Below are 57,671 nucleotides of genomic sequence, written 5' to 3'. Positions count from 1 at the left end.
ATCGCCGGCTACCTATCTCTTTGGCTAGTGTTCCACATCTTTAAGATTGTTACCGGCAAGGAAGGTATGGGGGCTGGAGATTTTAAAATCCTGGCAGCCATTGGCGCCTGGTTTGGCTGGCAAGTGCTGCCAATGGTCATCCTACTTTCCGCTGCTGTTGGCGCAGCTGCTGGCATTTCCTGGAGTATCGCCGTAGGGCGGGATCGCAATCTGCCTATCGCTTTTGGTCCTTATCTCGCCGGAGCCGGGTGGATCGCTATGCTTTGGGGGGAACAAATTATGAGCTGGTATTTCAATATTTCTGGCCTCAGCAACTAAACGACCAACTCACTATTGTCCTACCATTTGCTTTACTATAACCCCGGCCAGCTATCTGGCCGGGGTTTTTATTTATACCGCAACCTTATTTATTCTTGGGGAGGACAGCCATTGTTTACCGTAGGTTTAACCGGCGGGATCGGCAGCGGAAAGTCAGCAGCAGCTGGGTATTTCCGTGACCTGGGCATTAATGTAGTAGATGCAGACTGGGCGGCAAGGGTTGTGGTACAACCGGGAAAGCCCGCTCTGGAACAGATAGCCCGACACTTCGGGACCGATGTCTTACTGGAAAGTGGCGAATTAAACCGGAGCAAACTGCGCACACTAATATTTGACGACCCAGGCGAACGGCAATGGCTGGAAAGTCTATTACACCCACTGATAAGAGAGGAGATAACCTCCTCACTGAACGGAAGCCAGGGGCCCTACGCAATATTGGAGTCCCCCCTCCTGATTGAGTCAGGCCAATATGAGCTCGTTAACAGGATTTGTGTAGTCGATCTACCCGAGGCTTTGCAGCTTGAGCGCGCCAGCGCGCGCGATAACAGCCAGCAGGAACAGATTCGCAAAATCATGACGGCCCAACTGACAAGGGAGCAAAGACTAGAGAAGGCGGATGATGTGCTGGATAACGCTAATGACTTAGCTTCACTCAAAGATCAAGTAGAGCAGCTCCATCGGGAGTACTTACGGATTGTCCGGTTGAAACAATCGGGCTAAGTTAATTAGAGTACAATTCCAATTCAGATCACTTTAGAGCCCAAGCTAACTTATGCCTAAATCCAGCGTAACGCCGACACTCAACTGCCCTACCTGCAAAAAGCCCATTGAGTGGAGCGATAAGTTTCCCTTCAAACCTTTTTGTAGCGAACGTTGCAAGCTGATTGATCTCGGCGAATGGGCTAGTGAGGGACACAAGATTCCCGGGGAGTCAGTGTATGACGATGTGCTGAGTGATGACCTGGACCCGAACAAGCCCCGCCATTAAGGCCATCCAACCCATTTGAACAGCTGCCTGCAAGCAGCTGTTCAAGATGAAGCTTAGGAGAAACGCCCTTTTACCGCTTCAATAATTGCTTGATTGGCATCGGGGAATTGGAAGTTATCCAGCTCCCCAGCAGACACCCACTTGATTTCCTGCTGCTCTAGTCCAAGAGCCTCACCCGTGAACTGCGTTACCTGCCAGGTATCCAGCAGCACGGTTTTTTCAGGGTAATCGTGACGAATTTCTACCAGAGGCTGCAACTCCTGTACTTCAATAGCCACTTCTTCAAGTAGCTCCCTATAGAGCGCCTCCTGCACAGACTCACCAGCTTCCACCTTGCCACCGGGAAATTCCCAGCGCCCCCCCATATGCAAATGGTCGGGACGGCGGGCAATCAGGATCTTGCCGTCCCCTCGGGTTACTACACCGACAGCAACATGGACAACCTTACTCACTCTACTACCTCAAGTCCGATATTCTGCGTTGATGGTGACATACTCGTGAGAGAAGTCACAGGTCCAGATGTGCTCACTGCTGGCACCGCGACCCAGCTCTATACGGATAGTAAATTCAGGTTTTGAAAATACCTGCTCTCCAGCCTGCTCTTGATATCCAGATGCGCGCCCACCGGCACTTACTACCTGCACATTATCGAGGAAAATCTCCACCTTATCGGTGTCTAATTCGCCTTGGATAGCATTGCCGATCGCCATAACCAGCCGACCCCAGTTGGGGTCTGAGGCATAAAGTGCAGTTTTCACCAGCGGAGAATCACCGACTTCAAAAGCTACCGTCAAGGCCTCTTCACTGTTGAGCGCGCCATCCACTTGTACGGTAACAAACTTGGTCGCCCCCTCACCATCCCTGACAATGGCCTGGGCTAGCTCTATATGTATTTCCGAAATTGCTCTGTACAGCTCCAGGTAGCTAGTATTCTCAGAGCTGCTGATCATCTCCCCCCGCGCACCTGTGGCCATCAAAACACAAGCATCATTCGTCGAGGTATCTCCATCTACGCTAATCCGATTAAATGAGGCCCCAACAACTTCCCGCACCATTTGATCTAGCAGGGGCTGCGTCACACCGGCATCAGTGGCGACATAGGCGAGCATGGTAGCCATATTCGGCTGGATCATACCGGAACCTTTGGCTATACCAACAACGGCAATCTCTTCACCATTAATCATTAACTTGCGGCTCGCAATCTTTGGCCGGGTGTCCGTAGTCATAATGGACTCGGCCGCCAATTCCCATCCGGCGGGATCAAGCTGTCCAGCAGACCCCGGGATAGCAGTGAGTAACCTCTCCATCGGCAAGTGCTCACCAATGACACCAGTACTAAAAGGCAATACTTGTTCAGCAGAAATCTTCAGTGCATCTGCCACCGCCTCGCAAGTAGCCCGGGCATCCGCCAGTCCCCTTACCCCAGTAGCGGCATTGGCATTGCCGGCATTAACCACCAGGGCTCGCACTTCTCCTTTGGCGATATGCTCTTTGGCCACCGTTACTGGAGCCGCACAAAAAGTATTCTGGGTAAAAGTGGCTGCAACTGAAGTTCCCTCAGCAAGCTCAACCAACAACAGGTCATTGCGTTCCCAGTCTTTGATCCTGGCAGGCACACTGGCGAGGCGAACCCCTTCGACAGCGGGTATGGATAATTCAGGCATAAGAATAACGACTTTGGGCTATCACAGCTGCAGGTAAACCTAGACCCCAGTTCACCCAAACGGAATAGCGGAAATAAATGAGCGGCCGACATTATCAAAGCCGAACCTCAGTAAGGCAAGCCAAAAATAAACTTATCTGCGGGATTAAAATTTTTTTCCGCAGATAATTCTTCTACCGGTTAAAAAAATACCCCGCTAAGCGGGGCACTTTCTGAATCCAAGCGGTAGAAAATTAGCTCTGGGTAGAGGAAGCCAGCTTGCCGTGACACTGCTTGTACTTTTTCCCGGAACCACAGGGGCAGGGATCATTGCGCCCGACTTTAGGACCGCGACGCTCCGGTGCCGGGGTAGCCGGCTGCTGCTCCTTGGGCTCACTTTCTGGAAGCGCCGAAGCTTGAGCGTGTTGCAGCTCAAGCTGCTGCCTGCGCTGCTCTTCCAGGCGACGCTGCTCCATCTCTTCCGCTTGCTCACGAGTCATCGGCTCTACGTGGGCAAGAATACGCACTACTTCATGCTTGAGGTTCTCCAGCATGCTCTGGAACAGATGGAAAGACTCGCGCTTGAATTCCTGCTTGGGGTTTTTGTTGGCGTAAGCCCGCAAACCAATACCCGCACGCAAGTGGTCCATGCTGGAAAGGTGCTCCTTCCACAACTGATCCAATACTTGCAGCATAATCTGACGCTCGATAGTCGGCATCAGATTGGCATCACCGGAAGATTCACCAATGCGGGAAACTTTTGCAGCATAGGCTTCCTGCGCGGCGACAGTAATCTTTTTCCGCAGGCTCTCTTCGTGCAGAGTGCGATCTTCATCGAGCCACTGCTGAACCGGCAACTGGATACCCAATTCGCCAGAGAGCTGCTGCTCCAGAGCTGGAATATCCCACTGCTCTTCCACGCTCTGAGGGGGGATAGAACCGGAGACAATACCATCGACCACATCTTCACGAATGGCAGAGATCGTGTCACTGATAACCTCAGCTTCCAGCAGCTCATTGCGCTGGCCGTAAATCACCTGACGCTGGTCATTGGCCACGTCATCGTATTCCAACAACTGTTTGCGAATATCAAAGTTGCGGCCTTCAACACGACGTTGGGCTTTTTCGATAGCGTTGGAAACCATGCGGTGCTCAATCGCCTCACCGCGCTCCATACCCAGCATCTGCATAAAATTCTTCACCCGGTCAGAGGCGAAGATGCGCATAAGGTTATCTTCCAGGGATAAGTAGAAACGAGTAACACCCGGGTCACCCTGGCGACCTGCACGGCCTCGCAGCTGGTTATCAATACGGCGGGACTCATGGCGCTCAGTACCGATAATATGCAGACCGCCCGCAGCGATCACCTGCTCGTGGCGCTTATTCCAATCTTCCTTGACTTGTGCGAGCTCCGCTTCAGTCAGCTCACTACCCTTCTCCTGGGCCAGGGCTGCCGCTTCAGCCTCCCAATTACCGCCAAGAACAATGTCGGTACCGCGACCAGCCATATTGGTAGCGATAGTCACTGCACCCGGGCGACCCGCCTGGGCGATAATCTGTGCTTCGCGCTCGTGGTATTTCGCGTTGAGAACCTGATGCTTAATTCCCGCCTTTTGCAACTTGCGGGACATTTCTTCAGAGGTTTCGATAGAAGCGGTACCGACAAGGATTGGAGCCTGCTTTTCGCGACAGTGCTTCACATCCTCAATAATCGCTTCCATCTTCTCTTCCTGGCTCAGGTAAACCAGGTCATTGAGATCTTCACGTTGAATTTGCTTATTGGTGGGGATCACCACCACGTCCAGGCCATAAATTTGCTGGAATTCAAACGCTTCTGTATCCGCAGTACCGGTCATTCCCGCAAGTTTGGGGTAGAAGCGGAACAGGTTCTGGAATGTTGTAGAAGCGAGGGTCTGGCTCTCACTCTGAATCTGCACACTCTCTTTTGCTTCCAGCGCCTGGTGCAAGCCTTCGGAGAGACGGCGACCGGGCATGGTCCGACCTGTGTGCTCATCAATTAACACCACCTGGCCGTTCTGCACGATGTAATCCACATCGCGGTTAAACAGCACATGCGCGCGCAGGGCGGCGTGCACGTGGTGCAACAGGCCCAGGTTCCCAGGGGCGTAAAGGGACTGATCTTCCTTCATCAACCCACTGCGTGACAGCAGGTCTTCGATCAACAAGTGGCCCTGCTCCGTCAGCTCAACCTGGCGAGTCTTTTCATCAACGGTGTAGTGCCCCTCACCACCTTCTTCGGCACGCTCCAGCTGGGGAACCAACTTATTCATTGCCATATAAAGGTGAGAAGAGTCTTCAGCGGCTCCAGAAATAATCAACGGAGTACGCGCCTCATCGATCAGGATGGAATCCACCTCATCGACAATAGCGAAGTTCTGAGGGCGCTGGGTACGGTCCTCTTTGCGCAACACCATGTTGTCACGCAGGTAATCAAAACCGAATTCGTTATTAGTGCCGTAAGTAATGTCAGCCTCATAGGCCGCTTTCTTTTCTTCCGGTGGCTGCTGGGAAACAATAACTCCCACTGTCATACCCAGGAATTCATACACCGGGCGCATCCAATTGGCATCCCGCGAAGCGAGGTAATCGTTCACCGTAACAATATGAACGCCCTTACCTTCAAGTGCATTCAGATAGGCCGGCAGGGTTGCAACCAGGGTTTTACCTTCACCGGTACGCATTTCTGCAATACGTCCTTCATGCAGGGTCATCCCGCCGATCAGCTGAACATCGAAGTGGCGCATGCCCATGGCCCGACGACCCGCTTCACGCACTGCAGCAAACGCCTCAGGCAGAATTTGATCGAGCTTTTCCCCGTCAGCGAGTCGCTGCCTAAACTCATCCGTTTTAGCCCGCAGGCCTGCATCGTCAAGCTTCTGGAAATCCTCTTCCAAAGCGTTGATCTTTCCCACGACGCGTCGCATGCGCTTCAGCTCGCGGTCATTTTTTGAACCAAAGACCGATTTAATCAGTTTGCCAATCATTATCTAGAAACCACTTATCTTATTTGCGCTGTCGGCGCTAATATCGGGCAGATCGATGCACCGACGCTCCTTTATGCGAGGGGTGCAAGTAAACAGGAAGGCGCAAGCGCTGGCAACTCTTATGCCAAGCTACCAACAATTACGCGTAAAGGAAGGATAGTTCTTATCTGCCTGTGCGGCGGATATAGCTAGCTGGATCAACCGTGCGGTTGTTCTTATATATCTCAAAGTGAACATGGGGCCCGGTAGAACGGCCACTGGAACCCATCAGGGCAATAGTCTGCCCCCTCTTGACCACGTCACCCAATCCCACTTTCAGCTCACTATTGTGTCCATAGCGGGTTGAATAACCATTGCCGTGATTAATTTCTACCAACTGACCATAACCATGGCGCTCATCAGCCCAAGTGACAACACCTGCGGCTACTGAGACAACATCGGAGCCCATCTTGCCAGCAAAATCCACCCCCTTGTGCCAGGTCCTACGGCCAGTGAATGGATCGGTGCGATAACCATAACGGGAAGACATCCACCCCTTGCTGATCGGGCGGCCTGCCAAAAACTGTTCATCCTCAAGTTTGAGGTTCGCCATCAGGGATTCGAGAGTGTTCAGCTGCATTTGGCGATCTTCAATCTGATGAGAGAGATCTCCAATAACATCCAGGAATTCCGGTGGCTGATACGGCAACTCCGATGCACCTGCGATTCCGGGGTCTTCCGGCCCACCGATAGCAGGTGCACTGCCAAACTCAAACTCTCCTTCATCGAGATTGGCAACAGAGGTTAAACGCTCACCTAGCGCATCAAGGCGAGTTAAACGCGCCTGCAACTCTGCAAGCTTAACGGTAAGAGCTGCCAGCTGCTCCCGCGCCTCTCTATCGGCTTCAGCAATTTCTTCCTGCTGTTTGCGCAGTGCGCGACTCCAGGCCTTGGCCGTTCGGGAGTCAAATAAGTCCGTTTTGGTAACCGGTAAATTCGCCCCCAGTAGAAATGCGCCCACAGGAAGACTTAGCAGGCACAACCCCAACAGGGCTTTGCTCAAACTGCCAAAATTAAAGCTGCGAGTCGCACCGCGCTCATTAACCAGGATTACTTTCATAGGAGCTGTGAGGAGTTCGACATTTTTAATTTTCGTTAGTCCCCAGCTCATAAGCCGAGGTGCCAAACCAATAAGGATACCAAAAATCTATAGGCTTTCTCTGTGAAACAATCATACAAAAAAGCCGACACTATAATGCCGGCTTCTTGCGAAAGTATCAAACTGCCAAAATAGGCTTGATATAGGAGATCGGTGCTTCTTCCTGCTCACCTTCAAAGGTGACCATTTCCCAAGCATCCTCCTGAGCCATCAGGTTGCGAAGGGATTTATTGTTCAGCGCATGGCCAGACTTAAAGGCCTTGAACTCACCAATCAGGCTGGTCCCCAGAAGGTAGAGATCGCCAATCGCATCCAAAATTTTATGTTTCACAAATTCGTCTTCATAACGCAACCCGCCTTCATTCAGAATACGGTACTGATCAATCACAATTGCGTTATCAACGGAACCGCCCTGAACCAAGCCTTTGGAGCGCAGGTACTCGATTTCGTGCATAAAGCCAAAGGTACGGGCGCGACTCACTTCCTTCACAAAGGAGGTGCTGGAGAAGTCCACGGATGAACTCAGGTTACGCCCCTGGAAAACCGGGTGGTCAAAGTCGATTGTGAAGGACACTTTAAAGCCATTAAAAGGCAGGAAGCTGGCAACCTTATCGCCATCCTCTACAGTTACCGGCTTCTTGATTCGCAGGAATTTCTTCGGAGCTGCTTGCTCCTGGATGCCCGCGGATTGAATTAGAAATACAAATGGGCCGGCACTGCCATCCATAATGGGCACTTCTTGCGCGGATAACTCGACAACCGCGTTATCAATGCCAAGGCCCGCCATTGCCGAGAGCAGGTGCTCTACCGTAGCAATGCGAACATCACCCTTTTCCAGGGTGGTTGAAAGGAGAGTGTCGCCGACATTTTCCGCACGAGCCTCGATTTCAACTACCGGGTCCAAATCGGTTCTACGGAACACGATACCGGTGTCTACGGGCGCTGGTTTAAGGGTAAGTACAACTTTCTTGCCAGTGTGCAGACCTACGCCAGTGGCGCGAATAGCATTCTTAAGCGTGCGCTGTTTGATCATGAAACTATCTTTTCCCCGTCGGTGGACTACGCCCCTAAGGCGCAGCAAGCCATCGATACTAGCACAATTGCGACGCCAATACCAATTCTGGGCGAGTGGTCACCACAACTGTGCACCACCTACCTATATGAGGATAGATCAAGCAAAGATTGCAGCGCCAACGCATGTCGCTATGACAGCATTCTAAGATCCTAAGCTCCGCAAGCGCTGTTAATAATTGTTAATTATTTTAGATAGTTATTGCGACTCACCAATTCTGATCAAAATCTACACAAACGGGGCAAGGGCCCACCCATTCGACAAGGTAGACCCGAGCAAAAGCCGCACCGCAGCGGCAATACCCAGCCGGAGCCGGGCAGACATGAGCGGTGTTCTGCCTCTGCGGTACCGTTTTCTAGTCTGCCTGGCGGCGCAGGAAGGCTGGAATATCCAGGTACTCCATATCCGCATCAGCGGGATTCAGGGCAGGAGCCGGGCGCTTGGGGCGCTCCGCTTCAGCACGAGGGCGCGGATCAATGGCCTCGCGGCTTGCCAGTCCCGCAGAGCTGTGGCCAGTGTGAGCGCTGTGACTATCGCGAACCTCACGGGTTTCACGAACAGGCTCGCGAGGCTCTGGGCGGCGGGTATTATCCACCACCTTCGCCGGACGCGCTGCAGGAGTACCCTCGCCAAGACCTGCGGCCACAACGGTAACCCGCATCTCATCACCGAGCTTATCATCTACCGCTGTACCGATAACCACAGTAGCTTCATCGGAGGCGATTTCCTGGACAATCTCACCTACTTCAGAGTACTCACCCAGGGTCAGTTCCTGACAGCCCGCCTCTTCGCTACCGGTGATGATATTTACCAGGATACCGCGAGCACCTGCCAGGTTGACGTTATCCAGTAGCGGGCTTCGCACGGCTTTCTCAGCCGCTTCACGCGCACGGTTTTCACCGACGGCAGAACCGGACCCCATCATCGCCATGCCCATTTCAGACATTACGGTGCGCACATCGGCGAAGTCCACGTTCATGATGCCCGGACGAATCATCAGGTCGGCAATGCCTTGTACAGCACCCAATAAAACGTTATCTGCCTCTTTGTAAGCAGATTTCATTGTGATCTTGCTACCGAGTACTTCCAGCAAACGATCGTTGGGGATAGTAATCAGAGAATCAACTTTATCGCGCAGCTCGAGGATACCCTCTTCAGCTACAACTGTGCGTTTGCGCCCTTCGATCTTAAATGGGCGAGTAACTACCGCAACGGTAAGGATGCCCAGTTCTTTTGCAATCTCAGCGACAATCGGAGCACCACCGGTACCGGTACCACCGCCCATACCGGCAGTGATGAATACCATATCCGCACCGGTTAATACCTCAGCAATGCGATCGCGATCTTCAAGTGCGGACTGACGGCCAATATCCGGGTTTGCCCCTGCGCCCAAACCGCGTGTAATTGTGTTACCCAGTTGCAGGATAGTGCGGGCCTCAACATCTTTGAGGGCCTGTGCATCTGTATTTGCACAGATAAAATCTACACCCTCAACATCATTGGCGATCATATGCTTAACAGCATTACCACCACCGCCGCCGACACCAATCACCTTGATGACAGGCTTATCCTGTACGCTATCAACTAGTTCGAACATTGCTGTTCCCCTTTCTTGCTCATGTCGAATTTTACAGCCATGCCTAAAAAAAATCCTTCACCGGATGGCTAAATCTGGTTGCACTCTATTACAAATTTCCGCGAAACCAGTGCTTTACCTTGTCCCACCACTGATTATCGTTGCGCACAGGCTGTATTTTGCCCTCTCGAGCCTCTTCCTGCTGCATCGCATACATCAATAATCCAACTCCAGTGGAATAAATTGGGTTGCTGACGATATCCGTCAAACCTGCAATACCCTGAGGCACTGCTAGGCGAACCGGCATATGAAAAATTTCCTCAGCCAGTTCAACCGCGCCCTCCATTTTTGAAGAGCCGCCGGTAAGTACTACACCCGCCGCACACAAATCTTCGAAGCCGCTGCGACGTAACTCCGCCTGTACTAATGTAAACAATTCGTCGTAGCGCGGCTCAACGACCTCGGCCAATGCCTGTCGGGATAAATCCCTAGGCGCGCGATCACCAACGCTCGGTACCTTAATGGTCTCACCTTCGCGAGCGAGTTTTGCCAACGCGCACGCATATTTGATTTTCAAATCTTCTGCGTGCGGTGTCGGTGTGCGCAAAGCCATGGCAATATCATTGGTAACCTGGTCTCCAGCAATCGGTATCACACCGGTATGCCTAATAGATCCACCAGTAAACACAGCAATATCGGTAGTTCCCCCACCAATATCTACCATGCATACTCCCAACTCTTTTTCATCTTCGGTCAGGACTGCGTAACTTGAAGCCAATTGTTCAAGAATGACATCTTCTACTTCCAGACCACATCGACGAATACACTTTTCAATATTCTGTGCAGCATTCACTGCACCGCTGACCAAATGGACCTTTGCTTCGAGGCGAACACCAGACATTCCGAGAGGTTCTTTTACCCCTTCCTGATTATCAATCAGGTATTCCTGCGGAAGCGTGTGCAAAATCTTCTGGTCCGCAGGAATAGCGACAGCCCTGGCAGCATCAATAACACGATCGAGATCCTGTTGGGTAACCTCTCGATCCTTAATCGCAACTATACCGTGAGAGTTCAAGCTGCGAATGTGACTTCCCGCAATCCCTGCGTACACAGAGTGAATTTCACAACCCGCCATCAACTCAGCTTCTTCCACAGCGCGCTGTATAGATTGCACGGTTGATTCAATATTAACCACTACGCCCTTTTTCATTCCAGTGGAACGATGAGAGCCGATACCGACAATATTAAGTTCCCCATCACCGGAAGCTTCACCGACAATAGCGACTACTTTAGAGGTGCCTATATCCAGTCCAACAATCATGCGCTGATCGGATACCTGTGTCATTTTCGTGCCAACCTCGCTGAGCTGCATTCTGTTTCAGGTTCTGCTATCGGACCAGAACACAGCATTCGCTTTTAAACTTTTATCTATAAAACAGCCACCCGGGCTGCCTCGATGTTTACTTTTCTTCGTCTTTCCATTGAACCGCTACCGCATTGCTGTAGCGCGTATCGACGCTGACAACTTTTTGCAAGTGCGGCGCCAGTACACCCCGACTCAAATACAAAAAACGGTGTACTCGCTCCAATAAAGCATCATGGCCAAGTTTTAATTCAATTCCCGACACTAACTCCAGATGCCAACCGCTTAGGTCGTCAAATGACAACCGTTTAACCTCCATATCCCGCGTGGTCAGCAACCCCGCAAGCGCGCGGTATTGCAGCATAATCCGCTCTACCAACTCTTCATCCCCGGCAAGCTCGGGCAGGGACTGAACCCCCATATGTGACGGACGCGGCAACAGATCCCCATTCGCTACCAACAATTTATCTTTACCCCAGGTGGCGAGAGGTTGCGCTTCAGTGATATCAACCTCAACGCCCTTCGGCCAACGCCTGCTCACCGAGGCGGAAGTAATCCAGGGGTTAGACAGTAATGTCTGCTGCATCGCCTGAATGTCCGCTGAAAAAAAGCCCGCTTTCAAGTGAGGAAGAAGCACCTCTCTTAACTCTTCTTCAGTTACCGCATTAAAAGCCCCGCGTACTTCAACTTGCTCTAGGGCATCAACATTACTCAACTCAACCGATGGCACCCATCGCCATAACCAAACTGCACCATAGAGCAAAGCACTAAAGCCTGCGAACAACACCAATAAAAAAAAACACCGCTTCCAGTTCAGACGAAGCTTCTCGGGATCATCGGTTCCAAGAGGGCTCGCTCCGCGAGCTGTCTTTTTTTTTCTCCCGGCTGATTTCGTTCCAGCTCCTTTCACTAGCTACTTAGCCCTCGCCGCTGCGCTCGCCCAAGCGCCAATCAGCCAACCTTTGCGAAAGTGCTCCGACGTTGCCAGCTCCCTGGGTCAGGACAATATCACCTGGCTCCAACAGATCAGCTAATACCGGTGGAACCTGATCGATAGTTTCCATAAAAATCGGATCTACCTGTCCCCTGTTGCGTAAACTTCGCGCAAGCGTTCTGCCATCGGCACCAGCAATTGGCGCTTCACCCGCACTGTATACATCCAGCAAAATTAACTTATCCACCTCAGAGAGGACCTGGACAAAGTCTTCAAACAAGTCCCGCGTACGGGTATAACGGTGGGGCTGATAAATCATTACCAAGCGACGATCCGGCCAGCCATCTCGAACTGTCTTTACGGTAGCCGCTACCTCGCGTGGGTGGTGACCGTAGTCATCTACCAACATCACCTTATCAGCTTCGGTATCATCGCTAACGGCATAATCACCGTAGATCTGGAATCGACGACCAACGCCCTGGAAGCCTATTAGACCTTGGCGAATTGCTTCATCACTAACGCCTTCGTCACTAGCTACAGCAATTGCTGCAGTCGCATTGAGAACATTGTGAATACCCGGTGTATTCACAGAAACCTGCAATAGATCACCCTTGGGTCTCTGTACCGTGAAATGGCTGCGCAGTGGTTCTTGCTTTACTTCAACGATGCGATAGTCATTACCCTCATCAAATCCATAGGTCAGAACCGGGCGGGAAAACTTGGGAATAACTTCCTGAACATTGGCGTCATCCCCGCAAACTACCGCCAAACCGTAAAACGGCAGGTTGTGAACAAAATCAATAAAGATCTGCTTTACCTTCTCGAAGTCGCCACCATAAGTTTCCATATGGTCTGCATCGATATTGGTAATCACCGTCACCATCGGCTGTAAGTGAATAAAAGACGCATCGCTCTCATCTGCTTCAGCCACTAAATAACGACTTTCGCCCAAGGCAGCATTGGCACCTGCAGCGTTGACCAGGCCACCGATAACAAAGGTCGGATCTTTTTTGTCTGCCGCAAAGATTGAGGCGATTAAGCTGGTCGTGGTGGTCTTTCCGTGGGTTCCTGCCACAGCAATGCCATAGCGATAGCGCATCAGTTCACCGAGCATTTCGGCACGGCGTACAATAGGGATTCTCTTTTCTCTCGCTTCAATCAGCTCCGGGTTATCGCCATGTACGGCAGAGGAATTAACCACAACATCAACGCCGCGAACATTTTCCTCACTGTGCCCAATTTGGACTTTAACACCCAACTTGCGCAACCTGTCAGTAACCGCAGATTCACGCAGGTCAGAACCTGAGACTTCGTAGCCCTGGTTCTGCAGTACCTCTGCAATGCCGCTCATACCGGCACCACCGATACCAATAAAGTGGATACGGCGGATACGACGCATGGCCGGTACCGCATAACTTTTATCTTCGTTTGTCCGCACTGAAGACATTACTTTAACCTTCGTCCACTTATTCTGTGTTACCTGGCCGAGGCCAGCTCTTCTCTGCAAGCGTTAACCACTTGCTCAGTCGCATCAGTTTTTGCCGCGCGCCGCGCGGAGGTCGCCATTTGCAATAGTTTCTGACGATCTTCTAACAGGCTTTGTAACAAGCCGGATAACTTCTGCTCGTCCATTTCCCGCTGCTGCATAACAATCGCTCCGCCAGCATTTTGCAACCATTCGCCATTACGCGTTTGATGATCATCAATTGCAAAGGGGAAAGGCACCATGATTGCACCGACTCCCGCAGCTGAAATTTCAGAAACAGTCAAAGCCCCGGAACGGCAAATAATCAGGTCCGCAGAGCGGTAGGCCTCAGCCATATCCGCAATAAAAGGGACCACCTCAGCTTCTACTGCCGCCTCTTTATAGGCATCTTTGGCAGCCTGAAGGTGGCGCTCTCCAGCCTGGTGGACCACTACCGGGCGCAGGGAGGGTTTCAGCAATGCGATTGCCTTAGGAACCAGTTCATTAATTGCTACAGCACCGAGGCTACCGCCCAATACCAAAAGGCGCAGAGACGACTGGCTGCCAATTCGAGTTTCTGGCTCAGGCAATTCTGCAATCTCTTTGCGCACTGGATTGCCCACTTGCCTAGCACCGGGTAACCCACTGGGAAATGCTTCAAGCACCTGGCTGGAAATCCGCGCTAACAAGCGGTTTGTCGTTCCGGCAACAGCATTTTGTTCGTGAATAATCAACGGTATCCCCCCGAGACGGGCTGCAACGCCCCCTGGGCCGGTCGCAAAGCCACCAAAGCCGAGTACTGCATCGGGTTGTACCTGCTTAACAACTGTCCTGGCCTGAGCAATTGCCCGCAAAATTTGCAACGGGGCTTTAAGTAAGGCCAACTTTCCCTTCCCCCGAATACCCTCCACTTTAATGCAGTGCAAAGGAATATTCGCCGCAGGTATTAATCGGGATTCAATCCCACGGGCAGTGCCTAACCACTCGACAACAGCTCCCTGCTCTTGCAACGCTTTAGCCACAGCCAACGCTGGGAACACATGACCGCCGGTACCACCGGCCATCAGCAAAAACTTCTTTCCAGAAAAACGCTTATTTACTTCAGACATCAAACCGTTTCTCCGTTGCTGCCCTTCACACTAGACTTGGGTGAATGGAATATTGGCAGCTGACGCAATAGCTCAAGCCCCCCGCTTCCGTTTTCAACAGGCTCTTTTAGTTCAGCCCGAATCCGCATCGCCAAGCCGAGTAATGCACAACATACAATCAGGCTGCTGCCACCAGAGCTGACAAATGGCAGCGTTAGCCCTTTAGTCGGCAACAGGCCTGAAGCAACGCCCATATTCACGAAAGCTTGTCCTGCCAATAACACTGCCATACCAAAAGCTAGAAGTGCAGCGAAAAATTTCTCCTGCACCAGGGCCTCTTTTACCAGGCGGAGCAGTGAGTAGGTGAGAACAACAAAAAGCCCTACCAGCACTACGCCACCCAACATTCCCCATTCCTCTGCCAGAATGGCAAAAATAAAATCCGTATGGGCCTCAGGCAGGTAAAACAGTTTCTGCACACTATTGCCCAAACCAACTCCAAACCACTCTCCGCGACCAAATGCAATCAGGGACTGGGTAAGTTGGTAGCCACTGGCAAACTGATCCCCCCAAGGATCCAGAAACGTCAGCAATCGTTGTAAGCGATAGGGACTCATCAGTGCCATTAACGCCAGTCCACTCGCAGCCGCAGCTACCAATAAAAAAGTATGGGGAAGACGCGCTCCCGCCAAAAAAACCATTGCCAGCACGGTGCCTGAAATTACAACCACCGAACCGAAGTCCGGCTGTAAAAGCAGTAACAAAGCAACCGTTGCGAGAATCACCACTGGCACCATAAAGCTGGTCCAATGGCGTAGTTGCTTATTTCGACGTGTTAAAAAACTGGCAAAAAAAACTAGCAGACAGAACTTAGCCACTTCCGCGGGTTGCACAGTTATGCCTGCAAATACCAGCCAACGCCGGCTACCGTTCACCTCCCGCCCAATCCCCGGCACAAGCACGGCGATCAATAGCAGGCAAGCAAACAGTAATAATGGCCAGGACAGTCGCGACCAAATTGACAGGGGAATCTGACTAACGACAAATCCAGCTAATCCGCCAACCATCAAAAAAGCCAAATGACGCCTGAGGAAATACCAGGGGTCACCATAAATATCCGTAGCAAAGGCGATAGATGCTGAAGCAACCATCACCACACCAATGCTAGCCAGAACCAGAACACTGAGTAGCAGCAGCCCATCCTGCCATTCACTACCTTGAGTCTTGATTACCTGGGCACTCACCGGGAGCCTCCAGCGGTATCGCACAATTCCAGAACGGCCTGGCGAAAATCATCACCACGGGCTTCAAAGTTGCGATACATATCAAAGCTGGCACATGCCGGTGATAACAATACATAGTCACCACTATTAGCTAATTGCCTGGCCTCAGCGACGGCCTCTATCATTGTGCTAGCCCTGCGAATCTCGCACAGGCCATCAAAGACACCTGCTATTTTGTCTCCATCTACACCGATACAAACCAGGGCCCGGAGTGCTCTTGCACTTTTTCGTAAGGGAGCAAAGTCAGCACCCTTGCCATCCCCTCCAGCAATAAGCACTATTTTACTGCTTGCCGTAGCCAAGCCATCCAATGCCGCCTGGGTTGCTCCTACATTGGTGCCTTTTGAATCGTTAACATAAACAACGTCTTCAAAATCAGCCACGCGCTCACAGCGATGTTTCAACCCGCGAAAGTTGCGTAAAACTTTTAGCATCGCCTCAGTGGGCAGGTCCAGTGCATAGCCCATTGCCAGGGCTGCCAAACCATTGGCAATATTATGCTTACCCACCATAGCCAAATCGGCCACAGGCATTAAAACTTCTGTGCCTCGAGCCAACCAGTTCTGCCCCTCATGCAAGCGCAGGCCAAACTGATTGAGATCCGGCTGATCAAGCCCAAAACTCCACTCCCGTCTCTCTCGGGAAAGAGGCCCCTGGGATAAAGGGTCCGCGCGATTTATCACGAACTGATCCGCTCCGCGATAAATACGCTGCTTGGCCCGGTGGTACTCCACCATACTGGGGTAGCGGTCCATATGGTCCGCGCTCATATTTAAAATGGTGGCTACAGTAGGCGCCAGCGAGTAGGTGGTTTCCAATTGAAAACTGGAAAGCTCCAAAACAAAGATGTCCGGCAGAGGTTTCTCAAGCAAATCCAGCACCGGTACACCGATATTGCCACCCACACCAACTATCAGCCCCGCTTCTTCAACCATCTCCCCCAGGAGTGTGGTCACTGTACTCTTTCCGTTGGAGCCGGTGATCGCGGCGAGCTTTGCTGTCGACTGCATCCGAGTCAGAGCCTGGGCAAATAACTCAATATCCCCAACCACAGGAATCCCATCCGCAATCGCCTGCTGCAATACGGGTTCAGCAAGCGCAACTCCCGGGCTGGCAATAATCAAGCTCGCAGCGAGTATTGTCCCCGGGCGCAGTGGACCTGTTTCCACCGCAACCTCAGGGAACTCCTGACGGAAAGCTTCGAGCCCCGGCGGGTTATCGCGACTGTCTGCCACGACCGGCGTATGGCCGTGACGCAGCAGGTAGCGCACCACCGACTTTCCGGTAGCACCAAGACCTATTACCACTTTCTGCTGTGAAGAAGTCGCGATCAGGCTCATTTATCTATTTATCGAATTTTCAGTGTTGCCAAACCAGCCAAGACCAGAATGACGGTAATAATCCAAAAGCGCACAATGACTCGTGGCTCCGGCCACCCTTTTAACTCAAAGTGGTGGTGCAGAGGCGCCATGCGAAAAATTCTCTTCCCCGTTAATTTAAAGGATGCCACCTGCAAAATTACGGAAACCGTCTCCATCACAAACACACCGCCCATAATGAACAGAATAATTTCATGACGAGTAATTACCGCAATAATTCCCAGCGCCGCCCCCAGTGCCAGAGCGCCCACATCCCCCATAAACACTTGGGCCGGATAAGTGTTAAACCATAAGAACCCGAGTCCGGCACCACCGAGGGCAGCGCAGAACACCGCCAACTCCCCAGCTCCTGGAATTGCGGGAATATGCAGGTAGTCAGCAAACTCCATATGGCCGGATAGATAAGCAATCACCCCAAGTGCTCCACCCACCATCACAGTAGGCATAATCGCCAAGCCATCAAGGCCATCAGTCAGGTTAACCGCATTACTGGAGCCAACAACGACAAAATAGGTCAGCAATATAAAAGATACCGGTCCCAGGTTTATCGCAACATCTTTAAAAAAGGGAACAAAAAACTGGGTCTCTGCCGGGCTTGAAGCACTCATATACAGATAAATAGCTGCACCCAATCCGGCAACGGATTGCCAGAAATATTTCCAGCGAGCAATAAGGCCACGGGGATTTTTATAAACGACTTTTTTATAGTCATCCACGAAGCCCACAGCACCGAAAACAAAGGTAACTAATAAAGTAACCCACACGTAACGATTGCTGAGGTCAGACCAGAGTAGGGCTGAGGCAAAAATTGAGGCGAGAATCAAGGTGCCGCCCATAGTTGGGGTACCAGATTTACTCAAATGGCTTTGTGGACCATCATCGCGAACAGCCTGCCCCACCTGTAAATGGTTCAACCAGTGAATCATGCGCGGACCCACAAGTAGTGAAATACCCAGAGCCGTCAACGCAGCAAGAATTGCGCGCACTGTCAGGTAATTAAATACCGAAAAACCGCTGACATGTTGTTGTAATAGCTCCGCTAGCCAAAGCAGCATTACTTCTCCCCTCTGCTATTGCCAAGCAGTGCCTGCGCTACCAATTCCATACGGGCGCTGCGTGATCCTTTAACCAAAACTGTGGTTTGTTCATCCAATTGTTGAGTGAGAGCAGTAACCAGGGGTTCTCTCTCGCGATAATTGCGCAGCGACTCTTGCCTCCCCGCAGAAAAGGCCATGCTGGCGGCAGTACCCAGCGGCCCCAATGTAAACAGCGCATCCAAGCCCCGCTCTCGTGCCAAAGCTCCAACGCTTCTATGCATTTCCTCCGCGTCCGGCCCCAACTCCGCCATATCCCCCAGCACCAGAATTTTTTTACCTGAACGCTGTGACAGCAATTCAATGGCCGCACCGACTGAACCCGGGTTCGCGTTGTAACTGTCATCAATAACGGTTGCACCGGCTATACCTGCCTGCTCCTGCAAGCGCCCAGCAACCCCGGTCACCGTGTTAAGTCCGCTGATAATTTCCACCGCAGGTATTCCCGCAGCAAAAGCACATCCAGCAGCAACCAGAGCGTTGTGAACATTGTGCTCACCAAGCAATTTCAGGCTAACAGGGTGAGCAACGCCTTCAATTACCAAGTCAAATGAAGGGCAACCGTTAGGATTCAATACAATATTATCCGCATGGATAGCACACTCATTAGATAAGCCAATACCCAGAGTCTTTACCCCTTCGGGCATATTCTCCAACCAGTAATTCGCATAGCCATCATCGGTATTGATCACCGCCGTCGCCGATACATCCAAACTGGTATAAATTTGGCCCTTGGCTTTTGCGATAGCATCAACAGAGCCAAAGCCCTCGACATGCGCTGGCATTACGTTATTTACCGCCGTCACCTGCGGCTTGCCGATACTACACAGGTAGCCAATATCGTCAGGGCCGTTAGCTCCCATTTCGAGAATCAACACATCGTGTTGCGCTGTCAGCCCAAACAAAGTCATGGGTAAACCGAACTGGTTGTTCAGGTTTCCCTCGGTTACACAGGGTGTATGACTCTGGGAAAAAATTGCAGACAGCATCTCCTTAACGGTAGTTTTACCGCAGGACCCTGTAATCGCCACAACCGGACCGTCAAACTGTTCACGGCACAGTAAGCCAATTTGTCCTAATGCGACCGTCGTATCTTCAACGCGCCACTGCGGTAAACTGCAACTGGGTACTTCACGATCGACAACCAACCCCAATACCTGGCCATCCAGCTCACCGACAAAGTCGTGAGCATCAAAATTTTCGCCAACCAGAGCAACAAATAAAGATTTGGGGTCCAGCTTGCGGGTATCCGTGCAAACCAGTTCAAACTCCACAGAGCCATTGATTAACTCACCACCAAAACGGCTTTGCAGTTGCTGCAACGTAAGGGAATTAATCACCTTGGCTCTCCTTGCCTTCACTTGACTGGCCCGATTCATCCACGCGGGCTTTGAGAGCTGCAGCAGCTTGCTCACGATCGCAGAAGTGAATTTTTTCACTGCCGATAATTTGGTAATTTTCGTGCCCTTTACCGGCGATCAATACAATATCCCCCGGTTGTGCTGCAGATACCGCCTGAGATATCGCTGTCGCGCGATCAATTTCAACTTCGATATTACTGGCAGCCCCTTCGAGAATATCGTCGATAATTTTTTGTGGTTCTTCGCTGCGCGGATTATCGCTAGTCACAATGGCACGGTCCGCCATCTCGGAGGCAATACGCCCCATCGCCGCGCGCTTACCCGTATCCCGGTCGCCGCCACAACCAAAAACACACCACAAATTACCGCGACAGTAAGGGCGCGCTGCTGCTAAAGCCGCGCGAAGAGCATCTGGTGTATGGGCATAATCCACCAATACACCCACATCATCGGAACCCTCAACCAGGACACGCTCCATACGCCCCGGCACCGCTTTGATAGTGGGGAAAGCGGCAAGAATATCTTCAAAAGGCATGCCCTCTGCCACTGCAGCAGCTACGACAGCCAAGGCATTGTGAATATTAAAATCGCCAATTAAGGGTGCGTGCAGCTCACCGCTACCCCAAGGGGAATTAAGTTTTACAGAAAAACCGCGCTCATGGCGACGCAGGTCTGCAACATATAAATCACCCGCCTGCAGCCCATAAGTAATAACGCGCAGGCCACGCAATTTGCAGCGCTCTGCCAACTGGGCGCCAAACGGATCATCCAGGTTAATGACTCCTCGCTTCAATTTTGGCAGTCCGAAAAGTTTCTCTTTGGCTGCGCCGTAAGCGGCCATATTGCCGTGATAATCCAAATGATCGCGGCTCAAATTGGTAAAAATTGCCGTATCAAAAATCAGCCCATGCACACGTCCCTGAGAAAGGGAATGCGAAGAAACTTCCATTGCGGCAGCGGCAACACCACTATCGCGATAATTTGCAAAGTCCGCTTGTAAACTCACCGGGTCAGGCGTTGTTAAACCCGTTTCCTGCAATTCGATTTGGTTATCTTTCCAGACCCCATTACCAATGGTGCCTATCAATGCTGCACTGCCATAGTGGCGAGCCAGTAATTGGGAAGTCAAATAGGCGCAAGTGGTTTTACCGTTGGTGCCAGTCACTCCAACCAAGTGCATTTCACCACTGGGGTTACCGTGGAAGCGCGCGGCAATTTCCCCTACCCGCTTTGCCAGACCGGGAACACTGACCACCTGGATATCACCACGGCTTTTACATTCCAACTTGTCACCATCAGCAAGCACTACCGCAGCACCTGCAGTAATTGCCGCATCGATATATTCCCGACCATCGACCACAGAACCGCGCAAGGCCATAAATGCATCGCCCGCTTTTATCTTGCGGCTATCCAGGGCAATACCAGTGACAGAAATATCGGGAATACCGGCGTAACCCGGCACTAATTCTTTGATAGAAACAGAATGTTTTTCGCGCTGACTCACGATTTTGAACCCCTCTCGCTTAACTGCGCGGCCAATTGCCCCTCCGCCGATTTAATTTTTTCCGGCGGAACCTGCAACAGGCGCATAGCACCAGTCATCACCGCACCGAATACCGGTGCAGCAACTTCACCACCGTAATATTTGGCATGACTGGGATCATCAATAACAACTACCGCGGCAAGGCGCGGATTATCAGCGGGGATAAAGCCCGCAAATACTGAGCGATAGCGATTATCCGCATAACCACTATTGCCAACTTTGTGCACAGTACCGGTCTTGCCGGCGACACGATAACCTTCTACAGCGGCAAGGCGTCCGGTACCCCGGGAAATCACCGTCTCCAGCATCGCTGTAACCTGCCCAACCAAGGATTGCTCAATAACCTGCTCAGGCTCGCCCGGTACTTTGTCACCGGATAAAACCAGGGAAACAGGACGCTTAACCCCTTCATTCGCCAGTACGCTGTAGGCTTGTGCCAGCTGCACGGCGTTAACTGTTAAACCGTAGCCGAAGGCGAAATTAGCCCGCTCGATTGGGTGCCAGCGGCTGCGACTGGGCAAGATTCCCTGTGCTTCACCGGGGAAGCCACTGCCCACTGCCTCGCCCAGACCCAAGCGATAAAAGAGTCCCCGCAGAGAATTTGGTTCCAAATCGAGAGCAATTTTTGTAATTCCCACCTGGCTCGACTTGGTAATAATCTTGGTGAGGTCTATTTTTCCGTAATTAACCGGATCCACCAGGGTTTTTCCCGGCACGCGAATATATCCAGGGCTGGTGTTTATTTCTGTTCTTGGGGTGTAGCGCCCGGTTTCCAAAGCCGCCAATACTGTTAAGGGTTTCACTGTAGAACCCGGCTCAAACTGGTCGATCAGCGCACGGTTGCGCATAGCCGCCGACTTAACCCCTTTGCGGTCATTGGGATTAAATGAAGGCTGGTTGGCCATGGCCAACACATCGCCACTGTGAGTATCGAGAATCACCATAAAGCCGGAAGCGGCGCCGTTTTCCGACACCGCCCGCTTTAATTCCCGGTAGGCCAAATATTGCAGGCGCATATCGATAGACAAACGCAGATCCCTGCCCGGTTGCGCTTCCTGACGAATTGCCAAATCCCTTACCGTGCGCCCTTTCAGATCTTTAATTACCTGACGTGATCCCGGCTGTCCGGACAGCCAATCGTCGTAGGCCAATTCCATTCCTTCCTGGCCGCGATCATCGATGTTGGTAAAACCGAGAAGTTGGGCTACGACCTCCCCAGCAGGATAGAAGCGCCGATACTCTTTTTTACTGAAAACACCTGTAATACCCAGGTCCAGCACTTTCTCAGCCTCTTCTGGAGACAGGTGCCGGCGCAGGTACATAAATTCTTTGTTTCGGTATTTCTTCAGGCGAGAGCCCAGTTTGGAAGACGGTAAATCCAGCGCGCGAGCCAGGCGCACTAAATTCGCATCGCTTATTTCACTCAACAGCTTGGGATTGGCCCACAGGCTGTGTACCGGTGTACTGACAGCAAGAAGCTCACCGTTTCGATCGACTATTGAGCCCCGATAGGCAGCAATCTCTTCGGTGCGCAAGGTGCGGGCCCGGCCCTGGTCTTGCAGGAAACGATATCCGCGCTCAGCAGCAGGCACTACCTGCAGTTTGGCCAAGTGGAACACAAGGGTAAGAGCGAGCAGGCACAGCAGGACCGCCACCAGCGCAAAGCGCCAGCGGGCTATACCCGGCTGAATATCCTTTTTTTTGACTGCGCCCATGTTTTCCCAGTTGGCGTTATCTATTTATTTTGTATCCCGGCTGAGCATGCCACTCTCCAGGGCCTGAACTCCAAAACTCAATTAACGCAAAATTCTTTATAATTATTTAAAGGCCAAAGCCCCCAAACGCAGAAACCCCACCGGGCAAGCAGTGGGGTACTTACGTCTTCATCCAAGGCGGTTAAAACTTAATCCGCCACTACCAATACCTGTTCCGAAGGTGCTGGCACATGCATTTTTAATTTTTCTCGGGCGACCTGTTCGACCCGGCTATAGGCAGACCAGGCACTTTTCTCCAAAAGGAGACGCTCCTGCTCATAGCGCAATTCATCGTGGGCTTTTTGTGCCTTACCCAGCTCAGCAGTTAACTCTCGGCTTTGTTGGGTGGTATGAATAACAGATAGCGACGACAGTATTACCGCTATCCACATTACCCCCACTCCAAGTAGAGCCTTGCCAGACATAAACTCAGCTTCCCGCCAGCTTTTCTGCCACCCGCATTACTGCACTGCGGGACCGCTGGTTTTCATCCACTTCAACCGTGTTGGCTTTCACTGCCTTGCCCACCGAGCGCAGTGACTTGGCTATCTGACTATCCATAACCGGAAGGCCACGAGGCAACTGGGGACCGCGCTCTTTTTCCCGAATAAAACGCTTCACCATTCGGTCTTCAAGAGAGTGGAAACTGATAATCACCAGGCGCCCACCCGGTGCCAGCAACTGCAGGGATTTATCCAACGCACTCTGCAGATCATCCAACTCGCCATTAATATGAATACGAATAGCCTGAAAGACTCGAGTAGCGGGATGTTTACCTTTTTCCCAAGCCGGATTCGCCTCTTTCACAACCTCGGCAAAATCGAGGGTGCGCTCAAATGGTTTTTCCAGCCGGCGCTTTACAATGGCAGCAGCCATTCGGCGGGCAAAACGCTCCTCGCCGTACTCTTTAAACACCCGGGCCATTTCGGCCTCAGCCTCAGTGTTGACCCACTCCGCTGCACTGATACCCCGACTGGTATCCATACGCATATCCAGGGGGCCATCCTGCATAAAACTGAAACCGCGCTCGGCCTGATCCAGTTGCGGCGAAGACACTCCCAGATCGAGCAATATTCCACTGACCTTACCGGCAGCTTGCCCGGCAGCCTTATCCATATCGGCAAAAGACCCATGCCAAATGGAAAAACGGGATTCATCGGAAAACCGCTGCTCTGCAAATTCAACAGCCTGGGGATCTTTATCCACCCCTACCAACTGGCCATTGGGCCCCAAGTGCTCAAGGATTGAGGCGCTGTGCCCACCCCGGCCAAAGGTGCCATCGATATAAAACCCATCCGGCTCAGTCACCAGAGCGTCTACGGCCTCGCGTAACAACACACTGCGATGCAATTCTTGAGACACCCGGTACTCCCCTTATAAAGAGAGGGATGCCATTTCCTCAGGCATACCCTCTTCGTCTTCACTATCATCGAGCCAGGACATCCAGCGCTCCTCACTCCAGAGCTCCAGCTTTTTCCCCTGGCCCACTAACATCAATTTCTTTTCCAGCCCCGCGTACTCACGCAGAGTTGGCGGAATCAATACCCTGCCATTGCCATCCACCTGCAGCTCACAGGCATACCCGATCAGCAGACGCTGAGCGCGCCGAGCCACTTTGTTAAAGCTGGGCAATGCTTCAATCTTCGGGAGAATTTGCTGCCATTGAGGCGACGGATACACCAACAAGCAGCGTTCCTCTGTATGGGCAGTCACCACCAAGCACCCCGCACACTCATCCAACAGCCTATCGCGGACGCGAGCCGGTATTGCCAGACGCCCCTTGGCGTCCATATTGATTGCGTGGCTGCCCAAATACACGTTTAGTGGTTCTCGCTTTGGAGATCGCGCCTCTCGCGACTCACTCCCATATGGCAGGTCAATGGAGAAAGATGTTCGACTTTAACCTGGCGGTGTGAACACCCACTTACTTATCGCGAATAAACCACAAATTTCCACGATTTTCCACTTTTTCCCACTCTCGACACTATAAAACTGGTCGACACAAAGTCAAGGAATTCGACCCCAAAGTCCCCATAACCCCTTGTAAAATCGCGGCCTCCAGAGAAGTGGCGCATATTGGCACATTGAAACCAGTCGGAACAGCACTATCTGGCACGATCGCCCCCTTAACAGTTAATCAATTTTTTTGCGCCAAGAAGAGGCTTTAGCCGAAATTAAACGAGAAGAAATAGGCGAACACAAAGAGGGCTACCGGAGCCGGGACCACCACATCAGGCAAACAAAAAAGCCCGGCGAATGCCGGGCTTTTGAAATTATTGAGCTGGCCTGTAAGCCGGGTTCTGTCGAGGACAATCATTCATCTGGGATGCCTGTCACCAGACACCTCAAGCGACCTACCCGCCCTCAGTGCGGGTCACACCTATAGAGGGCCTATTTGGTCTTGCTCCGAACGGGGTTTACCATGCCGCGGACTGTTACCAGCCGCGCGGTGCGCTCTTACCGCACCCTTTCACCCTTACCTGTACTCCCCAAAAAGGAGCCATCGGCGGTCTACTCTCTGCTGCACTTTCCGTAGGCTCGCACCCCCCAGGCGTTACCTGGCGTTCCACCCTATGGAGCCCGGACTTTCCTCCATCGCACAAGGCGACAGCGATTGCCCGGCCAGCTCGCGGCAAAGAGTAAAGAGGCGACAGACGGATTGCAACAGGCAATTGCAGCAATCAGTGCCTTATTTTTGCTCCAGGCTCCAGTTGTACAGGACTTTCTTTTTCACTCCAGTAATTTCGGCAGCGATCGCCGCCGCCTTTTTCGGCGGCAACTCCGCCAGCAACAGCGACATTACACGCTGTGCCTCCCCATCCAGCTCACATTCGCGAGAGCGCTCTGCACCACGCACCATCAAAACAATCTCACCGCGCTGCTGATTGCTGTCAGCGCGGACCCACTCAACCAACTCTGCCAGAGGCATCAACTGAAAAGTTTCAAAGGCCTTGCTGACCTCGCGGGCTATTACCGCCTCTCGATTACCGCCGAACACGACCGCCATTGCTTCCAGAGTATCAGCAACCCGATGCGGGGCCTCGTAGAACACCAGGGTACGGGTATCACTGGCCAACTCCTGCAGGGCTCGCTCACGGGCACCGGACTTGGCCGGCAGAAATCCCTCGAAACTAAACTTGTCACTGGGGAGTCCGGCGGCACTCAGTGCGGAGACGAAAGCACAAGCCCCCGGTATCGGAGAGACTTTGATTCCTCGCTCCCGGGCTTCACGCACCAGGCGATAACCGGGGTCTGAGATCAGTGGGGTGCCCGCATCGGAAATCAGGGCAATGGTCTGGCCCTGCTCCAAACGCTGCAAAATCTGCTCTGTGCGCTTGTCATCCGAGTGATCGTGATATGCCATCAATGGCGTATCGATATCAAAATGGGAAAATAATCGCTGACTGTGACGTGTGTCCTCCGCCGCAACCAGATCGGCACATTGTAGAACTTCGATCGCTCGCGGTACCATATCGGCCAAATTACCAATGGGCGTAGCGACAATATAAAGCAGCGCCTGATCCGGCCCCATAGCTGTTCACTCCAAATATAAATATTGCGGGAGAAGATTATGTCCGCCTCTTCCCGGCGCACCTCTACTGTAATCACCAGAATGGCAGCTGCCTCACTGGCAGTCGCACTGGCTGCTTGCCAGACACCGGCTTCCCGGCCAAACGTTTACCAGCCGGATTATTCGGCCGGCCACACCGCAAGCCGCAGTGAAGCTGTACGTATGCTGCGCAGTGCCGACACCCTGCCGGCACCGGCGCGGGATCAACAGCGCCTGCAAGCGGCCGCTATTCTATACGAGCTGGGAGATAAAGAGACGGCAAAAGAGGCGGTAATCAAAATTACGCCCGAACAGCTGGACGACAACCTCTTCGCCAGCTATGCACAGGTCTATGGCAGCCTACTTGCCGCAGACGACGACTTCTTTGAGGCCCTCGACCTGGCAGCCTCTCCACGCCTGGAAAATGTGTGGTCGGAGTTGCCACAGAAGACTGCCTTACCTTTACGCAGCCTGCGCGCTGACCTATGGGGACTTCTGGGAAATCTCGACAGCGCTATTAGTGAGCGGCGCGAAATCTCCTATATCGCCCAGTCCGACGAAGCGATCACAGAGAATAACAACGGCTTTTGGCATCTCTTGACCCAGCTGCCCTCCAGTGAATTGCAGGCTCGCGCCACCCAAAGCAATGACACCCAGATGCGCGCCTGGTATCAACTCGCCCTGCTGGGCCGCGACACCCAGACGGATATCAGCTCACAGCTGACCGCGCTCAGCCGCTGGCGCGAGCGCTGGCCCGCCCATAGTGCCAATTCCCATCCGCCACAGGCATTGCAGCTGTTAGAGCGCTTGGCCGCCCAGCGGGCAGACCGCGTGGCGCTACTCCTGCCACTGTCCGGCCCCCTGGGCAACGCCGGCAGGGCAATCCGGGATGGCTTTATGGCCGCCCACTACACCGCTCTGAATGCTGGCGGCGCAACTCCAAAAGTGATGGTCTACGACACCGGTTCCGATCAGCCATTTGAGGAAATTTACCAGAGCGCCGTAGATGCCGGTGCGCAGATGATTGTTGGCCCACTGGATAAGAGCAAGGTAGCCAACCTGCTTGCCACAGAAAAACTGCCGGTGCCTACTCTCGCCCTCAACTACGGCGATGAGGGGCGCCTGACCACAGACCTGGTCCAGTTTGGCCTGGCAATTGAAGATGAAGCGCGGCAAATTGCCCAGCACGCTTACCGGCAGGGCAAGCGACAGGCAATGGTCCTCACCGCTGACAATAGCTGGGGGCAGCGCGGCGCTGAGGCATTTGAAGAAGAGTGGCTGCGCCTCGGCGGCTCAGTCAGCATTCGCCGGACGTTTAAGGACAACAGCAAGTTCTCAGCCCTGGTCAGCGATGCCCTGTTGATTCCCGCCAGCAACGCGCGCAAGAAGGAATTACAGAGTCGCCTGGCGGCAAAGCTGGAATTTACCCCCAGACGCCGTGACGATGTCGATATGGTATTCTTGGCAGCACAACCCCAGCAGGCGCGCCAGCTCAACCCCATGCTGACCTACTACTACGCCAGTGACCTGCCCGTATACGCTACCTCTCATGTCTTTGGTGGCAGCATCAACCGCAATCGCGACAGGGATATGAACGGTATTCGCTTTACCGCCCTGCCCTGGCTGTTTGAAAGCAATCAAACCAAGCAGGATATCGAGGAGCAGGCGTCGCCCGCACCGGCTTTTGCCAGACTGTATGCCCTAGGTGCCGATGCCTTCCGCCTCTACCCGCGCTTGCCGATGCTGCGCCAGTTCCCGGAACAGAAAGTACACGGTCTCACCGGCGCATTGAGCCTGAGCGCTGATGGCCGCATAGTGCGCGAACAAATGTGGGCGCGAATCGACAAAGGGGTGCCGGTGCCCATCACTACCGTCGAGCCCCAGTTGCCGCAGCGGGAGCCGATTGAATTAAGTGGGAATCGTGAGGCTTTTTAAGGGCTCAAGCGGTACTGTCGGCAGCCAAACGGAGGCTGCCGCAGCCCGCTATTTGCAGCGCGCGGGGCTCACCTTATTGGAGCGCAATTATCGCAGTTCACACGGAGAGATAGACCTTATCGCCCGTGAAAGCGATACTGTCGTGTTCGTGGAGGTGCGCTTCCGCCGTAAGAGCCAATTCGGCGGGGCCGCAGCCAGCGTGGATTCACGCAAGCAAGCTAAGCTACTGGCCACTGCCAGCCGCTATTTGCAGCAACATAAACTGGACTGTCCGTGCCGCTTCGATGTCCTTGCCATAGATGGCGATGCACAAAACATCCAGTGGATTAAAAGCGCCTTCGAAGCCTGAGGCAAAACCGAGATTTACCCTGTCAAGTTATGGTGAGTTCGAGCTCACCTGAATTAAGGACACAATGGAACAGCGAGTCGTAACCCTTTTTCACCACAGCCTTGAAGCCACAATGAACGCTGGCGAGATACTGGCCCCGCTGATTGCAGAAGCCAGCGAAATGGTGGTGCATACACTCTTGGCTGAGAGCAAAGTCCTGCTCTGTGGCAATGGTGTCAGTGGCGCATTGGCGCAAAGTTTTAGCTCGCAACTGACCGGCGGCTTCCAGCGCGAACGCCCCGGCCTACCGGCTATGGCCCTCAACAGCGACGGCGTCTCCATGGGCACCGTTGCCTCGAACCACGGCGGTGCAGACACCTTCGCACACCCCGTTCGCGCCCTGGGGCAGCCCGGTGACCTTCTCGTAATTATCAGCAGCGATGGGCGCGACTCAAACCTGGTTCAGGCCATGCGTGCGGCTCGGGACCGGGATATGGGCATACTCGCACTGACCGGCGGTGATGGCGGCGACTGCGCCGCCCTGCTCGATACCCATGATATTGAACTACGGGTGCCATCCGATGTCGCAGCAGAGGTACACCAAGTACATCTTCTGACAATTTTTTGCCTGTGCGACCTAATCGACAGTAGTTTGTTTGGTGGCTACGAGGAATAAACGATGAACAACAAAAAGTTGACCCTGGGGAAATATCTCCTGGCTGCCCTTGCGGCAACCACCTTGTTAGCGGGATGCAGCACTGTATTGGAGGCCACCCATGACGGCCCCATACAACAGGACCCCGGCGAGCGATCTTTTGGCACCTATATTGATGACCAACGTATCGAGACGGTGACCACAGTCAATATCAACAAAGCTCACCCGGACCTGAAAACCTCGAATATCAATATCAATTCTTTTAATGGTGTTGTACTGCTCACCGGCCAGGTGCCCAGCCAGGAACTGCGCCTGCTTGCCGGACGCACGGCGGAACAGGTACAGAATGTTCGCCAGGTCTACAACGAAATTCAGGTGCGCGGTAAAGTCACTTTACTGGCTAGCACCAGCGATACCTGGCTAACCACCAAGGTGAAAAGCAACCTGTTTGCCAATAAGGAAGTAGACAGTGGTCGCATCAAAATCGTGACCGAGAATGGAGTTGTTTATTTGATGGGACTGCTAACTCCCGCTGAAGCGGAACGGGCAGCCGAAGTGACCCGCTCGGTAGGCGGGGTACAGAAGGTTGTGAAAGCAGTGGAATATATCAACTAATCTTTCCCGCACTACACAAACAAAAACGGAGGCAATTGCCTCCGTTTTTGTTAGCGCTCAAGCCTGTAACTTATACGCGCTCTATAGCAACCGCTGTAGCCTCACCGCCGCCAATGCAAAGGCTTGCCACGCCCTTCTTGGCGTCGCGCTTTTCCATCGCTGCCAACAGGGTAACCAGGATACGGGCACCGCTAGCACCTAGCGGGTGGCCGAGGGCACAGGCACCACCGTTAACATTGACCTTTTCCCAGGGCAAATCGAGCTCACGCATTGCAGCCATAGTCACTACCGCAAATGCCTCATTAATCTCGAATAGATCCACATCTGCCGCAGACCAACCGGCATTTTCCAGCAGCTTGTGCATAGCGCCGACCGGGGCCGTAGTGAACCACTCGGGCTCACGGGCAAACTGGGATTGCCCTTTGAGAACAGCCAGAACTTTCAAGCCGCGCTTCTCAGCTTCACTTTTGCGCATCAACACCAGCGCCGCAGCACCGTCAGAAATAGAGCTAGAGTTCGCCGCGGTTACAGTGCCGTCTTTACGGAACGCGGGCTTCAGTTGAGGGATTTTGTCTGGACGGGCATTACCTGGGGCCTCGTCAACACTCACCTCGATCTCACCTTTGCGAGAGGCAATCGTGACCGGGGCAATTTCACGGGTAAAATCTCCACTCTCAATCGCAGCCTGGGCACGCGCCAGAGATTCCAGGGCAAAAGCGTCCTGCTCTTCGCGGGTGAAATCGTACTTATCGGCAGTAGATTCGGCGAAAGTACCCATCAGCTTGCCATCTGCAGCATTTTCCAGGCCATCCAGGAACATGGAATCTTTGACCTCTCCATGACCGAGGCGCATACCAGAGCGGGCCTTGGCCAGCAGGTAGGGGGCATTGCTCATGCTTTCCATACCACCAGCAACGATAACCTTACCCTCACCCATCAGCAGGGCATCGCGAGCCATCATCACAGTCTTCATTCCAGAGCCACACACCTTGTTAACAGTGGTGCAAGGAGTGCCAACCGGGATGCCAGCACCCAGTGATGCCTGACGTGCCGGAGCCTGACCAACACCTGCCGGGAGCACACAACCCATCAGCACTTCATCCACATCGGCAGGTGCCACACCCGCGTCCTCAAGGGCTGCGCGAATCGCCGCAGCACCCAACTGCGGGGCAGTGAGGGCTGAAAGGCTGCCCTGCATAGCGCCCATTGGCGTACGCGACATTCCGACAATCACTACTGGGTCCGAAGTTACATCACTCATTCTGGCTGCTCCAAGTTCTGTGCCGCCATCACTGTGGTGGCGGCAATTGTTTTAATGTCGCCGCATTATAGCCGAAGCCCCACCCCGCTCCGCCAGGGGTGCGGCCGGTGCGCATCAGTATCAGCCCATCGTGTTACTATTTACGCCACCAACAGGGATAAATAGGGGAGCGTTATGGGATCTACGGGACTTATTGTGCTGGTGGTAGTCATCGCACTGTTCTTTTTCATCATCAGTATCTTTAACAAACTGGTTTCACTGAAAAACCACAGCGAAAATGCTTTTGCGCAGATAGAGATACAGTTAAAGCGACGCCACGACCTGGTACCAAATCTGGTAGAGAGTGCCAGCGCATACCTGAATCACGAGAGGGAAACCCTGGAAGCGGTAATCAGTGCGCGTAATACCGCAATTTCAGACCTTAAATCTGCCGCTAAAAACCCTACCAATCCGGCCGCTATCGATAAGCTCGGCCGCGCAGAAAACCTTCTCAACAGCGCCCTCGGCCGCCTGAATATGGTGATTGAGGCCTACCCGGAACTGAAAGCCGACCAGACCCTCCGCGAACTCAACGAGGAGTTAAACAGCACCGAAAACCGCGTGGCATTTGCACGCCAAGCTTTTAACGACTGCGTCACCAGCTACAACATCTACAAGCAGAGCTTCCCCCCAGTATTTCTGGCCGGCCTTTTTGGCCACAGAGCCAACGCCCAACTGCTTGAGTTCGCAGACTCAGAAACCTTTCAAGTCGCGCCACGTATCGAGTTTTAAATATGAACTTTTACGTTCACCAGGACAAAGCCAAGCACAGCAGTCGTTTGCTGGTTTTCCTGTTCAGCCTGGCCGTCATTACCCTAATCAGTTTGAGCACCCTGGCTACGGCAGCCATGGTGTCACTGTCTCGCGGCCAACCATTTACTCCCTTTGAAGTTGTGCAACTTCTGGGCTGGGAGAGCCTTGGCTCAATAGCCTTTGTCATCGGTACCGTCGTTATCCTGGGCAGTCTGTACAAGTTCCATCAATTATCCCCTGGGGGAAAGGCTGTGGCGGAATCCCTGGGAGGGTACAAGCTTAATACTTCCGCGCGAACTGAGCGGGAAAAGAGAGCACTCAATGTTGTGGAAGAGATCGCTATTGCAACAGGTATTCCGGTACCCGATGTCTACATCATTGAGGACAGCACCATCAATGCCTTTGCCGCTGGCCAAAACCCTACCGACGCCATTATTGGCCTGACGCGGGGCTCCTTGGAAAAGCTTACCCGAGAGGAACTACAGGGCGTTGTTGCCCACGAGTTCAGTCATATTCTCAATGGAGACATTCGTCTAAACACCCAGATCACCGGGCTGTTACATGGAATCTTAATTATTGGACTTTTGGGACAGCTCCTTGTCAGAAGCCCGGTACCCCACAGGCGCATAACCCCCGTAAGATATCCTCTACTAGGCCTGGGAATAACCCTGATTATCCTCGGCTACACCGGTACGCTAATCGGCAACCTGATCAAGGCCGCTGTCAGTCGGCAACGGGAGTTTCTTGCCGATGCCTCCGCAGTACAATTTACTCGCAACAACCTCGGTATTGCCAACGCGCTGAAAAAGATCGGTGGCCGCGATGTAGGCTCAGAACTCAGCAGCCCCAACGCAGCAGAGTTTAACCATATGTTGTTCGCGGTTGGGGTAAAACACTCTCTGCTCAGCCTTTTTGCCACTCACCCTCCACTACCGGTGCGCATAAAGAGGCTAGAACCCGCCTGGAATGGCCTATTCGCCAATACGGAAGAGCAGGTAAAAAGTGAAGCCCAGACTTTAAAACCCAGTGAATTGCAAAATCCTCAGTTCGCCATGGCCGCTCCTACAACGCCTTTCCAGGCTGCTCTGGATGCGGTGGACAACAGCATTGCCAAGCCAGATACACATCAAGTCGAGCTTGGACATCAACTACTGAGCTCTATTCCACCCCTTATCCAGCAGGCTGCACACGAACCCTTTACCGCCCGGGCACTGGTTTACTACCTTCTTCTGCACAAGGATAAAACCGAGCGAGACAAACAGCTTAACCTCTTGGAGAAAATTGCCCACCCCGCTGTTATCCGCGAGATGAAAAAACTCACACCACATATGGAATCACTGCCGAGCAACGCTCGCCTCGCATTGATAGACCTATGTATCCCGGCCTTGCGTGCCCTAGTCCCCCAGCAGTACCAGATCTTTAAACGAAACCTTATCAAGCTTCTACACAGCGATGGGAAAGTTGAAGTTTGGGAGTGGGCCCTGTACCGGGTATTAATGCACGCGCTCGACGGCGCTCCAGATCGACAGCGCCTCTCCCACAGCAAACATGCCAACAAAGATGCTTCACGATTTATCATTGCAGCCATCGCCCATGCGGGAAACAGCCAATACCTTCCAGCAAAACGTGCTTATGAGAAGGGACTCAGTGCTCTCAGGCTTGAAATAACCCCGCTACCCGGCATCGCTGATATCACCCTACCACGACTGGACAAGGCCATTGCAATCGCCAGCCTTATCCCACCCCTGGAGAAACCCGACTTACTGAAAGCGATTGTGATCACCTTGAATCACAATGGGGTAATTAAAGCGGAGGAGATCGAACTGTTAAGGGCCGTCGCTGACAGCCTGGACTGCCCTATGCCACCGATTATCGATAAGTCTAGGTAGCCGCACAACGCCAGCACAAATGCTGGCGTTGTGAAACCTCAATGGGCGTGGTGCTGATAAACCGGCCCGATGCCCACACTCCATAAAATGACGGAGCCAATAAGCACCGTAACCATCATTACCAAGGCAACGGTTAATACTGCACAGGCATACAGAAATGCTCGATCCTTATTCATATTCATCAGGATCGGAATGCCGGCAAAGACCAGGTAAATAGAATACATCCCGGCAATGCCTACGGACGCCATCGTGAGCCAGGGGTGTGGATAAAGGACGACGATACTCGCCAGGAAGATTGGCGTAGTAATAAACACCGCAAGTGCCGTGCCTTCATAATGGCGCGTGGGCTCATCTCCCTCAACTCCGTAGGATCGCGCCATCCAGTTAATGAACTCTCCGAGGCAATAGACGCCAACCAGCAATGCAAAATAAGTAACAACCGACAGAACAGCCGCACTTTCAGGTGTCAGCTTTGCCAGATGCCCCCCAACCTGGAAGCCTACCCGGGTAACCCCAAAGTAACCGGCCACGGTAGGAATCAACGCCAGAAGCGGCACATGAGTTACAAACACCTCAAAAAAAGAATGGCGATCAGCGCGTATCGCTTTCCACTCTTTTTCCGGGTTGGTAAGAATACCTATTGTATGACTGAGTATCCGCACACCAAATCTCCCTTCCAATACCCTGCTTTGCAGTATCGGTGGCGCACAACAGATTGACCAATGCCAAAAGGGAATTAAGCGTCACTTTCAAATTTACTTGATTTATATCAGCTGTGGACAGACAGGCAATTTCGCCCGCTGCGCTTTGCTTTATAAAGCGCTTGATCAGCCGCTTTAAGGATACTCTCGGGTTTCTTTAGTTTTTTATTGCGGTGGGCAACGCCAATACTCACAGTAACTTTCACTGGCTTCCCTCCGCCCTTTCCCCTGAGCGAAGCCCCTGCGGCTAGACGCCCCGATGACCTCAGGCGCAGTGGGTAGCTTGAGATTTTCTCCCTGATTTTTTCCAACAGAACTTCTTTCGCCTCGCGACTGCGGCCCGGAAGATAAATAACAAACTCCTCGCCTCCATAGCGAAACACGGCACCGTGAGAGTGGCGCGCGAGTTGAGCCGCAACCATTTGCAAAGCCTGATCACCCACTTGGTGCCCATAGCGATCATTCAGCTTCTTAAAATGATCGATATCAACCATGGCAAGACTGTAATTCCATGCCGGCGTCAGCATCTGATAGCGGAAGGCCCGCCTGGAATGAAGCCCAGTCAGCTCATCGCGAAACGCCAATTCATAACTGGCCCCAAGCAGCGAAGCGACCAACAATACTCCTGCTACAAACCCGGTAAACTCGAGAGGAAGGCTCAACCAAACACTGCACAGCAGCAAAATAGAACAACTAAACAGACCCATAGCGGTGGGGCCAGGGTAGAGAAAAAGTAAGGCAAAAGCACCGAGAGCGGAGACACTGCCAATCAATTGTGGCAACGAAAATGCGTCGGGTAAAAACCCGGACAACCCGCTGGGCAAATTCTCGACCGGAAATGCCAGCCTCAGCGGCGCGCAGCAATCGTAGAGCAAGACAAAACCCACCCCCTCAGCCAGCAAAAACAGGCCCCACAGCAGCCCAAAAATACTGAAGACACTGCGATCACGACTGCAAGTAAACAGAACAAGATTTACCGCAACTAGTGAGAGATATAGTGGGAGATCCCTGTGCAAGCTGGGGAGCAACTGGGAGTGAGCCGCGATGTATAGGGCCATGATAAGCAGCGCTGCAAGCGCAACCCGGCTCGAGCGAAAACCAAAACTGAGCAATGCCGCCATAGCCAATAGCAACACAGGCAGCTGCGGACTGTATAAGTGGGTCAGATCGATCCAGGAAAGATACTGCGCAACGAGAAGCACCAGAAGCATCCCTGGCAGCCAAATAAAGCGCAGCCATTGAAGGTACGGCGGCATGACATTCGCGGCAATAAAAGATAACGCGACATTATACGGACTTGGGACAAGCATATACCCGGAACCGGGTCACAAAAGTGGAGGAAGGGAACTGGCAGGGCTTCAGAAATCTGCCCCACCAGCGAAAAGGAGCACTATTTAACGACACGCAGAGCCGGTTTTTTCACCGATTTTTTACCCAAACTGGTGGGTGGCGTCGGTTCGGGCGGCTCTGGAGTTTCCTCGGCCTCAAATACCATCCCCTGCCCGTTTTCCCGCGCGTAGATTCCGACCACAGATCCCACTGGAACTTGGATATCTGTCGGAACCCCGCCAAAACGGGCGTTAAACCTGATGGCGTAATTATCCATAGTCAGACTGGCAACCGCTGATTCCGAGATGTTCAGCACTATCTGACCATCGTCGTTCACATGTTGTTGCGGCACCAAAACACCGGGGAGGTGCGTATCAACCAGAATATAAGGAGTGCACCGGTTATCGGTTATCCACTCGTAAAACGCCCGCAGAATATAGGGACGATTGGATGTCATGGCCGGCTTGCTCACCAGTATTCCCTCAACGCATTTCCCGTTCGTATTCGGTCAGACTCTGCTGGAATGCCTCGCGGGCAAACAGGCGGTCCATATAATCCAGCAACGGCTTAACCTGTTTGGTTTTCGGAAGGCTGATTTCAAACTGCTCGAGGCGCCACAACAGCGGGGCCATGCAGCAATCTACCAGAGAAAACTCTTCATTAAAGAAGTACGGCAGGTCGGTAAACATCGGAGCGATACCAACCAGGTTGTCGCGCAGTTCTTTGCGAGCGGAGGCCGCGTCCTTACCACCGGCAAGGATCTTGTCCACCAGAGGACACCAATCGCGCTCGATACGATGCATGATCTGGCGGCTCTGCGCGCGGGCAACCGGGTAAACAGGCAGCAGCGGCGGATGCGGGAAACGCTCGTCCAGATACTCCATCATCACTTTGGTCTCGAACAGAACCAAGTCGCGATCTACCAGGGTTGGCAGGGAGTTGTAAGGATTGAGGTCAGCGAGTTCAGCTGGTTTATCATCGGCGTCCACATCGGTGATATCGACGGAAACCCCTTTCTCTGCAAGTACGATACGTACTCGGTGGCTATAGTGGCTGCGACCATCGGAGAAGAAGGTCATCGAGGAGCGCTTGTTGGTAGGCACACCCATGTTCAAACTACCTCAAACTTTAAGCCGGCTAGAGCCGACCTTTTATTCAAAATATAAAAGGGCAGTGAGTAAACCCACCACCCATTAGAGACAAACTAGCGACGGCTTTAGTGGTGCACGTCTTTCCAGTATTCGCGGTTCAGCAACCAGGCGAAGATAAAGAACACAAAAATAAACGCCAGCACATAGAAGCCAACACGTTTGCGATCTTCAGCCATCGGCTCAGCAATGTACTCCATAAAGTTGACGAGGTCATACATTGCCCCATCAAACTCTTCCGGTGTCATAGAGCCTTTCACCTTACCGACCTCCAGGCTACCACAAGCGGCGTCCATAATCGGGTTGCCGAGCTCATCGCGAACAACTTTACCGTGATCGCGCTTGGGACCAGGGGCACATTCCTGCAAACCCTGCAGTTCCATCAAAACGTGAGGCATAGCCACACTCGGGAAGACCTTGTTATTTACCCCAGTAGCACGACTGTCGTCCTTATAGAAGCTGCGGAGGTAAGTGTAGAGCCATTCCGGTGAGCGAGAACGAGCAACCAGCGTCAGGTCCGGCGGCGCGGCGCCGAACCATACTTTGGAATCATCTGGACGCATGGAGATCGTCATCAGGTTGCCGATTTTGTCATCACCCAAAACCAGGTTCTCCATCATCAACTCAACCGGGATATCCAGGTCAGTGGCCACACGCTCCCAACGGGAGTAATTGGCACTGTGACACCCCATGCAGTAGTTGACGAAGTACTTGGCACCGCGCTGCAGGGACGGCTTGTCCCGCAGATCGATATTGATGTGATCCAGCTCCACTTCAGATTCTGCACCTACCGCTTTAATCGGGATAAAGGTCAGCAGGCCGACAACGATAATACCGATAAACAGGATGCCGAAAGTTTTACCACCAGACGGGCTGGTTACACGCTCGGGCTCAGGGTAAACCTCATCGCGATTGGTAATCCAGGGCAGCAAAGTAAAGAAGGCAGCGAGCAGCAGAGTTACAACCACCATGAAAGTATTCACGGAGTAATTAGCTACCGCCATCCACAGGAACAGCACGCCGAAGATGACACAAACAGCCCAGGAGCCAATGCCTTTCTTACTCTTCGGATTCGTCCAAACCGGCATGGTCAGGAAGAAGGCGAAGTAGAACAGGGTCGCTACCTGAGACAGGAAGTTACGATCCGGGGTCGGAGATTTAACACCCAGGTAGCCAAGGATAATAAATACTGCAGCAAACAGAAGCAGCAAGCCCTTCGGCAACCAACCCTTGTAGCGGATCGAGCGAACCGGGCTCTTGTCCAGCCAAGGCAATACAAACAGCACAGCAATAGCGGCACCCATGGCTACCAAGCCAAGGAATTTCGCAGTAAGCGGACCGATATCCATGGTAACCGCACGCAGGATTGCGTAGAACGGCGTGAAGTACCAAACCGGAGCAATATGCGGTGGTGTCTTCAGCGGGTTCGCTTCTTCGAAGTTAGCGTACTCCAGGAAGAAGCCGCCCATTTCCGGGAAGAAGAACACAACAGTTGCGAAGATAAACAGGAATACCGCGATACCTACCAGGTCGTGAACAGAGTAGTAAGGGTGGAAAGCAATACCGTCTTTGGGGATGCCGTTCTCATCCTTGTTCTTCTTGATCTCGATGCCGTCTGGGTTGTTGGAACCCACTTCGTGCAACGCCAGGATATGCAGAACTACCAGCAATACCAATACCAGCGGCAGTGCAATAACGTGCAGGGAGAAGAAGCGGGTCAGGGTAATACCAGAGATCAGATAGTCTCCGCGAATCCACTCAACCAGGCTATCGCCAATACCGGGAATTGCTCCAAACAGAGAAACAATTACCTGGGCACCCCAGTAGGACATCTGGCCCCAGGGCAGTACGTAGCCCATAAAGGCTTCTGCCATCAGCACCAGGTAGATACACATACCGAAGATCCACACCAGCTCGCGGGGCGGCTTATAAGAGCCGTACATCAAACCGCGGAACATATGCAGGTACACCACCACGAAGAAGGCAGACGCACCTGTGGAGTGAAGATATCGTATCAACCAACCCCACTCCACATCGCGCATGATGTATTCAACCGAGGCAAATGCCTCCTCGGCAGAGGGGTTGTAGCTCATAACGAGCCAAATACCGGTCAACAGCTGGTTGACCAGGACCAATAGGGAGAAAACGCCGAAGAAATACCACAGGTTAAAGTTTTTGGGCGCGTAGTACTTGCCCATATGCTTATCCCAGGCCTGGTAAATGGGCAGTCTCTGATCTACCCAATCACCGAAATCTGCGAGCCATTTCATGCGGTGCCCTCCTGGTCTACGCCAATCACGATTACATCGTCGTTTTCATAGGAATAAGGCGGCACCTCCAGGTTGGTAGGCGCGGGAACACCGGTATAAACACGGCCAGCCATATCGTATTTGGAACCGTGACAGGGACAGAAGAAGCCACCCATCCACTCATCGCCACCCAGATCGGCAGCACCCACTTCCGGGCGGTACATAGGCGCGCAGCCAAGATGCGTACACAGACCAACCAACACCAACAGCTTTGGCTTGATAGAGCGGTTTTCCGGATCTACATAAGCTGGCTGGATAGACTCCTCGGAGTTAGGGTCGCGCAGTAGAGGCTCCACTTTCTCCAGGTCTTGCAGTATTTCATCGGTACGGCGCACAACATAGACCGGCTTACCTCGCCACTCTACAGTGACCATTTGGCCCGGTTCAACTTTGCTAATGTTGTATTTAACCGGAGCGCCCGCAGCTTTCGCCTTGGCACTCGGCTTCCAGGAAGCGACGAAGGGAACGGCAACCCCCACCGCACCCGCGCCACCAACAACTGAGGTGGCAGCGGTTAGAAAACGGCGCCGTCCTACATTTACACCGTCATCACTCATGACGTAGTTCTCCCATCACAGCGACCCCGATAGCCCGGAGATTCGCTGGCCCAAACCCAAAAAGTCTTGAAAGAAGTCCCGCCCCGGCAGATTGCCCGCGCGAATAAACCCCACAAATCAAGCGGATACAAATCGGCGCAATGTTAAAGAAAATGCCAATTTGATACAAGGCAATGCTATGGGGAACGTCGGGAATCACGCGGCGAAACCGCGATAAATCCAGCAAAAGTCATAAGAGCGCTGGATAACCACAGATACGGGAATATAAAAAAGCCCGGCAAAAGCCGGGCCAAAAAGAAAGCTTAACGCTTGGAGAACTGCGGCTTCTTGCGCGCTTTGCGCAGACCCACTTTCTTACGCTCAACCTCACGGGCGTCGCGGGTAACATAACCAGCGGCGCGCAGCGGTTGACGCAGCGCTTCATCGTACTGCATCAGGGCACGGGTCAGGCCGTGACGGATAGCACCCGCCTGACCAAAGGAACCGCCACCTTTAACAGTAACAGTGATATCGAATTTCTCGACCATTTCAACCTTTTCCAGCGGCTGACGCACGATCATGCGAGCCACTTCACGGCCGAAGTATTCGTCCAGAGTGCGACCGTTTACGGTGATCTTACCTTCACCTGCTGTGAGAAATACACGAGCAGTAGAGGTCTTGCGGCGGCCGGTACCGTAGTATTGAGTAGTTGCCATCAGATTTATTCCCGTTTAGATCGCCAGTTCAATCGGCTGTTGAGCCACATGAGGATGTTCACTGCCGCTGTATACTTTCAGCTTCTTGAACATGGCACGACCCAAAGGACCTTTCGGCAGCATGCCTTTAACGGCGCTTTGAACGGTGCGCTCGGGCGCTTTTTCGATCAGCTTTTCGAAGCTGATGGATTTAAGACCACCAGGGTAGCCGGAGTGGCTGTGGTAGATCTTGTCTTTGGCCTTGTTACCGGTCACGCGAACCTTTTCTGCGTTGATTACAATGATGTAATCGCCAGTGTCCACGTGGGGCGTGTATTCAGGCTTGTGCTTGCCGCGCAGGCGGGTTGCGATCTCGGCAGCAATACGGCCGAGGGTCTTGTCCGCAGCGTCAACAATGTACCAGTCGCGTTTTACCGCCTCTGGCTTGGCACTGTAAGTCTTCATGTTATAAACACCTGTAATATGACCCCCAGAATTAGGGGCCGTCCCACAAAAGAGCGCGGATAGTACAAAAGGAGTGTATGCTTTTCAAGCGGAATTTACCCCGACTCGACAGACTTATTCGGGGCGATGGGGCCGCTCCAGATATTCGCGGGACTGCATCTCCAAAAGCCGACTCACCGTGCGTTCAAACTCAAACTTAAGATTCCGGCCGATGTACAGTTCCTCAGCTGGAACCTCCGCAGAAATCACCAACTTTACGCACCGGTCGTAAAATTCATCCACCAGATTAATGAAGCGGCGCGCCTGGGCATCCATACGCTCATCAAACTTGACCACCGACCCCAGAAGCACCGTATGGAACTCCCTGGCCAATTCGATATAGTCATTTTGCGATCGCGGCCCATCACACAGATCCACAAAATCAAACCAAGCAACATCATCCGCTACTTTCAAGGCTCGAATTGGGCGCCCCTCCACTTGCAGCTGAACCTCGCTACGGGCTTCGCAGCCGCTGACACTCAGCTGTGAAAAACTCTGCTCCAGACTGCTATCTGCCTCAGGTCCCAGCGGAGAATGATATAGCTCCAATATTTCCAGGGTGCGCAGCCGGTAATCGGTACCGCTATCGACATTAACCACCTTGGTGTACTTCTCCAGCAGATCAATGGCCGGAAGAAACCGCACCCTCTGCAACCCATCTTTATATAAACCTTTGGGCACAATATTCGAGGTCGCCACCAGAGCCACCCCTCGGCGGAACAATGCATCCAACAGGCCGGCCAATATCATGGCATCGGCAATATCTGAGACGAAAAACTCATCAAAGCAGAGCACCCGAGCGCAGCGGGCAATCTTATCTGCCACCTTCTCCAGCGGATTCTTCTCCCCAGCGTACTCCTTTAGATCCTGGTGAACTCGACGCATAAAGCGATGAAAATGGGTACGCTGTTTTTCCGCGAACGGCAGGGACTCAAAAAACGCATCCATTAGGTAGGTTTTTCCGCGGCCTACCCCACCCCAAAAGTAGAGACCCTTCTCGGGCTCATTAGCGCCACTGCGAATACGGGACAAAAAACTGACGATCGCACCGCGCTCAGACCGAGCCACCAGGCGCCGATGAAGATCTTGCAGCTCCTCAACTGCCTGACGCTGAGATTGATCCTCAACAAAGTCAGGGCGCTGAAGGTCACTCTCATAGCGCTCAAGAGGAGAAGAAAATAGTGGTTTGGCGGGCAACATAGAGGAAAATTTCTTCGACTACTGAATAACTGGCGCGCACTCTACCAAATTCAACCATTCAGCGCACAGGACAAGACAGTCGACACCTCAATTACCAGTGCAACCATCCGAAATAGCCAGCCCTCCCTGCAAACTGGAACCAGGCGCCAAGCATTCTGTCGCAATTAGCCGACAACATTGAATTGTCAGCGTAATAATCGCGTATACTGGCCACTCTATTATGAGGGGCTACAGCCACGTAACATCGGCTGCCCACAGTGCAGACACCGGCAAAGCCGAACACAGGCAGCCTCACCTCTTCGCGAGGTGATCTGTACAATAAAAAGCAAGTTGAGGAGGTAGTAAGTGCACTCTACATCGGTATTAATTCTAGTCGGCGTCCTCGGTATGACCCTGGGTGCATTCCTGGCATTCCTGGCTGTGCGCGGGCGTACCAGTGTGGAGCGTTCAGAGGAGCTGGAGCAGAGACTCCGTGAGGCCAACAACAAGCTCGAAGATTTCCAGTTACAGGTCAACGATCACTTTGACCAGACTTCACAACTCGTCCACAACCTCACCGAAAGCTACAAAGAGGTTCACGAATACCTCTCTAATAGCGCGCTGCGCCTATCCAGCCAGGATATTGGTCGCCAAATGCTGAAAGCCGGTAGTGGGAAATTAAATGACAACGATGAAAAGCTGCAGGATATAGAGCCACCTCGCGACTGGGCCCCAAAAGAACCTGGCGCCAAAGGTACTCTTGCCGAAGACTATGGACTCGAAAAAGAGGCTCACGAAAGCAGTTAGGACAGACTGAGTCCACCAGACAGGGGACTAACACAGTTTTTCCAGATATAAAAAAGGCGGGTAGTTACCCGCCTTTTTTATTTGGCACCTACAGACTCTGGTAATAGTCCATCAAAATCTGCGCCACTTCAGGACGGGAAAACTCTGGGGGCGGCGCAATACCATCACCCAACATTTCACGTACCTTGGTGCCCGAGAGCAGAATAAAGTCTTCTTTGGTGTGATCCGGAACATCACGCATCATAACCACCTTATTCAATTTCTTGGAATAAGCAGTGTGATCAGCACGGAAGATCTCAATCTCAAGAGCACCCTCGGGTACCTTCTCATCAAAAATAGTCTGCGCATCAAAAGCGCCATAGTAATCGCCAACGCCAGCGTGATCGCGACCTACAATCAGGTGGCTACAGCCACAGTTCTGGCGGAATACGGCATGCAGTACTGCTTCGCGAGGGCCAGCATACAGCATATCGAAGCCATAACCGGTAACCATCACAGTATTTGCCGGGAAGTACAGCTCTACCATCTTGCGAATGGAAGCATCGCGCACCGGAGCGGGGATATCGCCAGGTTTCAACTGGCCAAGCAACATATGGATCAGAACACCATCCGCTTCTACGCCATCCAGGGCCATTTTGCACAGTTCTTCGTGAGCACGGTGCATCGGATTGCGAGTCTGGAAGGCTACAACCTTATTCCAGCCACGCTCCTTGAACTCATTGCGAATTTCAACTGCAGTGCGGAAGGTGTCCGGAAAGTCACTTTGGAAGTAGCTGAAGTTCAATACTTCAATCGGCCCTGAAACCAGAGTGCGGCCAGCAGATTTGAAGGTTGCAACACCAGGATGTTTCTCATCCAAAGTGCCAAACACCTGCTCAGCCATGGTGTCCATTTGCTCTTCAGAGATGGTTTCGATCGCTTCAACATCCATCACGGCGAGAACCGGGTTACCCTCTACGTTCGGGTCGCGCAGGGCAATACGAGAGGCACCCTCGATTTCACTGGCATCTTTTACAACGTTAACAACCGGCACCGGCCAGAATAAACCATCTACCGTGCGCAGGGTTTCAGCGACACTCATAGCATCTGCCAAATTCATATAGCCGTGCAACGGATTAAAGTACCCCGCCCCAAGCATTACCGCATTGGCGGCGGCAGCAGAACTGACCACGATTGACGGCAGGGACTCCGCTTCGTGCATCAATTGGTGATGCCTTTCACTGTCATATACAAAGCGCGGCTGAAGCTCAACGCTGCCATGGGGGCGAACTAGGGACATTTAGGTCTCCAAAAACAGTAGTTACCGGTTAGTCTTAAAATTTTGACTGGCCATTATACGCATCTATCGCAAGCGACCAATTTCAAAAGGATACATGGGCCATATTATACGCACAGATAGGGAAGCTTTAGGCCCCTGCATCCAAGAGCAGGGCAAAGCACCCACTAAGCACTAGAAAATCCCACCTACTTAGTAAGCCCCCAACTTTGACGCGTAATGATCAGTAATCCAGCAGTACTCCAAATTCACTAATCAAATTATTACTATTTATTTATCAATTGGTGACACCTATAAGTGCCAACAATTGATGCAAGAGGTAATCAGATATCACGGTAAATCCCCCTAGCACCCAGAGGCGATTAGCCAACATTTAAGGGGGCCACCTAGATCTTGAAATAACACTCAATATGGAGATCACCAACTTGAATCCAATGAATGTAAAAGTGCTGCCAATAAGACATAAAACAATCGCAACTACAGGGATGGCGCTACTAGCCTCACTCACCTTTAGCGGTAATGCTATTGCCACAACTGAATCCACCCCTCTTCCCAGTAAGATCAATATTGAAGTAGCCTTGCCTGACCAACGCTTAGGGGGAGCTGATAACAACTTCTCAGAGATACTCGGTTTTGGCATCCCATTTAGAAAAGGTGTTATGAGTCAATCCGACCTACTCAATACTCGGGTAACTTGTACTCAGGCGGAGCAAGAAGAAGATGTTCCCTCTCATCAAGAGGTAAAAAATGTTTGGAGCGATGGAAGTGTTCGCTGGGCCTGGGTTGAATACCAGTGGTCTCCTGAATATTCTGGGTGTGAACTAAATCTCACCCCCCAGCAAAATCCAAGAGAAAATACCTTACAAGGTGGGATCACCATTGAAAATATGGAAGATGATTTCATAACTATTAACACAGGGAAAATTCGACTAGCATTTAACAACACTTCTCTATTCCCTCAGAGCATCGAGCAGTCCAGCAGTCAAATTTCTGTGCCCATTTTAAACACCTCCATACTCCCTCACTTTTATTTGAAAGATAGCTCGGACTGCGATCCAAGTGACTGCACTACAACATCCAAGTTAATCGACAACGTTCACTGGAAGGTTGAACGCGATAGTCCTCTACGAATGATCATCACCGGAAGAGCAAATTACGTAACAGAGAGCGATGCTATATTAGCCGAAGCTCAAGTCAGATTTACACTAAAACACAACTCTGACATCATCGATATTGAACACACTTTATTTAACATCAAGGAGGAAATTCAATATAGAGAGCTAGGAATAATGTTAGAGCCTACTGATCAGTTTGAGCTCTTTGCATCTAGCCAGGAGCGGGCTGAAAACACGTTAACCACCGAAAACAGCAGCCTAACTACATCCCCATTCATATTTTGGTCCACTGAAGATGAAGAGTACATTCAACACGTTGACTACAAACTAAGATCCATTTTTGATAGCTTCCCTAAGGCATATGTTCAAACAATCTCGGAGGTGACAGACTTCAACAGCCCTGAGGATGTGATCAACCACTATACAGAAAAACCCTTTCATTTAGGCACTGCCCGCACTCACAAATTACGAATATCCTTTCCCCCCCAAGGTTCCGACAACACCGCCATAGAAAACTATCTCCTTCAAACCCTAATTTCACCACACTTGGCTTACATCGACCCTGAATACATTACGCATGTTGATAACGCTGTATTTCCAGTAATGGCTACCTACCTACAGGGAGTCGATTACAACAAAAATCTCGAGGATTTGCGTTCACAATGGTTTGATCATTATTTAGAGCAAAGTGAATGGTATCCACTTAGCGGCTGGTACGATTATGGGAGAGTACCTTACAACCGCTTTATGAAAAATCCATCACAAAACTCTGAAGGCAACTTTGATATTTACCCAAACTGGTATCGGCAAACCATTTCTCACTACCACATTGTTCGCAATAGTATCTTCAGCTGGGCCCGCTCTGGAGACCGAAAATATATAGATTTTGCCCGCAAAGCGAATCGGCACACCCGGGACTTCCACTTTTCTCACAAACTCGAAACAGATATATCCAATGCCCCCCACTTCACAGGTCAATACCTGGGCGGTAAGGACTCACAATTTCCCTTTTATTGGACAAGACCTGAGCTAGACGTTATGCAACAGATAAGTGATGGGGAGGACCTTTCCTCAATTATGTATGAATATTTTCTTTTTGATGACCTTGCCAGTTTCGACACATTGAAAGGCTATCAGGATTTCATCTACGACCATATGAATCCACGCCCATACCCCACAGACGCCTCCCCAATAGAACAGCGGGAGCACATAAAGATACATTACTTTACCAGTACACCTTTTCCCTCGATGTCTGCGATGCTTAGCACCCACAAAGCCCTCACAGGCAGAATAGAGAATGGGCAAGTGGTTCACGAAACCAAGATAAGGGATGCTTTAGAGGAGTTTCTGCCTCACTTTTACAGTCAGAGTGAAGCCTTTGCTTTATCACCCGATTACTGGCAAGAAAACTATCCAGGCCACAAAGACCTGAAGGTCCACTACAAACTTGATCGCAAGCTGTCAGCCCTTCTCGATGCGCACTACTACTTTCATGCTGAGCCTACATCGAGTACCAACCTTGACTTGTCATTGCTGCCTCAGCAATTAGCCAATGTATATCTAACACCCGAGTCAGATACCACCTTTGACACAGGTGTTTTCGTCTCGCAAAGTTTGGCGCCCATGTTTAATGGCATCGGCTATCAAGCTACTTGCAATCAGGAGAGTAAAGCTGCTTTAGAGTGGAACTTAAGTGTGGCGGATGCGCTCTTTCAAGAAATGAAAGATCATAATGTCGACTTCAAAAGCAGAATTGATGATATGCCAACCGTGAACAACACATCAGGATGGTTTGCTTTTAAATCACAATATTTACAAGACAACCACGACACGGCACTCGAGGCCGAATATCATATAGAACCTTCTCGCAATGCCTACATGCTTTACGCCCTGCCTGTCGCTATTGAATACGCTAGAAATATGACCACCCAATGCCTTGACTCCCCGCACAGCCACTAGAAGCAGATATAACAACAACCGCCACCAATTTGCCATACGGCGCTAGTGGCGGTTCCTCTGACACAAAAGTTCTAAACGAGGTACCAACTAGAGGTGCTCTATTCCCAGAAACATAACAATTGACAACCCGTAAGCAATACAGAGCTCCAGATTGCCCATTACACCGTGACATCAGCTCTACAAGAGAGGACGAGATTTTCCCTCTCTTCATGCTGTCCACAGCGATTCTCCCTAAGGACGTGTGTATAATCAGGGCAAAGAGGAGTCACGAGTGTCCCAGAACCGATTTCTACAAGATTGGGCCCTACCCGCCCTGATAGGCCTTGCCATGGCCGCCCTGCTCTTGGTTATATTCCCTCAACTGCGTGGTGCCGCCCCCAAGATAGATGTAAACAGCATCCAAGGTCCGGTTTCCTATGCCCATGCCGTCAATGTGGCAGGTCCCGCTGTTGTGAATATCTATACCCGCATGGCCATGCCTAAACGCCAGCATCCTCTATTTAACGACCCTCTTTTTAGGCGTTTATTCGACAATATGGACGTGCCACAAAGGCAGAGGATGCAGTCCAACCTTGGATCAGGTGTCATTGCCAGCGACAACGGTTACATTTTAACCAATCATCACGTCGTCGATCAGGCTGATGCCATTGTTATTCTTTTAGCTGATGGACGGGAAGCACAAGCAAGACTCGTCGGAAGCGATACCGATTTTGACTTAGCCGTCCTCAAGATTGATCTAGATGGGCTGACTTCTATTTCTGTTGGTGAGCCCGACAGGGCGCAAGTGGGCGACGTCGTCCTCGCAATCGGCAACCCTTTTGGTGTTGGACAAACTGTGACCCAAGGTATTATCAGTGCGAAAGGCCGTCACCTTGAAAACTCAGGTACCGGCAGCTACTTACAGAACTTTTTGCAGACGGATGCTGCAGTCAATCCGGGGAACTCAGGAGGCGCCCTGGTTGATTCCCGTGGACGCCTGCTCGGTATCAATACATCAATACTCAATCAATCCGGTTATTCCGGCGGTATTAGCTTCGCTATTCCAGCCAATATTGCCTTTAAAGTAATGCAGGATATCATCGCTTACGGTCGCGTCGTGCCCGGCTGGCTGGGTATTGAGGCCACCGGCATAAGTCCCCAAATGGCCAAGGAGTTCAATTTAAATTCCACTGGTGGTGTATTGGTGACAGCTATCTACAACGAAGGCCCCGCACATATTGCCGGCCTTCAACCAGGGGATGTCATTACGCAACTAGATGGCTTACCCATCGGCGATGGCAAGCAAGGGGAAGCAACTATGGCCACCCTGCGCCCCGGCGACACTATCTCCATCACTTTTATTCGCGATGGGGCACCCTACACAGTTGAAGCAACTGTTTCAGAAGAACCCCAAACAAAGACGACGATAGAATAAATTCATAAGGAAATGTCTCTATGCGCTCACTGGTATTAGCCTTGCTCTTTATTACCTCTACTGCGCCCGCAATGGCTGGGGATAGAGAGGACTTGCACCAATTGCTGACAAACTTTATCGGAAAAGCCGCCACTGATTCCCAGGCCCACCAACGATTCTGGGCTGAGGACCTGATATACACCAGCTCTGGGGGAAAGCGCTTTGGAAAAAGCGAAATTATGCAAGGGATGCAAACACCCCCTACAGAGCCCATAACGATGAGCTATGCTGCCGAGGAAATTGACATCCGACTACTGGGCGATACCGCTATTGTTGCATTCAAGTTATCTGCAAACGATAGCAGTAAGGATGAGCAACATTATTATTTTAATACCGGCACATTTGTAAAACGGAAGGGTGAGTGGCGCGCCCTTGCTTGGCAGGCTACCCATATCCCCCTGATAGACCAATACTGAAATAGCCCCGCAGAAAGAAACCTGCCGGATGCAACGTTCAAGAATCTTTGACTCGGTACCCGGCAGAGCGAGCATGAGCATCTAAGCCCTCACCCAGAGCAAGAGTATGCGCTACGCGCCCCAAGGTATCAGCACCTTTTTCAGAACAGTAGATCACCGAACTCCGCTTCTGAAAATCGTAAACTCCCAGTGGTGAGGAAAAACGGGCAGTGCCACTAGTAGGAAGGACATGATTGGGGCCAGCACAGTAATCCCCCAATGCCTCTGCCGTATAGCGCCCAAGGAAAATGGCTCCGGCATTCCGGATCTCAGGAAGGTAAGCCTCAGGATTATCTACTGAAACTTCCAGGTGCTCCGGTGCAATCCGATTAGAGATTTCGATCGCCTGCTGTATGGACTCCACTTGGATCAACGCTCCACGATCAGCAAGGGAACGGGAAGCAATCTCAGCCCGAGGTAACTCGACCAAAAGCCTTTGCAGCGAACTCTCAACCCGATCTAAGTACTTGGAGTCAGGACACAACAGAATTGACTGCGCCTGTTCATCGTGCTCAGCCTGTGACAACAGATCCATGGCAATCCAGTCAGGATTTGTTTGCCCATCACAAATCACCAGAATTTCAGAGGGGCCAGCAATCATGTCGATAGCAACATGACCAAAAACAGCTCGCTTGGCACTGGCCACAAAGATATTCCCCGGGCCAACTATTTTATCCACCGCGGGAATAGACTCAGTACCATAGGCTAGCGCCGCTACTGCCTGGGCACCACCAATCGTAAACACCTGGTCCACTCCAGCTATTGCCGCTGCCGCCAACACCAGGTCGTTCAGCGCCCCTTTCGGAGCCGGCACCACCATATTTACGGCGTCAACCCCGGCAACTTTTGCAGGAATTGCATTCATAAGCACGGAAGAAGGGTAACTCGCCTTACCTCCAGGAACATAAATGCCGACACTTTGCATTGGGGTAATCTGCTGCCCCAGCACAGTTCCATCGAGCTCCGTATAGCGCCAGGACTCCTGTCTTTGATGCTCGTGGTAACGCCTCACTCTATTAGCAGCTGCCTCCAGGGCCTCGCGCTCCTCGGTACTTATACGGTCTAGAGCCGCGGTAAGCTCAGCAGCCGGCAGAGCAAAGTCTTTCGCGCTTTCCAGGCGCCGATGATCAAAGCGGTTGGTGAACTCGATAACAGCCATATCACCATGAGCGCGAACACGCTGCAATATTTCTGCAACGATACTTTCAACCTCTTGATTTGCCACTGCCTCCCAAGCCAATAGCTGCTTTAATTGGCCATCGAAATCTCTATCGACCGTATTTAGCCGACGAATTACTTTGCTCGTCATAATGCTTCGGGTATCTATTTGGTTTGTGCTACAGCCGATGCCAACTTCTCAATCAAACTATTGATTGGCGCATATTTCATCTTCATAGCTGCCTTGTTGACGATCAACCGACTACTGATTTGCGCAATGGTCTCTCGGGCTTCAAGGCCATTGGCCTTTAGCGTATTGCCACTATCTACAATATCGACAATCTCGTCGGCCAAATTCATTAGCGGAGCAAGCTCCATAGCCCCATACAGCTTAATAATGTCAACCTGACGGCCAATCGAGGCATAGTGCTTTTTGGCACTTTGTACAAACTTGGTAGCGACCTTAATTCGACCGCTGGGCAGTTGCCCGCCCTTGACACCAGCTGTCATCAGGCGGCAGCGGGCAATGCCCAAATCGAGAGGCTCGTAAATACCATCAGAACTATGCTCGAGAAGAGTGTCTTTCCCCGCCACGCCAATATCTGCGGCTCCATGCTGCACATAAGTTGGTACATCCACTCCCCTCAGGAGGAGGAGATGTACCCCTTCGCGATTCGTCGGAAATATCAACTTTCGGCTTTTAGTTAGGTCTTCAGTAGGCTCCAACCCCGCCGCCTTAAGAAGCGGTAGAGTCTCCTGAAGAATCCGCCCTTTTGTCAGTGCGATTGTAATTTGTGCAGTCATTTTGATTTATGCCAGTCCGTCATTGGCTCTTAAGGTTAACTTGGCAGCAATCAGCCAGGGACACGCCGAATATTCGCGCCGAGCTGTCGTAGCTTTTCCTCAATACACTCGTAGCCGCGGTCAATATGATAAATACGATCTACCATAGTAGTACCCTCCGCCACCATACCAGCTATAACCAAGCTAGCTGACGCGCGCAGATCTGAAGCCATTACGGGAGCGCCCTTAAGCTTCTCCACCCCGGTAACAATTGCTGTATTGCCCTCCAGAGTGATATCCGCCCCCATTCGATTCAGCTCATGAACCTGGATTAAGCGGTTTTCAAAGATTGTCTCAACTACAGTTCCCTTCCCTTCGGCAACAGCATTCATTGCTGTGAACTGGGATTGCATATCTGTAGGGAAGGCTGGGTAAGGCGCGGTACGGAAGCTCACCGCTTTAGGGCGATTGCCTTTCATATCCAGCTCAATCCAATCGTCGCCACAACTGATATGAGCTCCGGCCTCTTCGAACTTAACCATAACCGCATCGAGGATATCGGCACGAGTATTGAGCAGGCGCACTTTGCCCCTCGCCGCAGCAGCTGCCGCAAGGAAGGTTCCGGTTTCAATACGGTCCGGCATAACAGTGAACTTGCAGGGGGTAAGCTTAGGTACACCGTGAACACGCAGGGTGTCAGTGCCAACCCCTTCAATCTGAGCCCCCATAGCAATAAGGAACTCTGCCAAATCGACGATTTCGGGCTCGCGAGCGGCGTTGTGCAAAGTCGTAGTTCCCTCTGCCAGTGCCGCTGCCATCAACAGGTTTTCAGTGCCGCCAACTGTCACTTTCTCCATGACAATATTGGCTCCCTTAAGACGACCATTGGAGCGCGCCCGAATGAAACCACCATCGATAGTTATCTCAGCACCCATTGCCTCAAGGCCCTTTAGGTGAATATCGACCGGGCGACTGCCAATTGCACAACCACCAGGGAAGGAGACATTCGCAACCCCGTGCCTAGCCAACAGGGGCCCAAGAACCAAGATTGAGGCCCGCATCGTCTTAACCAGCTCATAGGGAGCGGTCAGGTCATTGACTGAGCGAGGGTCAATCTCAACACCCAGCTTTTCATCAATAGTGACGTCACACCCCATACACCGGAGCAAGGTGATCATGGTGGTAATATCGTTGAGATGCGGCAAATTATCGATTTGCACAGGCCCGTCAGCCAATAAAGCAGCAGCCAATATCGGCAAGGCTGAATTCTTAGCTCCAGAAATCCGCAGAGTCCCGGAAATTGGGCTGCCGCCCTCTATTATCAACTTATCCATTCAATCTCTTTCTAGATAGCCAACACCTCAGTGGCAATGGCAAGTTAACGACTGGCTTCTTCTGGGGTCAGAGTCTGCATTTGCACGGCATGCAAGGTGCCATCGGCGATTTTTTCACCAAGAGCGGCATAGACAAGCTGTTGCTTTTTTAAACGACTCAGACCTTCAAAGGAACTGCTCACTACAGTGACCATCAGGTGACTACCTTCAAAAGCCACTTCAACAGTGCTGTCGGGAATTTGCCCTTCGATCAGGGCCTTGATTTCGTCTGGTTGCATAGGAGGGACTTGCGATTGGTTAAAAACAGCACGCAAGTGTACTTGAATCAAGCGGAGTGCGCAGCTACGCACCCCAAAGTTCGCGGATCAACTCACTTTATTTGCGGCATCGTCTGCCGCTGACCAATTAGAAATCACCTTGTCGATGTCCCCATAAGTCTGCATTGACTGCGAGAACTGACTGCGGAAAGTCTTACCCAGGTTGACCCCATTCAGAATCACATTGATCAACTTCCACTGGCCTGCCCGATTGCGCACCAAGGTATACGAAACTTTTGTTATACCCTCTTTGCTGCGAACTTCCTGCAGCACATTTACACGATTACCTTGAGGTGTGGTGCCGGGATTGACCACTTTTACATCCAGGTCGCCAAAATTTGCCACGCCGCGAGCAAATGTCGCTACAAGATCGCGACGAAAAGCATCCGTAAAACGAGAGCGCTGGTCAGCAGTCGCCTGCTTGGCATAGCGTCCCATTACACCGCGAGCGATAAAGTCAAAATCAACAACCGGGGTCAAAACCCCCTCAACAGCACTGTAGTATCTTTGTGGGTCTGAATTTGCATACTGGGCATTGGATCGGATCACCCCCAGCAACTCATCAGAAACCCCTTTAATCATTACATAAGGGTTTTGGGCAGCATTAGCTACAGGCACTATTGCAGATGCAAAAACAGCACAAAGCGCAAACCTAATCCATCGCGACAAACCGTACCGGCCAATCCAAAATGATACGTTCACAAATTATCTCCAATTAGCAAATCATTCCTTGGACGCATATGGCGCAATTTAGTGCCACAGCAATACCACATACCAACCTTCCCGCAGTCCAACTGAGAGTGTGCCGATCATCCATTGAGTGACATAGCTGACAGCGGTGACGGCAAACTATACCATGGCCGCACCCGGTAATGTGGTGGTGTACGAGCGTGTCATTTGACACCCAGGAAAAGCACACTGGCTTTTTCAGCCGCCAGCAGCCCGCTAATATAGATTAGCACGACAGCAAAAAACTGAGCTTTCCTCAAACTACTGGAATCTTATGACAAAAATTATTCACGCTGTCGCATAAGTAAATATTGAAGCTGTCGCATAATAAGACGGCTTGATTACCACCTATTAAGCACTAGTAAGCGATTTGAGGCAGTTGATGACACAGGATCTGATCTTGGAAGCCGGGCGCCGCACCGTCCGCATGGAGACCGAAGCGGTAGCAGCACTGGAAAACAGAGTTAATGGCGAATTCCAGCGTGCTTGTGAAATGATCATGCAATGCCGCGGCCGTACGATAGTTACCGGCATGGGGAAATCTGGGCATATTGGCCGCAAGATCGCTGCTACGCTTGCCAGTACTGGCACACCAAGCTTTTTTGTTCACCCCGGCGAGGCGAGCCACGGTGATCTCGGTATGATCACCCGGGATGATGTAGTCATAGCCATATCCAACTCTGGCTCCTCCGCTGAAGTCCTCACTCTACTACCTCTGCTAAAACGCCTGGGCATTCCACTAATTAGCATGGCAGGAAAAACTGACTCCCCGCTAGCTCAAGCCGCGGAAGTCAATTTGGATATCTCAGTAGCCACAGAGGCTTGCCCGCTCAATTTGGCCCCCACCTCATCGACAACAGTTACTCTGGTGATGGGAGACGCACTTGCAGTCGCCCTGCTCGAGGCCAGGGGTTTTACTGCCGAAGATTTTGCCTTCTCCCACCCCGGCGGTGCCCTAGGGCGCCGACTTCTTCTAAAGGTTGAGGATGTGATGCATGCGGGCGATGAACTCCCCCAGGTAACTCCAGAGACGCTGCTATCAAAAGCCCTGCTAGAGATGACCAGCAAAGGGTTCGGTATGACAACTATTGTAAATAGCGACGGTGAATTACTCGGCGTTTTCACCGACGGCGATTTACGCCGAGTAATAGATCAAAAAATCGCACTCGACAAAGCTGTAATGGAAGAGGTGATGAGCCGCCGCCCTAAAACGGTTTCTGCTGACACTCTCGCTGCAGAGTCCCTGAGAATTATGGAGGACTACAAAATCACTGCATTAGTAGTAGAAGATGAAGCCCACCATCCTGTCGGCGTACTCCATATGCACGATATTCTGCGCGCCGGAGTTATCTGAGATAATACCGGACAATTAATACGCAGGTTTTGCCCTCACAATCAAAGGCGAAGAGAGATTACCCCGGTGATACCCGAGCAAAAATTAAATGATTCCCTGAAAAATATCCGCTGGCTTGTTCTGGATGTGGACGGTGTTCTGACAGATGGCAAGCTTTATTTTGACAATAGCGGCAACGAACTCAAAACCTTTCACACTCTGGATGGGCACGGCATTAAAATGCTACAGAACTCTGGGGTGCGCGTAGCAATCATTACTGGCCGACGCAGTAATGTTGTAGAGCGCCGTGCGCACGACCTGGGGATCAATAAATTGATTCAGGGCCGGGAGGACAAGTTTGTCGCACTACAAGAATTACTTTCTGAAGAGTCATGCCGCCTGGAAGATATCGCTTATGTCGGGGATGATTACCCCGATCTATTGGTAATGACCAAGATCGGGTGCCCCATTGCACCACCTAATGCAGCCCCACCCGTACGGGAGAGAGCCCTGTGGATCACAGAGGCCTGCGGCGGCGAGGGTGCTGTACGCGAAGTCTGCGACCGCATTATGATTGCACAAGGGACCTTTGACGCGGCGCTCGCCCCCTATAACGGAGAAAAATGATGCGCTCGTGGTTGCCTCTCATACTGGTCATTCTGCTTATAAGTGCCGGACTCTGGTTTTCCGAAAGTCCGCCAGAACAGCTCTTAGGTAAAAGGCCCACTCCTCAGCAACAAAATCGGGCTGCGGACCTTATTATCAAAGGGGCTGAAACTCGCCACTTTGACCAGACAGGCAACCTAGCTTATCGAGTGGATGCAGAGCAAATCACCTACTTTCAATTTAAACGTCGGGATCGAGCCAACCTTGAAGAGCCGCGCATGCTGTTCTATACGGACGACCAGCCCAAGTGGGCAACTCGGTCCAAAAGGGGAGTGGCCTTCAATCGCGGAGAACGCATCGTTCTCAGCGGTGCAGTTCAAATTGATGAACTCCCCACCCCTGATGGTATCCAACTAAAGACGTCACGTATTACGATCTTCCCTGACAGGGAATTCGCCGAAACCGACAAAGTTGTTACTATTAGCTCTGGCCCTAACCACACCAAAGGGAAGGGCATGCGCGCCTACTTGAAAGAAAACCGGATGGAAATTCTATCCGACGTGAAGAGCAGCTATGACACCCAATAACCGCTATCCCTCAATATTTAAGGCCGTTACTGCAATTGCGCTGGCAGCTATTGCCACTGCAGCACAGGCTTTACCCGACGACAGAACCCAGAGAATCTCTGTGGGCTCGGAATCTATGTCAGCCGACCGCGCCAATAACTTAGTGGTATATAGTGACAACGTGGTCATCACACAGGGCTCCCTCCAGATCAAGGCAGATCGCGTGGAAGTGTACTTCACGGCCAGCGATGAAATCAGCCGGGTGATTGCTGTGGGCCGCCCCGCGCACTTCCAACAAAAGATATTGGAGAGCGAAGAGCCTGTAAAAGCCCGTGCTGAGCGCATCGAGTATGTCATCAGCTCTGAAGAACTGCAGCTCACAGGGCAAGCTTATATCGATCGCGATGGCAACACCCTAACTGCGGAGAAAATCGACTACGATCTCGCAACTGAGCAAATGAGCGCTCGCAGTCAGCCTGGCCAAGGCAGAGTTGAGATGATCTGGAAACCTGAGAGCACCGAAACCAGCGAGCCTGCTGAAGCTAATACCGACACAGACCAGTAATTCATCCAAATTTCAGTGCCTGTAAAACAGCGCTACTTACAATGATGTAATCCGCTACCCCTCTCGGCCGCGGTTAGATTTCAGGACTCATTATGCCAACGCTACAAGCGTTACACCTCGCCAAACAATATAAAAAAAGAAAAGTTGTCCAAGATGTCTCTGTCAGCGTCTCAAGTGGGCAGGTCGTTGGCTTACTTGGCCCCAATGGAGCCGGGAAAACCACCTGCTTCTATATGATCGCAGGGCTGGTGCAGGCCGATGCCGGGCAAGTCCTAATCGACAACGAAGATATTACCCGCCTATCAATGCACGGGCGCGCCCGCAAGGGAATCGGTTACCTGCCCCAGGAAGCCTCTGTTTTTCGACGCCTGTCAGTGCGTGACAATATTCTCGCAATCCTCGAAACCCGAAAAGGACTCAATCGTGCAAAGCGCGAAGTGCAGGCCCAGGAGTTGCTCGAAGAGTTCAATATCACACACATTGAAAACAGCCTAGGAATGGCCCTATCCGGCGGAGAGCGGCGCAGGGTGGAGATTGCACGAGCCCTGGCTACAGACCCAAGCTTTGTCTTGCTCGATGAACCCTTTGCTGGTGTAGACCCTATTTCAGTGAACGACATCAAACACATTATTCGCCACTTGCGGGACAGGGATATCGGCGTTTTGATCACAGATCACAACGTGAGAGAAACCCTGGATATCTGTGAAACTGCTTATATCGTCAGCGAGGGGCATATTATTGCCTCAGGCACACCCGATGATGTTCTCGCTAACCAACAGGTACGCG

Annotated in this window: 54 protein-coding genes and 1 other RNA gene (2 of these 55 running past the window's edge); 18 read left to right on the top strand and 37 right to left on the bottom strand. The window is 52.0% G+C overall.

Annotated features, from left to right (window positions below):
* The 3 genes from ACJJIN_RS23205 to yacG all read left to right on the top strand — a co-directional run.
* Positions 1 to 318: the 3' end of a prepilin peptidase gene (locus ACJJIN_RS23205; RefSeq protein ID WP_444896378.1), read on the top strand. Its footprint begins 567 nt before the window's first position; the window shows 318 of its 885 coding nt (coding positions 568–885); its start codon lies off the left edge, out of view; the stop codon is at positions 316 to 318.
* A 111-nt stretch (positions 319 to 429) separates the two neighbouring features.
* On the top strand, positions 430 to 1,038 hold the full coding sequence (coaE, locus tag ACJJIN_RS23200; RefSeq protein ID WP_444896377.1) for a dephospho-CoA kinase: 609 nt from the start codon (positions 430 to 432) through the stop codon (positions 1,036 to 1,038).
* 52 nt (positions 1,039 to 1,090) lie between these two features.
* Positions 1,091 to 1,306 carry a DNA gyrase inhibitor YacG gene (gene yacG / locus ACJJIN_RS23195; RefSeq protein WP_108734183.1) on the top strand — a complete coding sequence of 72 codons (216 nt, stop codon included), beginning with the start codon at positions 1,091 to 1,093 and terminating at the stop codon, positions 1,304 to 1,306.
* Between the two features lie 53 nt (positions 1,307 to 1,359).
* Here the strand turns inward: yacG and mutT are convergent, their stop codons facing one another.
* From mutT to rsmI, 21 genes are all read right to left on the bottom strand, one after another.
* Positions 1,360 to 1,758, bottom strand: a complete 399-nt coding sequence (mutT, locus tag ACJJIN_RS23190) for an 8-oxo-dGTP diphosphatase MutT (RefSeq protein WP_444896376.1) — start codon at positions 1,756 to 1,758, stop codon at positions 1,360 to 1,362.
* A gap of 9 nt (positions 1,759 to 1,767) precedes the next feature.
* Positions 1,768 to 2,970 (bottom strand): bifunctional glutamate N-acetyltransferase/amino-acid acetyltransferase ArgJ, encoded by a 1,203-nt coding sequence (gene argJ, locus ACJJIN_RS23185; protein WP_444896375.1) that lies wholly within the window; start codon positions 2,968 to 2,970, stop codon positions 1,768 to 1,770.
* Between the two features lie 232 nt (positions 2,971 to 3,202).
* Positions 3,203 to 5,953, bottom strand: a complete 2,751-nt coding sequence (gene secA / locus ACJJIN_RS23180) for a preprotein translocase subunit SecA (protein WP_444896374.1) — start codon at positions 5,951 to 5,953, stop codon at positions 3,203 to 3,205.
* Positions 5,954 to 6,116: 163 nt separating this feature from the next.
* Positions 6,117 to 7,052 carry a M23 family metallopeptidase gene (locus ACJJIN_RS23175; protein ID WP_413663007.1) on the bottom strand — a complete coding sequence of 312 codons (936 nt, stop codon included), beginning with the start codon at positions 7,050 to 7,052 and terminating at the stop codon, positions 6,117 to 6,119.
* Positions 7,053 to 7,209: 157 nt separating this feature from the next.
* Positions 7,210 to 8,124 (bottom strand): UDP-3-O-acyl-N-acetylglucosamine deacetylase, encoded by a 915-nt coding sequence (gene lpxC, locus ACJJIN_RS23170; RefSeq protein ID WP_282933860.1) that lies wholly within the window; start codon positions 8,122 to 8,124, stop codon positions 7,210 to 7,212.
* A gap of 394 nt (positions 8,125 to 8,518) precedes the next feature.
* Positions 8,519 to 9,760 (bottom strand): cell division protein FtsZ, encoded by a 1,242-nt coding sequence (ftsZ, locus tag ACJJIN_RS23165; protein ID WP_444896373.1) that lies wholly within the window; start codon positions 9,758 to 9,760, stop codon positions 8,519 to 8,521.
* Positions 9,761 to 9,848: 88 nt separating this feature from the next.
* Positions 9,849 to 11,084, bottom strand: a complete 1,236-nt coding sequence (gene ftsA / locus ACJJIN_RS23160; protein ID WP_282933862.1) for a cell division protein FtsA — start codon at positions 11,082 to 11,084, stop codon at positions 9,849 to 9,851.
* A gap of 115 nt (positions 11,085 to 11,199) precedes the next feature.
* A complete protein-coding gene (locus tag ACJJIN_RS23155) occupies positions 11,200 to 12,012 on the bottom strand; it encodes a cell division protein FtsQ/DivIB (RefSeq protein WP_444896372.1) in 813 nt (270 codons plus the stop codon).
* 7 nt (positions 12,013 to 12,019) lie between these two features.
* A complete protein-coding gene (gene murC, locus ACJJIN_RS23150; RefSeq protein ID WP_413663009.1) occupies positions 12,020 to 13,483 on the bottom strand; it encodes a UDP-N-acetylmuramate--L-alanine ligase in 1,464 nt (487 codons plus the stop codon).
* A 29-nt stretch (positions 13,484 to 13,512) separates the two neighbouring features.
* The gene (gene murG / locus ACJJIN_RS23145) at positions 13,513 to 14,610 is read right to left on the bottom strand and encodes an undecaprenyldiphospho-muramoylpentapeptide beta-N-acetylglucosaminyltransferase (protein ID WP_444896371.1); all 1,098 of its coding nucleotides are present in this window, start codon (positions 14,608 to 14,610) and stop codon (positions 13,513 to 13,515) included.
* Entirely contained in the window at positions 14,610 to 15,833 is a 1,224-nt protein-coding gene (gene ftsW, locus ACJJIN_RS23140; protein WP_444896370.1) for a putative lipid II flippase FtsW, read from the bottom strand. The genes murG and ftsW overlap by 1 nt, the downstream gene beginning before the upstream one ends.
* Positions 15,830 to 17,212, bottom strand: coding sequence for a UDP-N-acetylmuramoyl-L-alanine--D-glutamate ligase (gene murD / locus ACJJIN_RS23135; protein ID WP_444896369.1), 1,383 nt, complete (start codon positions 17,210 to 17,212; stop codon positions 15,830 to 15,832). The genes ftsW and murD overlap by 4 nt, the downstream gene beginning before the upstream one ends.
* A gap of 8 nt (positions 17,213 to 17,220) precedes the next feature.
* Positions 17,221 to 18,306 (bottom strand): phospho-N-acetylmuramoyl-pentapeptide-transferase, encoded by a 1,086-nt coding sequence (gene mraY, locus ACJJIN_RS23130; RefSeq protein WP_444893034.1) that lies wholly within the window; start codon positions 18,304 to 18,306, stop codon positions 17,221 to 17,223.
* Positions 18,306 to 19,685 (bottom strand): UDP-N-acetylmuramoyl-tripeptide--D-alanyl-D-alanine ligase, encoded by a 1,380-nt coding sequence (locus ACJJIN_RS23125; protein WP_444893033.1) that lies wholly within the window; start codon positions 19,683 to 19,685, stop codon positions 18,306 to 18,308. The genes mraY and ACJJIN_RS23125 overlap by 1 nt, the downstream gene beginning before the upstream one ends.
* A complete protein-coding gene (locus ACJJIN_RS23120) occupies positions 19,678 to 21,210 on the bottom strand; it encodes a UDP-N-acetylmuramoyl-L-alanyl-D-glutamate--2,6-diaminopimelate ligase (RefSeq protein ID WP_444896368.1) in 1,533 nt (510 codons plus the stop codon). Before ACJJIN_RS23120 ends, ACJJIN_RS23125 begins: the two co-directional genes overlap by 8 nt.
* A complete protein-coding gene (locus ACJJIN_RS23115; RefSeq protein ID WP_444893031.1) occupies positions 21,207 to 22,964 on the bottom strand; it encodes a peptidoglycan D,D-transpeptidase FtsI family protein in 1,758 nt (585 codons plus the stop codon). Before ACJJIN_RS23115 ends, ACJJIN_RS23120 begins: the two co-directional genes overlap by 4 nt.
* Positions 22,965 to 23,152: 188 nt before the next feature.
* The gene (gene ftsL, locus ACJJIN_RS23110) at positions 23,153 to 23,428 is read right to left on the bottom strand and encodes a cell division protein FtsL (protein WP_444896367.1); all 276 of its coding nucleotides are present in this window, start codon (positions 23,426 to 23,428) and stop codon (positions 23,153 to 23,155) included.
* Positions 23,429 to 23,432: 4 nt separating this feature from the next.
* Positions 23,433 to 24,365: a 16S rRNA (cytosine(1402)-N(4))-methyltransferase RsmH gene (gene rsmH, locus ACJJIN_RS23105; protein WP_444896366.1), complete on the bottom strand. Its 933-nt coding sequence runs from the start codon at positions 24,363 to 24,365 to the stop codon at positions 23,433 to 23,435.
* A gap of 12 nt (positions 24,366 to 24,377) precedes the next feature.
* A complete protein-coding gene (mraZ, locus tag ACJJIN_RS23100) occupies positions 24,378 to 24,821 on the bottom strand; it encodes a division/cell wall cluster transcriptional repressor MraZ (RefSeq protein WP_282933875.1) in 444 nt (147 codons plus the stop codon).
* 455 nt (positions 24,822 to 25,276) lie between these two features.
* An RNA gene (gene rnpB, locus ACJJIN_RS23095) (RNase P RNA component class A) lies at positions 25,277 to 25,633 on the bottom strand.
* A gap of 59 nt (positions 25,634 to 25,692) precedes the next feature.
* The gene (gene rsmI, locus ACJJIN_RS23090; RefSeq protein WP_444896365.1) at positions 25,693 to 26,535 is read right to left on the bottom strand and encodes a 16S rRNA (cytidine(1402)-2'-O)-methyltransferase; all 843 of its coding nucleotides are present in this window, start codon (positions 26,533 to 26,535) and stop codon (positions 25,693 to 25,695) included.
* Positions 26,536 to 26,574: 39 nt separating this feature from the next.
* On the opposite strand from rsmI, the gene ACJJIN_RS23085 reads away from it, so the two are divergent.
* The 4 genes from ACJJIN_RS23085 (at position 26,575) to ACJJIN_RS23070 (ending at position 30,086) form a co-directional block, all read left to right on the top strand.
* Complete coding sequence (locus ACJJIN_RS23085) at positions 26,575 to 28,488, top strand: penicillin-binding protein activator (RefSeq protein WP_444896364.1); 1,914 nt, start codon at positions 26,575 to 26,577, stop codon at positions 28,486 to 28,488.
* Positions 28,475 to 28,837, top strand: a complete 363-nt coding sequence (locus ACJJIN_RS23080) for a YraN family protein (protein WP_444896363.1) — start codon at positions 28,475 to 28,477, stop codon at positions 28,835 to 28,837. The genes ACJJIN_RS23085 and ACJJIN_RS23080 overlap by 14 nt, the downstream gene beginning before the upstream one ends.
* Before the next feature lie 64 nt (positions 28,838 to 28,901).
* Positions 28,902 to 29,492: an SIS domain-containing protein gene (locus ACJJIN_RS23075; protein WP_108734203.1), complete on the top strand. Its 591-nt coding sequence runs from the start codon at positions 28,902 to 28,904 to the stop codon at positions 29,490 to 29,492.
* Positions 29,493 to 29,495: 3 nt separating this feature from the next.
* Positions 29,496 to 30,086: a BON domain-containing protein gene (locus ACJJIN_RS23070; protein ID WP_413663022.1), complete on the top strand. Its 591-nt coding sequence runs from the start codon at positions 29,496 to 29,498 to the stop codon at positions 30,084 to 30,086.
* 70 nt (positions 30,087 to 30,156) lie between these two features.
* On the opposite strand, the gene ACJJIN_RS23065 is transcribed toward ACJJIN_RS23070, so the two are convergent.
* On the bottom strand, positions 30,157 to 31,347 hold the full coding sequence (locus tag ACJJIN_RS23065) for an acetyl-CoA C-acyltransferase (protein WP_444896362.1): 1,191 nt from the start codon (positions 31,345 to 31,347) through the stop codon (positions 30,157 to 30,159).
* Positions 31,348 to 31,521: 174 nt separating this feature from the next.
* Here ACJJIN_RS23065 and ACJJIN_RS23060 point away from each other — a divergent pair, with 174 nt between their 5' ends.
* Positions 31,522 to 32,118, top strand: a complete 597-nt coding sequence (locus tag ACJJIN_RS23060) for a LemA family protein (protein ID WP_444896361.1) — start codon at positions 31,522 to 31,524, stop codon at positions 32,116 to 32,118.
* A gap of 2 nt (positions 32,119 to 32,120) precedes the next feature.
* Positions 32,121 to 34,028, top strand: coding sequence for a M48 family metallopeptidase (locus ACJJIN_RS23055; RefSeq protein ID WP_444896360.1), 1,908 nt, complete (start codon positions 32,121 to 32,123; stop codon positions 34,026 to 34,028).
* A gap of 38 nt (positions 34,029 to 34,066) precedes the next feature.
* Here the strand turns inward: ACJJIN_RS23055 and ACJJIN_RS23050 are convergent, their stop codons facing one another.
* From ACJJIN_RS23050 to zapE, 9 genes are all read right to left on the bottom strand, one after another.
* Positions 34,067 to 34,690: a Yip1 family protein gene (locus ACJJIN_RS23050; protein WP_413663026.1), complete on the bottom strand. Its 624-nt coding sequence runs from the start codon at positions 34,688 to 34,690 to the stop codon at positions 34,067 to 34,069.
* Between the two features lie 107 nt (positions 34,691 to 34,797).
* Positions 34,798 to 36,039: a GGDEF domain-containing protein gene (locus tag ACJJIN_RS23045; RefSeq protein WP_444896359.1), complete on the bottom strand. Its 1,242-nt coding sequence runs from the start codon at positions 36,037 to 36,039 to the stop codon at positions 34,798 to 34,800.
* Positions 36,040 to 36,119: 80 nt separating this feature from the next.
* A complete protein-coding gene (locus ACJJIN_RS23040; RefSeq protein WP_108735312.1) occupies positions 36,120 to 36,515 on the bottom strand; it encodes a ClpXP protease specificity-enhancing factor in 396 nt (131 codons plus the stop codon).
* Positions 36,516 to 36,540: 25 nt separating this feature from the next.
* Complete coding sequence (locus ACJJIN_RS23035; protein ID WP_108734210.1) at positions 36,541 to 37,167, bottom strand: glutathione S-transferase N-terminal domain-containing protein; 627 nt, start codon at positions 37,165 to 37,167, stop codon at positions 36,541 to 36,543.
* Between the two features lie 107 nt (positions 37,168 to 37,274).
* Positions 37,275 to 39,476 carry a ubiquinol-cytochrome c reductase gene (locus ACJJIN_RS23030; RefSeq protein WP_444896358.1) on the bottom strand — a complete coding sequence of 734 codons (2,202 nt, stop codon included), beginning with the start codon at positions 39,474 to 39,476 and terminating at the stop codon, positions 37,275 to 37,277.
* Positions 39,473 to 40,072, bottom strand: coding sequence for a ubiquinol-cytochrome c reductase iron-sulfur subunit (gene petA, locus ACJJIN_RS23025; RefSeq protein ID WP_413663029.1), 600 nt, complete (start codon positions 40,070 to 40,072; stop codon positions 39,473 to 39,475). Before petA ends, ACJJIN_RS23030 begins: the two co-directional genes overlap by 4 nt.
* 302 nt (positions 40,073 to 40,374) lie before the next feature.
* Positions 40,375 to 40,767 carry a 30S ribosomal protein S9 gene (gene rpsI / locus ACJJIN_RS23020; protein ID WP_413663030.1) on the bottom strand — a complete coding sequence of 131 codons (393 nt, stop codon included), beginning with the start codon at positions 40,765 to 40,767 and terminating at the stop codon, positions 40,375 to 40,377.
* A gap of 15 nt (positions 40,768 to 40,782) precedes the next feature.
* On the bottom strand, positions 40,783 to 41,211 hold the full coding sequence (rplM, locus tag ACJJIN_RS23015) for a 50S ribosomal protein L13 (RefSeq protein WP_108734214.1): 429 nt from the start codon (positions 41,209 to 41,211) through the stop codon (positions 40,783 to 40,785).
* Positions 41,212 to 41,325: 114 nt separating this feature from the next.
* Positions 41,326 to 42,450 (bottom strand): cell division protein ZapE, encoded by a 1,125-nt coding sequence (gene zapE, locus ACJJIN_RS23010; protein WP_444896357.1) that lies wholly within the window; start codon positions 42,448 to 42,450, stop codon positions 41,326 to 41,328.
* 345 nt (positions 42,451 to 42,795) lie between these two features.
* Between zapE and ACJJIN_RS23005 the strand changes: the two genes are divergently transcribed.
* Complete coding sequence (locus tag ACJJIN_RS23005) at positions 42,796 to 43,236, top strand: Z-ring associated ZapG family protein (RefSeq protein ID WP_282933890.1); 441 nt, start codon at positions 42,796 to 42,798, stop codon at positions 43,234 to 43,236.
* 88 nt (positions 43,237 to 43,324) lie between these two features.
* Here ACJJIN_RS23005 and sat read toward each other — a convergent pair whose 3' ends face one another.
* Positions 43,325 to 44,515, bottom strand: a complete 1,191-nt coding sequence (sat, locus tag ACJJIN_RS23000) for a sulfate adenylyltransferase (protein ID WP_444893019.1) — start codon at positions 44,513 to 44,515, stop codon at positions 43,325 to 43,327.
* Between the two features lie 431 nt (positions 44,516 to 44,946).
* Here sat and ACJJIN_RS22995 point away from each other — a divergent pair, with 431 nt between their 5' ends.
* The 3 genes from ACJJIN_RS22995 to ACJJIN_RS22985 all read left to right on the top strand — a co-directional run bounded on the left by ACJJIN_RS22995 (position 44,947) and on the right by ACJJIN_RS22985 (position 49,455).
* Positions 44,947 to 47,586 carry an RIFT barrel domain-containing protein gene (locus ACJJIN_RS22995; RefSeq protein ID WP_444898284.1) on the top strand — a complete coding sequence of 880 codons (2,640 nt, stop codon included), beginning with the start codon at positions 44,947 to 44,949 and terminating at the stop codon, positions 47,584 to 47,586.
* Positions 47,587 to 47,857: 271 nt separating this feature from the next.
* On the top strand, positions 47,858 to 49,000 hold the full coding sequence (locus ACJJIN_RS22990) for a trypsin-like peptidase domain-containing protein (protein WP_444896356.1): 1,143 nt from the start codon (positions 47,858 to 47,860) through the stop codon (positions 48,998 to 49,000).
* A gap of 20 nt (positions 49,001 to 49,020) precedes the next feature.
* Complete coding sequence (locus ACJJIN_RS22985) at positions 49,021 to 49,455, top strand: nuclear transport factor 2 family protein (RefSeq protein WP_444896355.1); 435 nt, start codon at positions 49,021 to 49,023, stop codon at positions 49,453 to 49,455.
* A gap of 37 nt (positions 49,456 to 49,492) precedes the next feature.
* On the opposite strand, the gene hisD is transcribed toward ACJJIN_RS22985, so the two are convergent.
* The 5 genes from hisD to ACJJIN_RS22960 form a co-directional block, all read right to left on the bottom strand.
* Complete coding sequence (gene hisD / locus ACJJIN_RS22980) at positions 49,493 to 50,803, bottom strand: histidinol dehydrogenase (protein WP_444896354.1); 1,311 nt, start codon at positions 50,801 to 50,803, stop codon at positions 49,493 to 49,495.
* Positions 50,804 to 50,817: 14 nt separating this feature from the next.
* Positions 50,818 to 51,456, bottom strand: a complete 639-nt coding sequence (hisG, locus tag ACJJIN_RS22975; RefSeq protein ID WP_444896353.1) for an ATP phosphoribosyltransferase — start codon at positions 51,454 to 51,456, stop codon at positions 50,818 to 50,820.
* 50 nt (positions 51,457 to 51,506) lie between these two features.
* The gene (gene murA, locus ACJJIN_RS22970) at positions 51,507 to 52,769 is read right to left on the bottom strand and encodes a UDP-N-acetylglucosamine 1-carboxyvinyltransferase (RefSeq protein WP_444896352.1); all 1,263 of its coding nucleotides are present in this window, start codon (positions 52,767 to 52,769) and stop codon (positions 51,507 to 51,509) included.
* A gap of 44 nt (positions 52,770 to 52,813) precedes the next feature.
* Positions 52,814 to 53,047 carry a BolA family protein gene (locus tag ACJJIN_RS22965; RefSeq protein WP_444896351.1) on the bottom strand — a complete coding sequence of 78 codons (234 nt, stop codon included), beginning with the start codon at positions 53,045 to 53,047 and terminating at the stop codon, positions 52,814 to 52,816.
* A gap of 87 nt (positions 53,048 to 53,134) precedes the next feature.
* Positions 53,135 to 53,788 carry an MlaC/ttg2D family ABC transporter substrate-binding protein gene (locus ACJJIN_RS22960; protein ID WP_444896350.1) on the bottom strand — a complete coding sequence of 218 codons (654 nt, stop codon included), beginning with the start codon at positions 53,786 to 53,788 and terminating at the stop codon, positions 53,135 to 53,137.
* Positions 53,789 to 54,197: 409 nt separating this feature from the next.
* Here ACJJIN_RS22960 and ACJJIN_RS22955 point away from each other — a divergent pair, with 409 nt between their 5' ends.
* The 5 genes from ACJJIN_RS22955 to lptB all read left to right on the top strand — a co-directional run.
* Positions 54,198 to 55,169, top strand: coding sequence for a KpsF/GutQ family sugar-phosphate isomerase (locus ACJJIN_RS22955; protein WP_444896349.1), 972 nt, complete (start codon positions 54,198 to 54,200; stop codon positions 55,167 to 55,169).
* A 66-nt stretch (positions 55,170 to 55,235) separates the two neighbouring features.
* Positions 55,236 to 55,775: a KdsC family phosphatase gene (locus ACJJIN_RS22950; RefSeq protein ID WP_444896348.1), complete on the top strand. Its 540-nt coding sequence runs from the start codon at positions 55,236 to 55,238 to the stop codon at positions 55,773 to 55,775.
* Positions 55,772 to 56,341, top strand: a complete 570-nt coding sequence (gene lptC / locus ACJJIN_RS22945) for an LPS export ABC transporter periplasmic protein LptC (protein WP_444896347.1) — start codon at positions 55,772 to 55,774, stop codon at positions 56,339 to 56,341. Before ACJJIN_RS22950 ends, lptC begins: the two co-directional genes overlap by 4 nt.
* Positions 56,328 to 56,885, top strand: coding sequence for a lipopolysaccharide transport periplasmic protein LptA (gene lptA, locus ACJJIN_RS22940; RefSeq protein ID WP_413663043.1), 558 nt, complete (start codon positions 56,328 to 56,330; stop codon positions 56,883 to 56,885). The genes lptC and lptA overlap by 14 nt, the downstream gene beginning before the upstream one ends.
* 92 nt (positions 56,886 to 56,977) lie before the next feature.
* Positions 56,978 to 57,671 carry the 5' portion of an LPS export ABC transporter ATP-binding protein gene (lptB, locus tag ACJJIN_RS22935; protein WP_444896346.1) on the top strand. Its footprint extends 32 nt past the window's final position, so 694 of the gene's 726 nt are visible here — the first part of the coding sequence; it begins with the start codon at positions 56,978 to 56,980; the stop codon falls past the right edge of the window.

This window comes from Microbulbifer maximicatervae (SeqCode) (assembly GCF_052467505.1).
This window is presented reverse-complemented; position numbering and strand designations above follow the sequence as displayed.

Excerpts from the sequence above, each read along its gene's own strand:
- yacG (WP_108734183.1), top strand. The coding sequence starts at position 1,091 with ATGCCTAAATCCAGCGTAACGCCGACACTCAACTGCCCTACCTGCAAA.
- argJ (WP_444896375.1), bottom strand. The coding sequence starts at position 2,970 with ATGCCTGAATTATCCATACCCGCTGTCGAAGGGGTTCGCCTCGCCAGT.
- secA (WP_444896374.1), bottom strand. The coding sequence starts at position 5,953 with ATGATTGGCAAACTGATTAAATCGGTCTTTGGTTCAAAAAATGACCGC.
- ACJJIN_RS23175 (WP_413663007.1), bottom strand. The coding sequence starts at position 7,052 with ATGAAAGTAATCCTGGTTAATGAGCGCGGTGCGACTCGCAGCTTTAAT.
- lpxC (WP_282933860.1), bottom strand. The coding sequence starts at position 8,124 with ATGATCAAACAGCGCACGCTTAAGAATGCTATTCGCGCCACTGGCGTA.
- ftsZ (WP_444896373.1), bottom strand. The coding sequence starts at position 9,760 with ATGTTCGAACTAGTTGATAGCGTACAGGATAAGCCTGTCATCAAGGTG.
- ftsA (WP_282933862.1), bottom strand. The coding sequence starts at position 11,084 with ATGACACAGGTATCCGATCAGCGCATGATTGTTGGACTGGATATAGGC.
- murC (WP_413663009.1), bottom strand. The coding sequence starts at position 13,483 with ATGTCTTCAGTGCGGACAAACGAAGATAAAAGTTATGCGGTACCGGCC.
- murG (WP_444896371.1), bottom strand. The coding sequence starts at position 14,610 with ATGTCTGAAGTAAATAAGCGTTTTTCTGGAAAGAAGTTTTTGCTGATG.
- murD (WP_444896369.1), bottom strand. The coding sequence starts at position 17,212 with ATGAGCCTGATCGCGACTTCTTCACAGCAGAAAGTGGTAATAGGTCTT.
- mraY (WP_444893034.1), bottom strand. The coding sequence starts at position 18,306 with ATGCTGCTTTGGCTAGCGGAGCTATTACAACAACATGTCAGCGGTTTT.
- ACJJIN_RS23115 (WP_444893031.1), bottom strand. The coding sequence starts at position 22,964 with ATGGGCGCAGTCAAAAAAAAGGATATTCAGCCGGGTATAGCCCGCTGG.
- ftsL (WP_444896367.1), bottom strand. The coding sequence starts at position 23,428 with ATGTCTGGCAAGGCTCTACTTGGAGTGGGGGTAATGTGGATAGCGGTA.
- rsmI (WP_444896365.1), bottom strand. The coding sequence starts at position 26,535 with ATGGGGCCGGATCAGGCGCTGCTTTATATTGTCGCTACGCCCATTGGT.
- ACJJIN_RS23085 (WP_444896364.1), top strand. The coding sequence starts at position 26,575 with ATGTCCGCCTCTTCCCGGCGCACCTCTACTGTAATCACCAGAATGGCA.
- ACJJIN_RS23075 (WP_108734203.1), top strand. The coding sequence starts at position 28,902 with ATGGAACAGCGAGTCGTAACCCTTTTTCACCACAGCCTTGAAGCCACA.
- ACJJIN_RS23070 (WP_413663022.1), top strand. The coding sequence starts at position 29,496 with ATGAACAACAAAAAGTTGACCCTGGGGAAATATCTCCTGGCTGCCCTT.
- ACJJIN_RS23065 (WP_444896362.1), bottom strand. The coding sequence starts at position 31,347 with ATGAGTGATGTAACTTCGGACCCAGTAGTGATTGTCGGAATGTCGCGT.
- ACJJIN_RS23060 (WP_444896361.1), top strand. The coding sequence starts at position 31,522 with ATGGGATCTACGGGACTTATTGTGCTGGTGGTAGTCATCGCACTGTTC.
- ACJJIN_RS23055 (WP_444896360.1), top strand. The coding sequence starts at position 32,121 with ATGAACTTTTACGTTCACCAGGACAAAGCCAAGCACAGCAGTCGTTTG.
- ACJJIN_RS23045 (WP_444896359.1), bottom strand. The coding sequence starts at position 36,039 with ATGCTTGTCCCAAGTCCGTATAATGTCGCGTTATCTTTTATTGCCGCG.
- ACJJIN_RS23040 (WP_108735312.1), bottom strand. The coding sequence starts at position 36,515 with ATGACATCCAATCGTCCCTATATTCTGCGGGCGTTTTACGAGTGGATA.
- ACJJIN_RS23035 (WP_108734210.1), bottom strand. The coding sequence starts at position 37,167 with ATGGGTGTGCCTACCAACAAGCGCTCCTCGATGACCTTCTTCTCCGAT.
- ACJJIN_RS23030 (WP_444896358.1), bottom strand. The coding sequence starts at position 39,476 with ATGAAATGGCTCGCAGATTTCGGTGATTGGGTAGATCAGAGACTGCCC.
- petA (WP_413663029.1), bottom strand. The coding sequence starts at position 40,072 with ATGAGTGATGACGGTGTAAATGTAGGACGGCGCCGTTTTCTAACCGCT.
- rpsI (WP_413663030.1), bottom strand. The coding sequence starts at position 40,767 with ATGGCAACTACTCAATACTACGGTACCGGCCGCCGCAAGACCTCTACT.
- rplM (WP_108734214.1), bottom strand. The coding sequence starts at position 41,211 with ATGAAGACTTACAGTGCCAAGCCAGAGGCGGTAAAACGCGACTGGTAC.
- zapE (WP_444896357.1), bottom strand. The coding sequence starts at position 42,450 with ATGTTGCCCGCCAAACCACTATTTTCTTCTCCTCTTGAGCGCTATGAG.
- sat (WP_444893019.1), bottom strand. The coding sequence starts at position 44,515 with ATGTCCCTAGTTCGCCCCCATGGCAGCGTTGAGCTTCAGCCGCGCTTT.
- ACJJIN_RS22995 (WP_444898284.1), top strand. The coding sequence starts at position 44,947 with ATGAATGTAAAAGTGCTGCCAATAAGACATAAAACAATCGCAACTACA.
- ACJJIN_RS22985 (WP_444896355.1), top strand. The coding sequence starts at position 49,021 with ATGCGCTCACTGGTATTAGCCTTGCTCTTTATTACCTCTACTGCGCCC.
- hisD (WP_444896354.1), bottom strand. The coding sequence starts at position 50,803 with ATGACGAGCAAAGTAATTCGTCGGCTAAATACGGTCGATAGAGATTTC.
- hisG (WP_444896353.1), bottom strand. The coding sequence starts at position 51,456 with ATGACTGCACAAATTACAATCGCACTGACAAAAGGGCGGATTCTTCAG.
- murA (WP_444896352.1), bottom strand. The coding sequence starts at position 52,769 with ATGGATAAGTTGATAATAGAGGGCGGCAGCCCAATTTCCGGGACTCTG.
- ACJJIN_RS22965 (WP_444896351.1), bottom strand. The coding sequence starts at position 53,047 with ATGCAACCAGACGAAATCAAGGCCCTGATCGAAGGGCAAATTCCCGAC.
- ACJJIN_RS22955 (WP_444896349.1), top strand. The coding sequence starts at position 54,198 with ATGACACAGGATCTGATCTTGGAAGCCGGGCGCCGCACCGTCCGCATG.
- lptC (WP_444896347.1), top strand. The coding sequence starts at position 55,772 with ATGATGCGCTCGTGGTTGCCTCTCATACTGGTCATTCTGCTTATAAGT.
- lptA (WP_413663043.1), top strand. The coding sequence starts at position 56,328 with ATGACACCCAATAACCGCTATCCCTCAATATTTAAGGCCGTTACTGCA.